The 57,671-nt window shown below is 64.6% G+C and carries 52 protein-coding genes and 1 tRNA gene (1 of these 53 running past the window's edge); 19 read left to right on the forward strand and 34 right to left on the reverse strand.

Translation table 11 applies throughout. The features are described from left to right. The 4 genes from FUT88_RS04730 to FUT88_RS04745 form a co-directional block, all read left to right on the forward strand. Positions 1-258, forward strand: a 258-nt coding sequence (locus tag FUT88_RS04730) for a transporter substrate-binding domain-containing protein (protein ID WP_147214036.1), incomplete at its 5' end; no start/stop codon positions are given. 59 nt (positions 259-317) lie between these two features. After that, on the forward strand, positions 318-1,013 hold the full coding sequence (locus FUT88_RS04735) for an amino acid ABC transporter permease (RefSeq protein WP_147214037.1): 696 nt from the start codon (positions 318-320) through the stop codon (positions 1,011-1,013). A gap of 2 nt (positions 1,014-1,015) precedes the next feature. Then, positions 1,016-1,708, forward strand: coding sequence for an amino acid ABC transporter permease (locus tag FUT88_RS04740; protein WP_147214038.1), 693 nt, complete (start codon positions 1,016-1,018; stop codon positions 1,706-1,708). Continuing rightward, the gene (locus FUT88_RS04745) at positions 1,705-2,454 is read left to right on the forward strand and encodes an amino acid ABC transporter ATP-binding protein (RefSeq protein WP_024975122.1); all 750 of its coding nucleotides are present in this window, start codon (positions 1,705-1,707) and stop codon (positions 2,452-2,454) included. The genes FUT88_RS04740 and FUT88_RS04745 overlap by 4 nt, the downstream gene beginning before the upstream one ends. 77 nt (positions 2,455-2,531) lie before the next feature. Here the strand turns inward: FUT88_RS04745 and FUT88_RS04750 are convergent, their stop codons facing one another. From FUT88_RS04750 to FUT88_RS04835, 19 genes are all read right to left on the reverse strand, one after another. Beyond that, positions 2,532-3,455, reverse strand: coding sequence for a glutamate/aspartate ABC transporter substrate-binding protein (locus FUT88_RS04750; protein WP_147214039.1), 924 nt, complete (start codon positions 3,453-3,455; stop codon positions 2,532-2,534). 123 nt (positions 3,456-3,578) lie between these two features. Further along, a complete protein-coding gene (locus tag FUT88_RS04755; RefSeq protein ID WP_147214040.1) occupies positions 3,579-4,847 on the reverse strand; it encodes a D-amino acid dehydrogenase in 1,269 nt (422 codons plus the stop codon). A 127-nt stretch (positions 4,848-4,974) separates the two neighbouring features. Continuing rightward, entirely contained in the window at positions 4,975-5,301 is a 327-nt protein-coding gene (locus tag FUT88_RS26390; protein ID WP_147214041.1) for a hypothetical protein, read from the reverse strand. A gap of 90 nt (positions 5,302-5,391) precedes the next feature. Further along, the gene (locus FUT88_RS04765) at positions 5,392-5,637 is read right to left on the reverse strand and encodes a hypothetical protein (protein ID WP_147214042.1); all 246 of its coding nucleotides are present in this window, start codon (positions 5,635-5,637) and stop codon (positions 5,392-5,394) included. Positions 5,638-5,720: 83 nt separating this feature from the next. After that, positions 5,721-7,274 (reverse strand): methyl-accepting chemotaxis protein, encoded by a 1,554-nt coding sequence (locus FUT88_RS26080; protein WP_261796997.1) that lies wholly within the window; start codon positions 7,272-7,274, stop codon positions 5,721-5,723. 135 nt (positions 7,275-7,409) lie between these two features. After that, complete coding sequence (locus tag FUT88_RS26565; protein WP_410003867.1) at positions 7,410-8,015, reverse strand: MFS transporter; 606 nt, start codon at positions 8,013-8,015, stop codon at positions 7,410-7,412. After that, on the reverse strand, positions 7,922-8,707 hold the full coding sequence (locus tag FUT88_RS26570; protein WP_261796999.1) for an MFS transporter: 786 nt from the start codon (positions 8,705-8,707) through the stop codon (positions 7,922-7,924). Before FUT88_RS26570 ends, FUT88_RS26565 begins: the two co-directional genes overlap by 94 nt. Then, a complete protein-coding gene (locus tag FUT88_RS04780) occupies positions 8,708-9,376 on the reverse strand; it encodes a hypothetical protein (protein ID WP_147214043.1) in 669 nt (222 codons plus the stop codon). A gap of 403 nt (positions 9,377-9,779) precedes the next feature. Further along, the gene (locus FUT88_RS04785) at positions 9,780-10,229 is read right to left on the reverse strand and encodes a transcriptional regulator (protein WP_147214044.1); all 450 of its coding nucleotides are present in this window, start codon (positions 10,227-10,229) and stop codon (positions 9,780-9,782) included. A gap of 505 nt (positions 10,230-10,734) precedes the next feature. After that, on the reverse strand, positions 10,735-12,108 hold the full coding sequence (locus FUT88_RS04790) for a sigma-54-dependent transcriptional regulator (protein ID WP_147214094.1): 1,374 nt from the start codon (positions 12,106-12,108) through the stop codon (positions 10,735-10,737). Next, positions 12,090-13,589: a sensor histidine kinase gene (locus FUT88_RS04795; protein ID WP_147214045.1), complete on the reverse strand. Its 1,500-nt coding sequence runs from the start codon at positions 13,587-13,589 to the stop codon at positions 12,090-12,092. The genes FUT88_RS04790 and FUT88_RS04795 overlap by 19 nt, the downstream gene beginning before the upstream one ends. A gap of 207 nt (positions 13,590-13,796) precedes the next feature. Next, entirely contained in the window at positions 13,797-14,000 is a 204-nt protein-coding gene (locus FUT88_RS04800) for a hypothetical protein (protein WP_147214046.1), read from the reverse strand. A 675-nt stretch (positions 14,001-14,675) separates the two neighbouring features. Beyond that, entirely contained in the window at positions 14,676-16,046 is a 1,371-nt protein-coding gene (gene pelG, locus FUT88_RS04805; RefSeq protein WP_147214047.1) for an exopolysaccharide Pel transporter PelG, read from the reverse strand. Further along, positions 16,046-17,680, reverse strand: coding sequence for a GT4 family glycosyltransferase PelF (gene pelF, locus FUT88_RS04810; protein ID WP_147214048.1), 1,635 nt, complete (start codon positions 17,678-17,680; stop codon positions 16,046-16,048). The genes pelG and pelF overlap by 1 nt, the downstream gene beginning before the upstream one ends. Further along, on the reverse strand, positions 17,677-18,663 hold the full coding sequence (locus FUT88_RS04815; protein ID WP_147214049.1) for a tetratricopeptide repeat protein: 987 nt from the start codon (positions 18,661-18,663) through the stop codon (positions 17,677-17,679). Before FUT88_RS04815 ends, pelF begins: the two co-directional genes overlap by 4 nt. Positions 18,664-18,688: 25 nt before the next feature. Beyond that, a complete protein-coding gene (locus FUT88_RS04820; RefSeq protein WP_147214050.1) occupies positions 18,689-20,164 on the reverse strand; it encodes a PelD GGDEF domain-containing protein in 1,476 nt (491 codons plus the stop codon). Next, complete coding sequence (locus tag FUT88_RS04825; RefSeq protein WP_147214051.1) at positions 20,164-20,724, reverse strand: penicillin-binding protein activator LpoB; 561 nt, start codon at positions 20,722-20,724, stop codon at positions 20,164-20,166. Before FUT88_RS04825 ends, FUT88_RS04820 begins: the two co-directional genes overlap by 1 nt. Positions 20,725-20,796: 72 nt before the next feature. Next, entirely contained in the window at positions 20,797-24,873 is a 4,077-nt protein-coding gene (locus tag FUT88_RS04830) for a tetratricopeptide repeat protein (protein ID WP_147214052.1), read from the reverse strand. Then, positions 24,860-27,691, reverse strand: coding sequence for a bifunctional glycoside hydrolase 114/ polysaccharide deacetylase family protein (locus FUT88_RS04835; RefSeq protein WP_261797001.1), 2,832 nt, complete (start codon positions 27,689-27,691; stop codon positions 24,860-24,862). The genes FUT88_RS04830 and FUT88_RS04835 overlap by 14 nt, the downstream gene beginning before the upstream one ends. A 484-nt stretch (positions 27,692-28,175) precedes the next feature. Between FUT88_RS04835 and FUT88_RS04840 the strand changes: the two genes are divergently transcribed. Beyond that, positions 28,176-29,492 (forward strand): hemolysin family protein, encoded by a 1,317-nt coding sequence (locus FUT88_RS04840; RefSeq protein ID WP_147214054.1) that lies wholly within the window; start codon positions 28,176-28,178, stop codon positions 29,490-29,492. Here FUT88_RS04840 and FUT88_RS04845 read toward each other — a convergent pair. The 3 genes from FUT88_RS04845 to FUT88_RS04855 all read right to left on the reverse strand — a co-directional run bounded on the left by FUT88_RS04845 (position 29,432) and on the right by FUT88_RS04855 (position 30,753). Further along, a complete protein-coding gene (locus FUT88_RS04845; RefSeq protein ID WP_147214055.1) occupies positions 29,432-29,902 on the reverse strand; it encodes a carboxymuconolactone decarboxylase family protein in 471 nt (156 codons plus the stop codon). The two genes, FUT88_RS04840 and FUT88_RS04845, sit on opposite strands and share 61 nt — an antisense overlap. Continuing rightward, positions 29,805-30,389 carry a MerR family transcriptional regulator gene (locus FUT88_RS04850; protein WP_147214056.1) on the reverse strand — a complete coding sequence of 195 codons (585 nt, stop codon included), beginning with the start codon at positions 30,387-30,389 and terminating at the stop codon, positions 29,805-29,807. Before FUT88_RS04850 ends, FUT88_RS04845 begins: the two co-directional genes overlap by 98 nt. A 139-nt stretch (positions 30,390-30,528) precedes the next feature. After that, on the reverse strand, positions 30,529-30,753 hold the full coding sequence (locus FUT88_RS04855; protein WP_186829241.1) for a signal peptidase: 225 nt from the start codon (positions 30,751-30,753) through the stop codon (positions 30,529-30,531). 407 nt (positions 30,754-31,160) lie between these two features. Between FUT88_RS04855 and FUT88_RS04860 the strand changes: the two genes are divergently transcribed. From FUT88_RS04860 to FUT88_RS04870, 3 genes are all read left to right on the forward strand, one after another. Next, positions 31,161-31,433, forward strand: a complete 273-nt coding sequence (locus FUT88_RS04860) for a hypothetical protein (RefSeq protein ID WP_147214058.1) — start codon at positions 31,161-31,163, stop codon at positions 31,431-31,433. A gap of 233 nt (positions 31,434-31,666) precedes the next feature. Continuing rightward, a complete protein-coding gene (locus tag FUT88_RS04865) occupies positions 31,667-32,410 on the forward strand; it encodes a MipA/OmpV family protein (protein WP_147214095.1) in 744 nt (247 codons plus the stop codon). Between the two features lie 300 nt (positions 32,411-32,710). After that, complete coding sequence (locus FUT88_RS04870; protein ID WP_147214059.1) at positions 32,711-33,178, forward strand: hypothetical protein; 468 nt, start codon at positions 32,711-32,713, stop codon at positions 33,176-33,178. A gap of 129 nt (positions 33,179-33,307) precedes the next feature. On the opposite strand, the gene FUT88_RS04875 is transcribed toward FUT88_RS04870, so the two are convergent. Next, entirely contained in the window at positions 33,308-34,186 is an 879-nt protein-coding gene (locus FUT88_RS04875) for a substrate-binding periplasmic protein (protein ID WP_147214060.1), read from the reverse strand. A gap of 97 nt (positions 34,187-34,283) precedes the next feature. After that, on the reverse strand, positions 34,284-34,769 hold the full coding sequence (gene pedF, locus FUT88_RS04880) for a cytochrome c-550 PedF (protein WP_147214061.1): 486 nt from the start codon (positions 34,767-34,769) through the stop codon (positions 34,284-34,286). A 267-nt stretch (positions 34,770-35,036) separates the two neighbouring features. On the opposite strand from pedF, the gene FUT88_RS04885 reads away from it, so the two are divergent. Next, entirely contained in the window at positions 35,037-37,061 is a 2,025-nt protein-coding gene (locus FUT88_RS04885) for a sigma-54-dependent Fis family transcriptional regulator (RefSeq protein ID WP_147214062.1), read from the forward strand. On the opposite strand, the gene FUT88_RS04890 is transcribed toward FUT88_RS04885, so the two are convergent. Further along, positions 37,047-37,991 (reverse strand): alpha/beta fold hydrolase, encoded by a 945-nt coding sequence (locus tag FUT88_RS04890; protein WP_147214063.1) that lies wholly within the window; start codon positions 37,989-37,991, stop codon positions 37,047-37,049. The genes FUT88_RS04885 and FUT88_RS04890 overlap by 15 nt on opposite strands. A gap of 103 nt (positions 37,992-38,094) precedes the next feature. On the opposite strand from FUT88_RS04890, the gene pqqA reads away from it, so the two are divergent. The 5 genes from pqqA (at position 38,095) to pqqE (ending at position 41,366) form a co-directional block, all read left to right on the forward strand. Beyond that, positions 38,095-38,169, forward strand: coding sequence for a pyrroloquinoline quinone precursor peptide PqqA (pqqA, locus tag FUT88_RS04895; RefSeq protein ID WP_009277446.1), 75 nt, complete (start codon positions 38,095-38,097; stop codon positions 38,167-38,169). Between the two features lie 145 nt (positions 38,170-38,314). Continuing rightward, positions 38,315-39,232, forward strand: a complete 918-nt coding sequence (gene pqqB / locus FUT88_RS04900; RefSeq protein WP_147214064.1) for a pyrroloquinoline quinone biosynthesis protein PqqB — start codon at positions 38,315-38,317, stop codon at positions 39,230-39,232. Further along, entirely contained in the window at positions 39,229-39,939 is a 711-nt protein-coding gene (pqqC, locus tag FUT88_RS04905; RefSeq protein ID WP_147214065.1) for a pyrroloquinoline-quinone synthase PqqC, read from the forward strand. Before pqqB ends, pqqC begins: the two co-directional genes overlap by 4 nt. Beyond that, complete coding sequence (gene pqqD / locus FUT88_RS04910; RefSeq protein WP_092969117.1) at positions 39,920-40,192, forward strand: pyrroloquinoline quinone biosynthesis peptide chaperone PqqD; 273 nt, start codon at positions 39,920-39,922, stop codon at positions 40,190-40,192. Before pqqC ends, pqqD begins: the two co-directional genes overlap by 20 nt. Beyond that, the gene (gene pqqE, locus FUT88_RS04915; protein WP_147214066.1) at positions 40,164-41,366 is read left to right on the forward strand and encodes a pyrroloquinoline quinone biosynthesis protein PqqE; all 1,203 of its coding nucleotides are present in this window, start codon (positions 40,164-40,166) and stop codon (positions 41,364-41,366) included. The genes pqqD and pqqE overlap by 29 nt, the downstream gene beginning before the upstream one ends. Before the next feature lie 70 nt (positions 41,367-41,436). Here pqqE and FUT88_RS04920 read toward each other — a convergent pair whose 3' ends face one another. From FUT88_RS04920 to FUT88_RS04945, 6 genes are all read right to left on the reverse strand, one after another. Continuing rightward, positions 41,437-41,748 (reverse strand): c-type cytochrome, encoded by a 312-nt coding sequence (locus tag FUT88_RS04920; protein ID WP_147214096.1) that lies wholly within the window; start codon positions 41,746-41,748, stop codon positions 41,437-41,439. Positions 41,749-41,843: 95 nt separating this feature from the next. Further along, entirely contained in the window at positions 41,844-43,562 is a 1,719-nt protein-coding gene (locus tag FUT88_RS04925; protein WP_147214067.1) for a PQQ-dependent methanol/ethanol family dehydrogenase, read from the reverse strand. 98 nt (positions 43,563-43,660) lie between these two features. Continuing rightward, positions 43,661-44,386, reverse strand: coding sequence for a cytochrome b/b6 domain-containing protein (locus FUT88_RS04930; RefSeq protein WP_261797003.1), 726 nt, complete (start codon positions 44,384-44,386; stop codon positions 43,661-43,663). 93 nt (positions 44,387-44,479) lie between these two features. After that, entirely contained in the window at positions 44,480-45,445 is a 966-nt protein-coding gene (locus FUT88_RS04935) for a YncE family protein (RefSeq protein ID WP_261797004.1), read from the reverse strand. Positions 45,446-45,465: 20 nt separating this feature from the next. Continuing rightward, positions 45,466-48,087: a TonB-dependent receptor domain-containing protein gene (locus tag FUT88_RS04940; RefSeq protein WP_147214068.1), complete on the reverse strand. Its 2,622-nt coding sequence runs from the start codon at positions 48,085-48,087 to the stop codon at positions 45,466-45,468. Positions 48,088-48,344: 257 nt separating this feature from the next. Next, a complete protein-coding gene (locus FUT88_RS04945) occupies positions 48,345-49,865 on the reverse strand; it encodes an aldehyde dehydrogenase family protein (RefSeq protein WP_045205996.1) in 1,521 nt (506 codons plus the stop codon). 286 nt (positions 49,866-50,151) lie between these two features. On the opposite strand from FUT88_RS04945, the gene FUT88_RS04950 reads away from it, so the two are divergent. From FUT88_RS04950 to FUT88_RS04970, 5 genes are all read left to right on the forward strand, one after another. Continuing rightward, positions 50,152-50,925, forward strand: a complete 774-nt coding sequence (locus tag FUT88_RS04950) for a quinoprotein dehydrogenase-associated SoxYZ-like carrier (protein WP_147214069.1) — start codon at positions 50,152-50,154, stop codon at positions 50,923-50,925. Further along, positions 50,922-51,869, forward strand: coding sequence for a quinoprotein relay system zinc metallohydrolase 1 (locus FUT88_RS04955; protein ID WP_147214070.1), 948 nt, complete (start codon positions 50,922-50,924; stop codon positions 51,867-51,869). Before FUT88_RS04950 ends, FUT88_RS04955 begins: the two co-directional genes overlap by 4 nt. A 40-nt stretch (positions 51,870-51,909) precedes the next feature. After that, positions 51,910-52,839: an MBL fold metallo-hydrolase gene (locus tag FUT88_RS04960; protein WP_147214071.1), complete on the forward strand. Its 930-nt coding sequence runs from the start codon at positions 51,910-51,912 to the stop codon at positions 52,837-52,839. A gap of 261 nt (positions 52,840-53,100) precedes the next feature. Continuing rightward, positions 53,101-54,231, forward strand: a complete 1,131-nt coding sequence (locus tag FUT88_RS04965; protein WP_147214072.1) for a porin — start codon at positions 53,101-53,103, stop codon at positions 54,229-54,231. Between the two features lie 196 nt (positions 54,232-54,427). Then, on the forward strand, positions 54,428-55,378 hold the full coding sequence (locus FUT88_RS04970) for an acyltransferase (RefSeq protein WP_147214073.1): 951 nt from the start codon (positions 54,428-54,430) through the stop codon (positions 55,376-55,378). A 52-nt stretch (positions 55,379-55,430) separates the two neighbouring features. Here FUT88_RS04970 and FUT88_RS04975 read toward each other — a convergent pair. From FUT88_RS04975 to FUT88_RS04985, 3 genes are all read right to left on the reverse strand, one after another. After that, positions 55,431-55,520, reverse strand: a tRNA-Ser gene (locus FUT88_RS04975). A gap of 79 nt (positions 55,521-55,599) precedes the next feature. Beyond that, positions 55,600-56,916 (reverse strand): serine--tRNA ligase, encoded by a 1,317-nt coding sequence (gene serS / locus FUT88_RS04980; RefSeq protein ID WP_147214074.1) that lies wholly within the window; start codon positions 56,914-56,916, stop codon positions 55,600-55,602. A 77-nt stretch (positions 56,917-56,993) separates the two neighbouring features. Beyond that, a protein-coding gene (locus FUT88_RS04985; RefSeq protein WP_147214097.1) for a replication-associated recombination protein A crosses the window boundary here: on the reverse strand, positions 56,994-57,671 show its 3' portion. It continues 630 nt past the right edge of the window; the window shows 678 of its 1,308 coding nt (coding positions 631-1,308); the start codon falls outside the window, past its right edge — the gene reads right to left on this strand; its stop codon occupies positions 56,994-56,996.

The raw sequence follows: 57,671 nt of genomic DNA on the forward strand, positions 1-57,671 counted from the left end.
ACGCTGATCGGCAACATGGCCAAGATGGGCCCGGCGGCCAAGGATTACGCGCTGCTGCCGCAAAACCTGTCGACCGAACACCTGGCACTGGGCATCCGCAAGGGCGAGCCCGCCTTCAAGAAGCAGGTCGACGACGTGCTGCTCGGCATGGAAAAGAGCGGCGAGGCGCAGAAGCTGTTCGACAAGTGGTTCGGCCCGAATACGAAGATGGCCTTCCCGCAGCGCACCTTCAAGATTTCTACCGACAAGATCGATTAATCGCTAAAGGTCGGGCCGCCCGGACCGGTATCTGAACTGCGTCCGGGCGGTGAATCTCCATGCCCCATTTTGATTTGTCGATGCTGCTCTCGGGGCAGTATCACCAGTGGCTCGTCAGCGGTTTCTTCCTGTCGATCAAGCTTTCCGTGCTGGCTTTCGTGCTGGCGCTGCCGCTTGCCATCGTGGTGGCGCTGCTGCGTCTGTCGCCGGCTGCACCATTGCGCGGCATCGGCCAGACCTATGTCGAAGCCATCCGCAACGTGCCGCTGCTCGCCCACATGCTGTTCTGGTATTTCGGTGCGCCGCAGATCCTGCCGGAGTTCATCCGGGACTGGCTCTACAGCATGAACTACGAGGCCGCGAGCGCCGTCATTGCGCTCGTGCTCTACACGGCTGCCTACATGGCGGAAGACATCCGCAGCGGCATCCGCTCGATCCCGAAGGAACAGCTTGAGGCCAGCCGCGCGCTCGGGCTCTCGTTCCTGCAGGCCATGCGGCTGGTGGTGCTGCCGCAATCGCTGCGCGTGACGGTTCCGCCGCTGGTCAGCCAGACGTTGAACCTGTGGAAGAACTCCAGCATTGCCATGGTGATCGGCGTGGCCGAATTGATGTACCAGGCGCAGCAGGTGGAGTCCGCCACGTTCCGCGGCTTTGAGGCGTTTGCGTTTGCCACCGCGGCCTATCTGACCATCTCGATCGCGATCACGGTGTTCTCCGCCTGGTATCAGCATCGCTACCCCGTCCGGACGCTGTAGCCATGCTCGATCTCATTCAAACCTACGGTATCTACTACCTGATCGGTCAGTACCCGAATGGGCCGCTGGGCGGGTTGGCGCTGACGTTCCTGCTGGCATCCGCGGGCCTCGTGCTCGCGCTGCCGGTGGGCATCCTGCTGGGCCTGTGCCGCGTCAGCCCGATTGCCGCGCTGCGCTGGCCGGCCACCGCGCTCGTCTATGTCGTGCGCGGCACGCCGCTGCTGATGGTGATCTTCTGGGCGTATTTCCTGCTCCCGTCCGTTACCGGCCAGCGCACGGACCAGTTCAGCACCATGCTGACCGCGCTGGTGATCTTCGACGGCGCATATCTGGCGGAGATCGTGCGTGCAGGCATCCAGGCGTTGCCGCGCGGGCAGATGGAAAGCGCCCGCTCGCTCGGCCTGTCGTATATGCAGGCGATGCGCCGCGTGATCCTGCCGCAGGCGCTGCGCAACATGCTGCCGTCGCTGGTCAATCAGCTCGTGTCGACCATCAAGGAGACCTCGCTCGGTTACATCATCAGCCTGCCCGAGGTGTCGTTCGTGGCCGGGCAGATCAGCACCGCCGTGATGGTCAAGTCCGCCGAGGTGTACGGCCTGCTCGGCATCAGCTACTTCATCATGTGCTTCAGCCTGACGCGCGTGGCGTTTTATCTGGAGCGCCGCCTTGCAGCTAGCGCCCCGTCCAAACCATGAACATGATCACGATCGAACACGTCGACAAGTGGTACGGCGATTACCATGCGCTGGTCGACATCAACGAAACCGTTGCCAAGGGCGAAGTGGTGGTCGTGTGCGGACCGTCGGGCTCGGGCAAGTCGACGCTCATCCGCACACTGAACCGGCTCGAAGCCATTCAGAAAGGCCGCATCGTCGTGAACGGGCATGAAGTGCATGCGCCGGGCGTGGACGTCAACGTGCTGCGCAGCGGCATCGGCTTCGTGTTCCAGCAGTTCAACCTGTTTCCGCACCTGACCGTCATGCAGAACTGCACGCTGGCGCCGGTGCAGCTCAAGCGCATGGCACCACAGGAAGCGAAGGACTTTGCGATGCGTCTGCTCGAACGCGTGGGCCTGCCCCACAAGGCCGGCGCCTACCCCGGCGAGCTGTCGGGCGGCCAGCAGCAGCGCGTGGCCATCGCGCGCGCCCTGGCCATGAAGCCGCCCGTGATGCTGTTCGACGAGCCGACCTCCGCGCTCGACCCGGAGATGGTGAACGAGGTGCTGCTGGTCATGAAGGACCTCGCCCGCGACGGCATGACCATGGTCTGCGTCACACACGAAATGGGATTCGCGCGCGAGGTGGCCGACCGCGTCCTGTTCATGGACCAGGGTCAGGTGCTGGAACGCGCCACGCCGGAAGATTTCTTCCAACGCCCGCAACATCCACGTGCGCAGCGCTTCCTGGCCGACATCCGTTCGCCGTGGAGCGAACCGGCCTGAACCTTCACGCAGCGGGCGGCCAAATAAAAAACGGGGAACACTGTTCCCCGTTTTCTTTGGATGCACGGCAACGCGGCTTATTGGATCGCCTTGTCGTTCGGACGCGCGTACAACTCCTTCATGCCGGCCGTCATCGGGTAGTTCAGGTTCAGGCCCTTCGGCGGAATCGGCGACAGGAACCACTTCTTGTACAGGTCATTCGCCTTGCCCGACTTCATCAGGTCGGCAATCACGTCGTCGGCCACTTTCTTGAACGCCGGATCGTCCTTGCGCATCATGCAGGCGTAGGTTTCGGTCTGCAGCGGGGTGCCCGTGACCACCCAGTCGGCCTGGTTCTTGGCCTTGGTGCGCTCGCCGTACAACAGCGGCTCATCCATCACGAATGCCACAGCGCGGCCCGATTCCAGCGTCAGGAATGCCTGGCCGTGATCCTTCGCGAGGATCAGGTTCATCTTGTCGGCGTCCTTGGCCTCGCCATTCATCTTCTGCAGGATGCGGTCTTCCGTCGTGCCGGCGGTGGTCACCACGGTCTTGCCCTTCAGGTCGGGGAAGTCCTTGATGCCCGAATCCTTCTTCACCAGCATCAACATGCCGTAGATGAAGATGTTGTTCGAGAACGCGACCTGCTTCTGGCGCTCGAGGTTGTTGGTGGTCGAGCCGCACTCGAAGTCGATCGTGCCGTTCTGCAGCAGCGAGATGCGGTTCTGCGACGTGATGGGCGTGAGCTTGACCTGCAGCTTCTTACCCACCGCCTTTTCCACGCCCGCCACGATCATGTTGGAGATCTCTTGGGAGTAGCCGGTAATCGTGTTCGCGTCGGCCTGGTACGAGAACGGAATCGACGACTCGCGATAGCCCACCGAGATCACGCCCGATTGCTTGATCTTTGCCAGCGTGTCGGTCGACTGCGCCTGCGCACCGGTCGACAGCACGGCCAGCGCGCCGGCTGCGGCCAGCGTCAGGCCCGACAGAATACGTTTGGTCGAATGCAAGGTCTTCATGCTTCCCCTCCTATGGGTGTGTTCGCTCCAGACTGCTTTGGTTACCAATTGGCGCGGGCCAGATACACATCATCGAGCCTGCGCGCTCGGTCTTTGAATCTCGTTCTGAATCTCGTTCTTGTGTCACGCGGCCAGCGCATACGGCACTGGGGAAATCGCGGGCTTGCGGCCGGCAATCAGATCCGCCAACAAGCCTGCACTGCCCAGCGCCAGCGTAAAGCCCAGCGCTCCGTGACCAACGTTCAACCACAACCCTTCCACCGGTGATGCCCCGACCACCGGCACGCCGGTTGGCGTTGCAGGCCGCATGCCCGCCCACGGCGCCGCATCGGCACCTGCGTCGTTGGCCCGCATGGCGCCCGGAAACAGCGCACGGGTTTCGTCATACAGCGTCTGGGCGCGGCGCGTGTCCAGCGCCGCCGACCAGCCCACGAGATCGGCCATGCCCGCCACACGCAACGTCTGCCCGATGCGGGCGTAGACGATCTTCCGCGCGGCATCCGTCACGCTGATGACCGGGGCAACATCGCCCTCCCCCAGCGGCAGGCTGATGCTGTAACCCTTCAGCGGATACAGCCCGGCGTCGATGCGCAATGGGCTGAGCAGCCTGGCGCTCGTCACGCCCGCGGCCATCACCACGGCATCTGCGGCAACCTGCTCGCCACCGGCCAGGTTGAGACCCCGCACACGGCGGCCTTCGGTCCACAGCGCATCCACACCGGTATTGAAGCGCAGCGTCACGTTCGGCATCGCGCGCAGCCGGTTGAACAAGCCGACGCAGAGTTGATGGCAATCGGCCACATCTTCGTCGGGCGTGTAGATCGCGCCGACGATCTGGTCGCGCACGCCGGCAAGCGCGGGCTCGTGGGCGACCGTTTCCTCAGCGGACAACGCATGCTGTTCGCAACCGAGCGTGGCCTGATAGCCGACCTGCGCGCGGGCCGATTCAAACGCCGCAGCATCGCGGTGCACCACGAGCTTGCCGCGACGCGCAAAGCTGAACGCCAGATCCGGCGCCGCTTCCCGCAACGCTTCCATGCGTGCGCGGCTGTAGAACGACAGCGCCAGCAGCTCACGCGTCGTGCGATCGGCACGGTCACGATTGCAGGCCGCGATAAAGCGCAGGCCCCAGCGCAGCAACGCCGGGTCCAGCGACGGCTTCAGCCGCAGCGGCGAATCGCGGCGCAGCAGCCAGCCCGGCACATGTGAAAGCACGCCGGGGCCGGCCAGCGGCGCCACATAGCTGTAGCTCAACTGGCCGCCGTTGGCGTAGCTGGTGCCCTCGCCCGGGCCCGGATGTCGCTCGACCAAGGTGACCTGATGGCCTTCCTGAGCCAGCGCATAGGCCGTGCTGATGCCGATAATGCCGGCGCCGACTACTGCAATTTGCATGAAGAAGCTGCGAGATTGGGAATGTCGGGTGCAGCTTAAGGAGCCTGGCGGTGGTTGGGCAAATGCGGAGTTGTTGGGGGGGATGTTGTGGGGCTATGGATTGGATTCTTGTTTGAATGCCCCACGCTCATTCGTCGGCCTCGCTCCCTATGCGGAACGGACGGGCCAGCAGCATGCTGGCCGTGAAACACGGCGCGTTTTCCTCGCTGCCCAATGCAAGCAAGCGCGCGGCAATGGCCTTGCCTTGCCCCAGCGCCGCAGCCACGGCAGCGTCCGTCGAATCGAAATCGGCCGAAGGGTTGTGAAAACGCTCCAAGCGCGCATACATCATCACCTCGTTCTCTCGAGTGCAGACAAAGCCTGTGTACGAATAGCCGAGCCGTCCTCTAGTGCCCGGCAAGACCAGCACATGTATCGCACAGCCGTAAAAATGCTGGATCCGCCAGCCACGCATCCCATTCCCCTCTTTCTTTCTCGTTGTTGCCGCGATATCGCTGTCCGAACCTCCAGGCCGTACCTCGCCCCGCGTAAGGTGTCGAATAGCCTAGCTGCGGGAGCACGGCAGAAGCAGGCAGCGTCCCGGCCAAGGCCATTCGTAGCCCGTGACTGCCGTGTACCAGGCCCCCAGATAACCGTCCGCATTCATCACGTCGAACATCACGGCGGCAAAGACGGCGACTGCAAATACGCCCATCACGACCTGCACCGAAGAAGTCGATTGGGTGCGACCACCCTCCCGTAACTCCGTTCGGCTTTGCTCGTCGATCTTGCGCGCGTCGCGTGCCACCATGCCGTTGGCTCCATTTCATAAGGCAACCATTCAGGACGGCCCTCAAGCACAGAGCAACACGAGCGCGCCTTGGGCTGTTTGTGCTAAGCAACCTGGAAGTGCTTCACGGATTCCGCAAGCAGATTGCCTTGCTCTTCCAGTGCCTGCGATGCCGCAGCCGCCTCTTCCACCAGTGCTGCGTTGCGCTGCGTCATCTCATCCATTTCGGAAACCGCCGTATGGATCTGGGCAATGCCCTGGCTCTGCTCCGCACTGGCAGACGCAATGTCCTCGATCAACCGCGTCACGTTGGCCACGGCGGTGGTAACGGATCGCATGGTTTGCCCGGCTCGCCCCACGGCAACGTCACCTTCGCGCACATGCTCGAGCGATGACTCGATCAGCCCCTTGATTTCCTTGGCCGCTGCAGACGACCGCTGCGCAAGCGTGCGCACCTCGCTGGCCACGACAGCAAAGCCACGGCCCTGCTCACCGGCACGCGCCGCCTCAACCGCGGCATTCAGCGCGAGGATGTTGGTCTGGAACGCAATCCCTTCGATAAGCGCGGTGATCTCGTTGATCCGCACCGAGCCTGCGCTGATCTTGCCCATGGTCTCGACCATGTTGTCCACCTCATTGCTGCCTTGCTTGGCTACGTCCGAAGCGTTGACAGCCAGCGTGGCCGCTTCCCGCGCATTGGCGGCGTTCTGCTGCACGGTTGTCGTCAACTCTTCCACGCTGGAGGCCACCTCCTCCAGTGCCGAGGCTTGCTCCTCCGTGCGGCTAGACAAATCCACGTTGCCACTGGCGATCTGGCTGGAGCCGGCAGAAACCGACTGCGCCGAATCGCTCACCCGGCCGATAAGCGTTCCCAGCCCGTCGCAGATCTGCTTCATTGACGACAGCACACTTCCACTGTGCGCAACGTTGAAGTCTTCCTGCGCACGGAAATCTCCGCCGGCAATGCTGGTGGCAATTGCCGCCAGCCGCGAAGGCTCCGCGCCCAGGGCACCGAGCACGCTTCGCGCAATGGCTACACCCAGCACGCCGGCGGCCGCAAAGGCAAACAGACCCACCCCCACGGCAATCCACGTCGCGGTGGTTGCATACGCCCGTGCCGCCTCGACCGCGTCGCCCGATCGCCTGGATACAAACGTGTCATACGCTTCAACGGCCTTGTCCAGCCCGGCAAGCAACGGCACGCATTCCCGGTTGATCTTGTCGATCGCGGCGTCGCGATGCCCCGTCTCGGCCAGCTGCGCGATGGCCAGCGCAACAGGTCCATATTTGATCTCAACCGCGCGAATGGCACCGACCAGGATGCGGGTCTGGTCGGTTGCGTCGGGGCCGTTCTTGGCCTCTTCTTCCAGGCGCGTCAGTTGCGCCTGCACACCCGCATGGGCTTTGGAAACAGCGTCCGCTGCGGTGCGCCGGTCAGCATCCGTATCCGCAAGCACCAAATTGCGCGCAGCCACGGCACGTTTCTCGACATCCAACTGCACCGCGGCCACCAGTTTCGACCTGAGGTACAGCCCGCGCTCGAAATTCGCAAACCTCGTACTGAGGGCGTTCAACTGATAGCACGTCATGCCAGCCACGATCGCCACCAGAACGGCGAGCGCCGCGAACGCGGAAAATAGTTGTGTCTTGACCTTCATGCTGCTCCCCATTTCCAAAAATAAGTCTTTCTCTGAAGACGTTAATCAAAACTGCCGTACGGCCCGTACCGTTCAAACTGCGTTGCCTGACTGCGTTGAGTTGTCGTGTCTTTGCGCTCCTGGTTCACTGTTGAATCACGCGCCTGAATGCGCGGCTTGCATGGCCCCATCCCGAGATTCGCTCTCGGGCATGAAGACCGCAAAGACGAGCACTGCCGCGACTGCCACGGTGGAAAGTGCGAGGAACCCTGCGGCAAAGCCGTAGTGGTCCACCACCAGACCGCCGGTGAGATTGCTGAGCGCCGCGCCAAGGCCGACGGCCAGCGAAACAGTGCCTTGCGCAAAGTTGAAGCGCCCGGTGCCCCGCATCACGTCGGAAAGGATGACTGTGATCACGACGCCGAAGATTCCGGCGCTCACACCATCGAGGAGTTGGATTGCAATGACCGCGTAAGGACTGCTCGCGAATGCAAACAGAACCCCGCGGACCGGCAGCACCACCAGCGCGATCAGGAACAGCTTCTTGCGGCCGACCCCGGCCTTGATTGCGCGTCCGACACCGGCAGCAACCAAGACCATCACGAGCTGGGCCGCGATCACGCATGCGCCGAGCCACAGCACACCCTTGTGTGGCGCTTCTGCGGCAATCATCTGCCCTGCCAGCGGCAGCATGGCTGCATTGCCGAAGTGGAACAGCACGACTGTGGCGAGCAATGCCAGCAGATCGCGACGTTTGAACACGTCCCGGATGGGCTGTGGCTGCCCTGCCGCGCTTTCCGAGTGCAGCGTTTCGCCGCCGCGCGCGAGCTCGTAGTCGATGTCGCCGGCCGTATGAGCGCCACCGCAAAGGCGCTCACCACAGAGAAAGCACAGACGATGTAGAAGAGCCAAAGCGTGCCAGCGTAGTGCGTGATCGTCGCAGCCAGTATTGCGCCGCTGAAATTGCCCGCGTGGTTGAAGACCTCGTTGCGGCTCACGCGCGCGGGCAGCCGGCGGTGTCCGACGATCCCGAGAGTCAATGAGGCGAGACAGGGCCCGATGACCGCCGAGACAAGCGCCAGCGCAATCTGCGCGCAAAGGATGACGGACCAGGTGGGCGACCATGCGATCAGCATGCAACCTAGGCCGATCACACCGGCTGAGATGGCGATCATGGCGCGCTTGGCGCGCACGGCGTCCACCAGCATGCCAGCCGGTATCTGAGCGATCGCGCCGGCAAGCCCGCTTGCCCCCACGACAAGACCGATGTCCGCCGAAGACCATTGCTGCGTCCCTTTCAGGAACACCGCAAGAAAGGGCCCCACGCCGTCCCGGACATCAGCCATCAGGAAGCTGAGTGCATCCAGGCCCCGCAGGCTGCGTGCCGAAGGTGTGCGGCTGCCGTGCAACGCTGGTTTGGCTTGGGCTTTGGCCCCGAGGGAACGTATTGCCATCTAGCCGCGCTCTCCTGCAGGCCTTATCCGGACGTCCCCGCTCGCATCGGTGCCTTTCAACGCAATGCCATCACCGCCATCACGGACCAATGCAATCTTGTCCACGTCGAGCGTACTGGCCAACTCGCTCGAGACGAGTTCTCCCCACGCGTGCACGCGGGTGCCAGGCGCGAGATACCTCGCCAGTTCCTCTGCGGCGCGCACTGCCATGCGTAGCGAAGTGCCGCCACCGAGCAGTGCACCGCACGGTTCGCCCTTCGGGCTATAGAGCGGCAGCATCACCGTGCCGATCAAATCAACGGGCACCCTTTGAACGCCCCACTCGTGATCGTGGTTCCGATTGCGCTCGGGCCCCGCATCGACGATGGTCTCGCCGTCTTCGGCTTCAATCGCAAACACAGACATGACGTCGGTCCTGCGTGGCGCGGCGCCTCGTACACGCACGGTGTCGCCGTGCATGACATGCGCCGCGACGCTCGCCGACAGGTGCGGCGGGAAATACACCTGCCAGATGCCGTCCAGAATGAACCCGTCCAGATCGCCGTGTTCGTTCATCAGGAATCGGGTGACAGTGCCTTGTGCTTCTGCCGGGCAAGCTCGGTCGATCGGTTGCATCTGCTGCGCGTCAATCAAGTGGGATGCGAAAAAACAGCCGTGAAGTTGCGCCATGCGGCAGACCAGACAGGAAGCGGCTGGGTGCAGTACGACGCCGTATGGGGTGCGCCTGCCCGTGCAGGACAGGCGCTATGGGAGGGGGCGAGACCGACGGGCACAGCACGGCATACGCGTTGCGAAACGCGCGCCGGGGGACGCGCGGTATGTCGAGCTGAAGGGGTGGACTGGATTCGTTGCATGGTTCACTCCCGTCTCGGGGCAGTGAGTCAATTGCAAGCGCCGTGCCATCCTGGAAACCCAGATAGGACAAGGGCCCGGAGCAACCAGTGACGAGGGATTGTCCGTTTGCTTGACACCAGGGTGTCTGGTTTCTTGACGGCTTATCTGGCCCAGCGGGCCCCGGATCCGGGCAGAGGCCGGGGCCGCGCCGGCATCGCAAGGGGCGGCCGCAGCGCAGTTACGCGCGGGCCAGCGGCCAGAGAACCGAAGGTTCTTCTCCAAGAGCCGTGGCGATCGCCCGGCGAACACGCTTTGCTCCCTTGCCCGAGATGGAAGAGGACAGCAATTGCGGGCTGACGTTTTCCAAACCCAGTTCGAGGACGAGTTGTCGCAACGTAATCGCACCGAAGCGATCGTTGAGAAGCCGTTTTGCGAGCGGTATGTGCTTTGGGAACGCGCGGGGGGCGGGCGTTGGCACCACGGCACGCAGAACGCTTTCTCTTTGTTGGGGAAATAAATGCAAATCAGCTAATTGAGGAAGCGGTTCCTCTGCAATGGCATGCCCGAGGTTGATCAGGGCCTCGCCCATGGACAGCCCCGAACTGGAACACATCATGTCGGGTGTAACCAAGACAGCAAAATAATGCCGACCCTCCAGATACAGCCTTACCTTAAAAATCAACTTCATGTTATTCCGGGCACTGAACCACGTTAAATCGTTCGCCGCTCACTTTTGCGGATCGGGCATTGCGCCGCACTGCCGCCTGCGTTCTGCAGGCGCGCAGAGTCGATCAGCACATCGGCGGTACTTCCATCAGGCGGGATCCGGCGGAACGCCGTAGAGATGCGTCATGCGGCAGGGCAGTCGAAGTGCTCCTGTGCCGCAAGATGTCTTGTGTTGTCTTGTCAGATACGTCTGACGCCCGAAGGCCCGCGCTATGGGCCGGTCGGCGTGGTTGGTACTGGCGCGCCAATCACGGCGTGCGCGTTGCGGGACGAGCTTGGACGAAGGCGCGGTATGCCGCGCCGGAGAAAGAGGCTGTACTTGTTGCATGGTTCACTCCCGTAGCGGGCGGAGAGTGAATTGCAAGTGCCATGCCATCCGGCGCCCTAAAAGGACAGCGCCCTCAGAGCCAATTGGTTGCCCAGGCTGTTCGTTTGCTTGACACCCGGGTGTCTGGTTTCTTGACGGCTTAACTCAACCCGAGGGCGGCCATCTTTGTGTAGAGGGACTGCCGGCTGATGCCAAGACGGCGCGCGGCATCGGCCCGGTTGCCGTTGGCCAGTGCGAGCGCGTGGGTGATGATGGCCCGCTCAACGCGTTCAACAGCCTCGGCAAGCGGCAGTTCAACCAGCTCCGAGGGCACTGTCCGCGCCGCCACCGCAGGCGTCTTGCGCAGAAACAGGAGATCGTCAGCGGTGATGGTGGGGCCCGGCGCCAGCGAGCAGACGCGCTCCATGGCGTTCTTCAGCTCGCGCACGTTGCCGTGCCATGCCTGCTCGACAAGCAGGCGCTGCGCCTCGGCGGAAAGACGCATTTGGCGTCCCGTCGCGCGCACTGCCGAAGCGAGGAAATACTCGGCCAAGGGAACGATATCGGCCACGCGCTCGCGCAGAGGCGGCAGATGGAGCGCGACAACGTTAAGCCGGTAAAGCAGATCCTCGCGGAACTGGCCGGCTGCCACCATCGCGCCCAGATCACGATGCGTCGCCGCCACCACCCGCAAGTCGATCGGCACGGTCCGGTTCGTGCCCAGCGGCGTCACCTGGCGCTCCTGCAGCGTGCGCAGCAGCTTCGCCTGCATTGCGGTGGGCATGTCGCCGATTTCGTCGAGCAGCAACGTACCGCCGTTGGCCGCAACCAGCCTGCCGATACGGTCCGAGGTGGCATTGGTGAATGCCCCCTTGCTATGCCCGAACAGCTCGCTTTCGAGCAGCTCATGTGGGATGGCGGCGCAATTGACGGCAACGAACGGACCGCCCCGCCGATTGGAAGACGCGTGAAGCACGCGCGCCGCCACTTCCTTGCCTGTTCCTGTCTCTCCGGTGATGAGGACGGTCGCATCGGTCATGGCAGCCCGGCCGAGCTGCTTCTGCACTGTCCGCATGGCCGCACTGATACCCAGCAACTGGGGCCGGTCGGTCTCGCTCTCGTCAAGGAATGGCGTGCCGGCATCCGGAGACACCGCGCACGGCTGGTTGGCCGAGAAGATCTGCTCCAGCAGCACCGCGATGTCACGACGCCCCACCGGTTTCGTCAGGTGCTCGAAGGCGCCCAGGCGCATCGCGCCGATGGTGTTGTCGCAACTGGCGTATGCGGTGAGCATGACGACTGGAATGGCCTTCAGCGCCGGATCTTCGCGCAGTTCCTCGAGCACATCGAGGCCATTCAGATCGGGCAGGCGGAAATCGAGAAACACGCATTCGGCGGTCAGCCCGTCGCCAAGCATCTGCAGTGCGGCCTTTCCGGACACGGCCTCCACCACGCGATGCCCGAGATCGGTCAGGGTTTCGGTCAAGCCCTCCCGAAATGCGTCGTCGTCGTCGACTACGAGGATGGTTGCCATGGCACTTCCATTACAAATGAGGTGAGGTCGGAGGTCTCGTCCAGCCATGCCCGCCCCCCATGGGCAGCCGCGACCTCGCTGACCACCGCGAGGCCGAGCCCCGAGCCATCCGGACGGCCGGTTACGAACGGCTCGAAGATGTGCTGGCGCTGCTCGGGCGGCACGCCGGGGCCACTGTCCGATACGGTGATCCTGAGGCTCGGCCGTGCGCCGGTCTCGATGCGGGTAGCGTGGGCCGTCACCGCGCCCCCTTGTCCCGCATGGCGGATGGCATTGATCAGCAGGTTGTCGAGCGCCCGCCGCAATTGTTCCTGATCGAACCGGGGCGGACCGGGCGGTGCGTCGCCATCGGCGCCTCGAACGTCGCACGTTGACACCAGGTTCACGCGCCGCTGCTGGGCAAGCTCCCGGTGCGCACCGACCACGTCGTCCATCCATTGCGCCACATCGGCCTCCTGCACATGAAGGCGAACCGGCTGCGTCAGCGCCAGCAGGCTGGTCAATTGTGTTTCGATCCGGCCAATCTGCTCAAGGATGACGCGCAGCGCCTCCTGCTGACGTGTGCTGTCCCCTGCCAGTGCGTTCTCTGCCTTGAGCCGCATGGCCCCGGTCGGGTTACGTATCTCGTGGGCGACTTGCGCCGCCAGCTTGCCCAGCACGCTGAAGCGCTCAGCCTGCGCCAGCCGCTGCCCCAGTCTGGCCGTCTCTTGCTGCAGCGCTTCTGCACGCGCCACGTAGCCATTGAACGCCTCGACAATGCGATCCAGATCCGGTTCACCGACGAGTGGCAGGCGTGTGCCATCACCGCGGGGCGGCAAGGCCATTTCGAGTTGCCCCAGTCGGCGCTTCCAGCGACGCAGGACAATCCCGAAGGCCACCGCGGTCACGAGGATTCCAGTCAGCACGATGGCAAGGCCCGTCACCAGATCTTTGCCATATTGCCCAAGCGCGGGATGGGCTCGCGTCATCGTCCAGACGAGTACATCTGGGTGGCCCTGTATCGGACAGGCTGCAACAACCACCGCGTCGTGCCCGCTCATCACAGCGTCCGTTGCAGGCTGCTGCCCCTGGCGGCTGGCCTGCAGCGTGCGGAGGATCAGCGGAATTTCAGCCTCCGGGATGTCCCGCTTGATGCCGCTGCCCTGATAGGTCGGGAATGAATAAGCGAGAAAGCCGTTCTGGCTGTGCGCCGCGCGCGGTGACCAGAACCCGCCCTCCACGTCCGGCACCGAGGCAAGAACAACGTCGAGGATGCCGCGCATCAGGTCGGCACTGGCAACCGCATCCGACGGCAGTATCGATTGACGATAACGCGACGCAACGGCTTCACAGGTTGCCGTGGCCTGCAGCTTTGCATTGGCCACGTGCTGGTCTGCCGCAGAGCGAACCATCACCCAGACGACCACAAGAAGCGTGGCACAGATAGTCGCAACGAGCCCCCACAGAATGGCAAGCTGGGCGGAGAACGACGGACGCTTCATCAGAATGGTGACGACGGCACAACAGAATCAACGGAACTATCCAACCAATTCTCGGCCGTGAACAAGCGGGAAGCAATATGAGCGAAGCTGAGCATGGATGCCTTGAGAGATGTGGACCGTAAGGCCAAGCCGCATACGATTTGAACGCCTGCGTGTCTTGGCATTCATTGAAGCCTGCTCAAAGGGAAGTGTCTCTCGGGACGCCTTTCATCCGCCTTGCAGCACGCCGGCATCTCGGCCCGGGACATCGCCTCGGTTCCCATCCCATTGCCACGGCAGATAGAGAACTGGTGCGGAATTATCGACGATTGATGCCGCCAATTTAAAACCGACCGCATCGCGCGAGGTTGCGCAAATGCACAGCGCCCGCCGATAAATCGATTCAATAGAATCCGCCGATTCGGTTTTCATATCAAGGTTCTGTAGCAAAGGAACTGCTTTAAACGCGCCATCGTTTCAAGTAGCCCGGCCCACCCGGCGTGCACGTCTTGATTTGGAACAGGCACGGCCAAGCACCGCGCCATCAGCTGGTACCCTCCCCGCTCGTCTCGGGGTAGCAACCCATCCTTCTTAGTTGTCCTCAACGGCTGAGGAAAAAAGGGGCGTGTGCCGGGCTCAGAGCTCCATCCGCCGAGCAAAAAGCTCCAACCGTCGAGCTCAGAGCCCCATCCGCCGAGCAAAAAGCTCCGACCGTCGAGCTCAGAGCTCCATCCGCCGAGTAAAAAGCTCCAACCGTCGAGCTCAGAGCTCCATTCGCCGAGCAAAAAGCTCCGACCGTCGAGCTCAGAGCTCCATCCGCCGAGCAAAAAGCTCCGACTGCCGAGCTCAGAGCTCCATTCGCAGAGCAAAAAGCTCGGAACGCCGAGCTCGGAGCTCCATCCGCCGAGTAAAAAGCTCCGACCGTCGAGCTCAGAGCTCCATTCGCCAAGCAAAAAGCTCGGGGCGTCGAGCTCGGAGCCCGATGACGGAGCAAAAAGCCTCGCGGGTGGCGCTTGGAGCGCGGTGCGCGAGGCTTGAAGGGTCGTGAACGGGGGTTGAAGTGCTGCGGGAGGGGTTCCGGCCGGCAGCGGAGGCTGTCGGCCAGCCTTACTGCAACATGAATGTCTCGTACTCGAGCCGATCCAGCTTCCGGTCGAGGATCACCAGGCTGGCCATCACCACCAGCAGCAGCGATACGGCAAATCCGTATCCGTACCAGGCCGGGCCGAGCTGCAACGTAATCCACGTCAGCAGGCCGTTGAGCGCCACGAACGCCGCCGTCAGTGCCAGCACCACGCGGCGCCGGTCCAGGTAGAAGAAGATGTTCACCACGCCCAGGAACACCACCTGCAAGCTCGCGGCGATGGTGTCGACATACAGCAGCGGCAGGTACAGCTCGGAAATCTGCAGCACGCGCAGCACCGCCGCGCCCACGGCAAACAGCACCAGGGCGGCCATCGCCTGGATCTTCACGATCTCGTACAGGCCCGCGCGGATGGTCTGGACCATCGTGTTGCGCATGTCCTCGATGTGCTCGAGCGATGCGCCGCCCCGCACGGCGTTGTAGAAGGCGTCGTAGTACTCGACAAAATCCGTCTCGATGCGCACGAGGAACACGGCCATGCCGGGGATGATGCCGAGATAGGCCAGGAACACCGGAATGTCATAGATGACCGATGCATTCAGCGGGCCGATCACCTGCTGCCCCGTGCCCGGCGCATACCAGAACATGAACTTGTCGAGCCAGATGCCGAGGTTGTACAGCAGCCCGATCAGCATGAGCGACGGATACGCGAACCGCCGGTCGAACACCTCGAACGACAGGAAGCGCCGGCCGCTGAAGTTGCGGTAGATGAGCGCGGCCATGCCGATCAGCAGGCACAGCTGCCCCGTGACAAAGCCGAGCAGCAGCCCTTCCAGCCCAAGCCGGTTGAACAGCAGCGCCAGCAGCACGGTCAGCGTGTAGCCGATCAGGAAGATCCACACGATCGACTTGTACTGCTTCATGCCCGACAGGAAGATCACCGCGATCCAGATGTTGGCCATGACCACGAAGCCGGCCAGCATCAGCAGCCGGTAGATGGCGGACTGCTGCGGAAACGCAAACAGGATGACGAGCAGCCCCAGCCCGCCCGCGACCAGCGTCATCACAAGCGACACGGCGTGGTAGTTGGGCAGGATCAGGTCGTCGCGCTTCTCGAACAGGCGGTCGGAGGTGAAGCGCGTGAAGGCAAGCTGCAGCGGCCCGGTCAGGATCAGGCTCACCGCAATCAGGTAGGTGACCGACACCTGGAACTGCGTGATGAGCGAGCCGGGAACCACGAACGGCAGGCTGAGGATACCGATCAGCAGAATGCCGACGATGGAAAGAATCCACGGCCCGGAGCTGATGATGCCGGCGTAGGTGTAGGCACGCAGCAGCCCGACCAGGCTGTCGCGCTTGAGCATCTTGCGCAGCTCAAAACCAATGCCGGCCATCAGCGGGCTCCCTCATGTGGCTTGCTCTGTGGCTTGCTCTGCTGGGCGTGGTGCGGGCAGGCCGCCGCAGCGGCGGAGGCAGCCTTGGCGCCGTGCTCGGTAGTCAGGTCGGGCAAGGTCTGCAGGCGCGTGTACAGCTCGCGGTAACTGCCCACCATCATCTCTTGCGTGTAGTAGCGCTCGACGCGGGCGATGCCGGCGGCCTGCGCCGCATACCAGCGCGTTTCATCGCGCAGCAGCGTCAACACTTCCGCCGCCAGGGCGGCCGGGTCGGCAATGCGCACCACGGCGCCGGCCGCGCCCAGTGCCGCGTCTTCGCCCTCCAGGCCGAACAGCAGTTGCCGGCACGAACCCACATCCGTGGTGACGGACGGCACGCCTGCGGCAAACCCTTCCAGCACCACCAGCGGCAGCGCCTCGCTGATGGAACTCAGCACCAGCACGCCCACCTTCGGCAGGATGTCGTCGATCTTCTGGAAGCCCAGGAACTTGATGCGCTCGCCCAGGCCGAGGCTTTCGGCCAGGCTGTGGCATTCCTGGGCGTATTCCGGGTCTTCGTCTTCCGGGCCGGCAATCCAGCCTTCCGCGTCGGGCATCTCGCGCGTGACGGTCAGCATGGCGCGGATGAACGTCTTCACGTCCTTGATGGGCACCACCCGGCCGATCAGGCACATCACGTGCGGCACGCTGGCCTGCCGCTTCTCGCGCAGCGCGGCTAGGCGCGGCAGGTTGATGCCGTTCGGGATGCTGCGCGTCTTCTCGGCCGGCGCGCCGTCAATGACCTGCCGCTGCCGGTTGCCTTCGTACAGCGCAACGATGTCTTCGGCCGCGTCATAGCAGACCCGGCCCATGGTCTCGAAAAAGCGCACCCACAGGTCGCGGAAGTAGCTGATCTGCGCGATGTCCTTTTCGAAGATGCTGCGGTTGTCCCGAATCCACTGGCTCTGGAACAGGTCGATCTTGCGTTCCTTGGTGTAGATGCCGTGCTCCGACACCAGCAGCGGCCGCCCGCGCTTGTAGCGCAGCAGCGCACCCAGGAAGCCCGCATAGCCGGTCGAGATGGTGTGGAACACCTTCACCGGGATGAGGTTTTCGGCAATGCGCACGAGCTGCCACAGCGGCTTGTGCATGATGCGCACGGTCCAGAAGTAGTCGGTGAACGACGGGTCGGTGCAATAGCGCCGGTAGTAGTCCGTCATCATGTCCCACGCGCGGTGGCTGTGGAGGAACTGCTCTTCGGCCAGCGGGCCGTCGTCGCGCAGGTCGGCAATCGAGGCGCGGATCAGCTCGGCGGTCTCTTCCTTGTTGGCCGGATTGCGCAGCGCGTCGTGCAGCTTGCGCGAGCGCTCGAACGCGGCGGCATCGCCACCACTGGCCTGCACCAGCGGCGGCGGCGGAAAGTCGTACAGGTAGTGGCACTCCAGGTGCACCACGTTGTCGGGAATGGCGTAGACCGGCTTGCCGTAATCCTCACGGCGGCTGCCGATGAAGACGACGGCGAAGCGGATGTCCGGAAACGCCCGGATCATCTGGTTGACCCAGCTCGACACCCCGCCGCTCACGTAGGGAAACGTCCCTTCGAGCAGCAGCGCAACGTCGGCGGACTCGGCGCGAGGAAAGTGGTCGTTGCTCATGATGTCCAGTAGCGCAGCAGCGGGCGCAGCAACGGCAGCGGAGACCGGCTGGAGAACTGCGCCAGCGCCGCGCGTGCACCGGCATAGTCGCGGCGCAGGTAGCAGGCTTCGGCCAGCGGCGGCAGCAGGCGGTCACGCGGGAAGCCGAGGGATTCGGCGCGGCGCAGGTGCGACTCGGCCACATCGGGCTCGCGGCGCGACAGAGCAAGCCGGCCGCGCATGTACCACAGGGCGGCGTTGTCGGGCTGGATATCGAGCGCGGCGCTGGCATAGCGCTCGACCTGCTCGGCGGTGTAGCGGTACACGTCGCCCTGCACGAGGTTCTGGTAGATCAGTTCCCAGTACAGATCGGCCAGGCGCTTGTTGATGTCGTAGCGTGCTTCGGGCGTGGTGGCTTCCTGCAGGCGCGGCAGCTCGGCGAGGATCTTCTGCGTGAGGACCTTTTCGGCGTTGTCGAGCATGCCGTAGGCCAGCAGGCGGATATCGTCCACCGGGTCGGCCAGCAGGTCGCGCAGCACCGGGCTGGCGGTGCGCGTGGGCATCGACTGCATGGCCACCAGCGCGGTCATGCGGCTTTGCACCGGCGCGCGCTCATTGTTGAGCTGCGCACGCAGCCGCGCCCCGCCGCCGTGCGTCACACGCGAAATCAAATGCGCCACGAACACCGGCAGGCCGACATCGGCGATGTCCTTGTCGTCTTCGGGCTTGGGAAACAGCTTGGCGAGCAGCAGGCTGCCGAGCACCAGCAGCCCGCCCGCCACCGGCACGAAAAAGCACAGCGCCGTCAGGTAGCCATACGTCCACACGAACGGCACGCGATAACGGCGCGGCAGCAGGCGCCATGCAGCCAGGCCGATCAGCGCCGCGGCGGTGCCCTGCAGCATCAGGCACGACAGCAGCAGCCCGAGGCTGTTGCCGGCATGCAGTGCCATCGCCACTGCCGCGATCTGGGCTGCGATGCCACCGAGCGTGAGCTTAAACATGGTCACCCCGCATGCCTATGCGCCCCTATGCATCGAGATGGCAGCGCGAGAGGAAGCGCTGCAGCGCTTCGCCCGGATGCTCGCCGGTCACATGCAACGTCTGCACGCTGATGTGCCCGCCCTCGAAATCGACACCGAACTGCGCGCGCAGGCTGTCTTCGATGCGCACCAGATACGCAGACACGGCGCCCGCGCCCGACAGCGGCATCAGCGTGATGAGCGCGCGGCGGCCCTTGCCGCTCGCCTGCCAGACAACGTCCAGCGCACGGCGGCTGCGCACCACGCTCTCGAACAGCGCATCGCTGGCCTCGTCCTGGTCGAAGATGAGCGCCACCACCGACGAATCGATGCCGGTGTCGCGATGCAGGCGCGCCAGCCGCCCAAGGTCGAGCGCGAACTCGTACGGCGCGTCGGGCACGAGATCCAGGATCTCGGAGCTGACGGTGAGGTGGCGCACGCCGTCGGCGTAGTAGCCGAGCAGCACGAGCAGGAACTGCAGGTTCTCGTACGACAGCGAGAGGAACGGCATCTGGTGCACGACCACCAGGCCGATCAGCTCATCCGCGCCCGAGAGCACCGGCGCGCATGCCACGTAGCGCGAGCTGTCTTCCGGGTTGTTCACGTTCCGCAGCTCAGGGGCCTGCGGGTGGCCCAGCGTGTGGGTGTCGATGCAATGGCGGATCAGCGGGTCATCGGCAACGATGTCGAAGGGCGCCCCCACGCGGGCCACCGGTTCGGTATCGATGCGGTTGCCCGTCACGCGCACCATGGCCGCCACTTCCAGTTGGCAGGCCTGTGCCGTCCATTGCAGGAAGGGCTCGGCGCCGGGCAGTTGCGCTACGTCCGGGGCGTTGTCAGCCGAGCCGTGCTCGCGCGCGGCCAGCGCGATATTGCGCAGCTGCGTGAGCGTGTCGCGCAGCGTGGTCGGCTTGGCCAGCAGGTCGTTTTCCAGGCGCTCGTGCGAGAGGCGCAGCAGGAAGTGGTTCTTGGTGAGCGCCGCCAGCCGGTCGTTCAGGTAGCCGTTGACGGTGCGCGCGCGTGACAGCCGCGCGCCCCAGATATCGCCGTACTGCCCGCCAACCAGCACCAGCATCAGGCCGCCCAGGAAGTACATGCGCGGGAAGCTGCCGGCGGCAGCCGTCTGCCCGTAGAACACGGCCCAGGCACCCAGCACCACCAGCGCGGCCAGCGCGCCGAGCAGCGTGCCGTAGCGCAGCGCCAGGATGAGCGGCACCAGCCAGATCCACGGAAAGCCGTAGCCGAGCAGCAGCGGGTTGTCCGGCGAGAACACCCAGACGATGCCGATGGCCACCACCACCGCACCCAGCGTTTCGAGCACAGCGCTCGGGCTGGACACGGCAGGCGCAATCAGCCGCCCATACCAGGTCGACGCGCCAATGCCTTGCGCGTTGCGCCGGCGGTCAGTTCGCCCGGTCTGGCCCCGTGCATCGGCGGTGGCGCGGCCGGCCGATTGGGCGGAACCTGCGGACTCGGTCTTCATCAGCCCCGGCCCAGCGGCGAAAGCAGTTCGCGCAGCAGCTTCTGCGCCACCGCCGACACGGCATCGCGGCTCCAGCCGGTGCGGCTGCCGGCTGCGCTCCAGATCACGTTGCCGGTCTGCACGTCAATCACCTGCAGCGTGATGCCGACGGCGGGCTCGCCGTCCACGCCGACCTTGTAGCGCCATTCATCCACGGCGCCGGTCAGCGCGTAGCGGGCTTTCTCGCCGCGCGCCCAATCCAGCGCACGCGATACGGCCTCGCGCTCGGCAGGCTCGAACAGCGATTCGCTGTTCAGGTTGGCCGGATATTGCTTGAGGTTGGAGAAACCACGCGCCTTCAGGATGCTGGCCGCGATCGTCTCGGCACGCAGGCCGGCCTGCGGCGTTTCGGTGTAGTTGACGATGGGCAGCACGACCCATGCATCCGACGCGCTGGTTGCCGGCGCGCGGCCGCTATCGACCACCGCACAGGCGGACAACGCCAGCGCCGCCCCAACGCCCGCAGCCATTGCCAGCCAGCGCCGGCGGCCGGCTTTCATCGTGTTGATCAAGGGTGTCATCGCGTTCTCCCTGGAGTCTTCCGTTGTGTGCTTCATGTCGTTGCTTCCCCGTTGTCTTGTTCTTGCTTGTCGTCAGTAGAGCCAGCGGTAGCGCAGGCCGATCTCCGTCATCGGCGAGGTACCGGCGCGCGTGATGGAGGCATGGCTGAACACCAGCGCCAGATGGTCGTTGCCGAACACGCTGCCCGCCACCCCGAGCTGGAGTTGCGTGCCCCACCCTTCGCGGTTGTCGTGCAGCAGCCCGACATCCATGAACGGCCGCCACGCACGCGTATAGCGATCAAGATAGTCCGTGCCAAAGCCGAACAGCAGGCCGAACTGCGTGAACGACTGCGGCATGAAGGCGGTGGCATCGGGCGGCGTATCCCCGGTGGCGGCCGCAGGCAGGAGCCGCCCGAGCAACGCGCTCGGCGCGCCCGAGGCGCTGTAGTTCGCACGCGTGCCGACCACGCGGATCGTGTAATCGGGGTATTCCACGCGGAAGCGGTAACCGGCTTCGGCGTCGAACACCATGCCGCTGCCCAGGAACGAGCGGTCCTGTCCGTAGAAGCGGTTGCCCTCGATGCGCGCGCGGATGTATTCGCGCTGCGTCAGGCGCCAGTTGCCCCCGATCGACACCAGATCCTTCATGCCGCCCACGCGCAGCTGCGTGGTTTCGTCGGCGGGCTGGTTGCGGCCGACCGACAGCTCGGTGCCGAACGGACCGGTCTGCCCCAGCAGGCCATCCAGCCGGAACGCGTAGAACGACGCCAGCCCCTGGCGCCAGCCCACCGTGCCCTTCCACTGGCTGTCTTGCGTCTGGTACTGCGAGATCCAATCGACGCGGCGGTCCTGCGCGGGCACGCCAGTCAGTTGCGTTTCGTCGGTCGAGCGCTGGTTCCGCTGCGTGGCGCGCACCAGCATGCTGTAGTGATCGGTCAGGCGGATGCCGGCAGCCGCGCTGCTTTCAAAGTACGTGAGCGGCGCCTGCTTGAACCACGTTTCGCGCGGCTCCAGCGCCTGCGCGTTCGTCAGCAGGGTTTCCTGCAGGCGCTGGTGGATCTGCTCGTCGTCGGGTGCGGTCGTGAGACCTTCGAACGACAGGCGCTGCGCCTCGCCCAGGCGGTCCGTGAGCGTGTTCGCATCGATGCGGTTGTAGAGCGGGATGCGATCGGGCGTGTCGTCCAGCAGGCGGTTGAGCGTTTGCAGATCGCGCTCGGCCAGGGCGATGGAGATCTCGGCATAAGCCGGACGCGTCATGCGGCGCGTGTATTGCTGCAGCAGCCACGCACGCGCCAGATCGTTCGCCTCCTGCGACAGCGCCCAGCCGAGCGCGGCCTCCTTGGCGACGGCAGAGACGAGCTGGTCGCTCACGCGGGCGTTCTTGCGCTTGTCTGCCGGGTCTTGGGGCGGCTCCGGCGGCAGCGCATCGATGTCGCCAAGCTCGGATTTCTGCACGGTCGCGCTGCCGCCTTCGCGGGCCTGCCGCGTCGCGCGGCGGTCATCGCGCAGCAGCTCGATCAGCAAGCGCTGTGCAAGATCGCCCGAGCCGAACGTCTGCGCCAGCGCAACGCGGCGGGCACGCAGTTCGGTGCGGGCGCCGTCTTCAAGCGGTACGGCATCGTTGCCCGCCCCGTTGCTGCCTACGACGACACGCGTGCCGACGCGGCGGCTGGCGGGGGCCTTGTCCTTGGTGTTTGCAGCGTCCGCGCCGGCACCCTCACCACCCTCGGCACGCCACAGCAACCACCACGCTTCGCGGCGCAGGCGCCAGGCAGCATCGGCTTGCCCGGCCATTTCACGCGCATCGGCAAAGGCCAACAGCCAGAGCGGATCATTGCGCATCGAATTGCCCTGGCGGCCAAGGAAGCGCAGCGCGAGGTTGGCGTCGAACAACTGCAGCCCGGCGGCGGCATACGCGCCCCAGTAGGCGGAATCATTTTCGGCTTCGCTACGCCACAGGGCGAGCGCACGCTTGAGTTCATCGTTCTGGCCGGAATCGAGCAGACCCCACAGGAAGGCGGCTTTCACGTCGCTGCCGGCATCGGGCAACGAGACGGCGCGGCGCAGATCGCGCATGGCGAGATCCCACTGGCCGTTCTGGCGGTAGTACTCGGCGCGGGCTCCGAGCACGCCGGGGGATTGCTCGGCGGCGCGGCGTTGTTCCGGCGTGAGCGAGGCCAGCAGCCCGTCGATGCGGCGGAAGGCACGGGCGCGCGTGTAGTAGTAGATGGCCTGCTGCAACGAGGCCATCGTGCCGCTCTTGTGGAAGGCCAGTTCAGCCAGGCGGCCGGCATCGATGGGGCTGGCGTCGTAGAAATCGATCATGGCCGACAGGTCGTCGGGCTGCGCATTGCCGCCAATCAGCAGTTGCCGATACGCCTCGCGCGACAGGTCGTCGCGCTGGTTCAGGCGTGCGAGCTGCGCGAACGTGCGCCAGTAGAGATCGTCCGTCGGCGAGGCCACCTTGCTGGCGGCTTCCATGGCGGACAGCGCCTGCTCGAACTGCGCGCGCACGTAGAGCATGTTGGCGAGCTTGAGCGCATAGCGCGCGTTCGGGCCGAACTCCTTCTGCAGGCGCACGTAGGTGTCGTAGGCCTGGTCGTCCTTGCCGGCGCGCTCGGCCAGCATGGCGTAGCGCTCCAGGATCGCCTGCCGATGGGGGCCGCGCGCAATGCCGTTCAGATAGGCCAGCCCTTCCAACGGCTCGCCCAGGCGCTCATATGCGGCAATGACCTGATCAAGGAGCTTCATGTCGCCGGGCTGGCGGCTGGCCTTGTAGCGCAAGCCGGCCAGATAGGCGTGGTCTTCGTTCAGGGCAGGCGCCAGGCGCAGCACGTTCTGCCAGGCCGCGTCGTCACCGGTTGACTGCGCGTAGGCCAACCAATATTTCAGTGCGGACATCGGCTGGCGGTTCCACTCCGATACCTGCGCGGCGCGCTCGGTCCAGATCTTCAGGTCCGGGCGCTGGCGCACGGCGGCTTCGGCCACGCGCATGGCGTCGTTCAGGTTGCCGCTGCTCATGAAGACGCGGTACGCGAGGTCGTAATCGTCGGCATTGAACGGCGCAATGCCGCGCGCGATGGCCTCGCCTCCAGTGGGCCGTGCGGTGGGAGCGGCAGGGACGGTGCCATCGCTTACCTTGTCCGCCACGCGGCGGATGCGTGCAACGTGGCGCTGGCGGCGGGCCAGCCCTTCCGGCCCATCCATGAACACTGCATCCGTGGGGGATGGCAACGGCTCCGGCCGGCCCGCGAAGGTCCAGTCATGCCGCGCGGCACCCGCCGCCAGCGCAATGCCGGCCTCCGTCTGCCGCCACGACAGATGCAGCAGCCGGCGCGCGTACTGATCGGCCAGATCCGGCCGGTTGCACGCCAGGGCCAGTCGCGTAAGGAAGCGCAGCGTTTCGGTGTCGTCGAGAAGCGGGCCCGCGCGGCGTTGCGCTTCGGTCATGGCGTCGTCGAGCAGGTTGCCGCCCTGCAGCGCCTTGAGCCCGGCGATGAAGTAGTGGCGCTGCTCGTCGAGCGATTTGGCGCTGGCCTGTGCGGCAAAGTTGGCGGCGGCCGCGGCGCGGTATTCGCCCACGCCAAGGGCAATCTCGGCGGTGCGCGCCTGCCATTGCGCGGCGCGCGCCACGTCCTGCTTGGCCAGGCGCTGGTAGAACTGCACGGCAATCGCGCCCTGATCCAGCGCACGCGCCTTGCCGGCCAGGATTTCCAGCTCGGCGGCGGTCCAGCGGTAGTCCAGCGCCTGCTTGAGCAGGCCGCGCAAGTCATTCAGGATCGACGCGCGCTGCGGGTCTTTTGGCTGCAGCGCATAGGCGCGCTGCTCGCGAATCGCAATCTCCAGCAGCAGCGCTTCACGCTCGAGCGTCTTGTCGTGCAGCGCGCGCATGCGGTTGAGCATGGCTTCGGCTTCGTTCAGACGCCCGGTGCGCACGTACTGCGCGGCCAGGACGCTCAGGAATTCGCCGTCATTCGGGCGCACGCGCAGCCAGGCTTCGAGATACGCCACCGAGAGGGCATCGACCTTGCCGCCTTCCAGCAGGCGCGCTTCCAGCCGCTCACGCGGAAACATCAGGGCGAGCGCCAGCCCGATCAGCGCGCCAAGCGTGCCGATCAGCCAGGGCGGAAGCAGCCGTTCGCGCGGGGTCAGGTCAGCAGACCACATCGATGCGTTGGTAGGTCACGGATTGGGCGGCAGTGCCGTTCAAATCCACGCGCACCGTATCGCCTTGTGCACGGGTGGTGTGGGCCGGCGCGCCGTTGACCTTCACGCGGCACGCGCCAACGTTGGCCAATCGGACAAACGGCTTGTAATAGCCGCCGGCTTCGAACGACAGGCCGTTGCCGCTGCGCGAGAAATCACGCACAAAGGCTGCGGCTTCGGCAATGTACGCAGACTTGGCCGGCTCGCCGGCGGGCGCCATGGCAAAGCGTGCCGCGCCGTCGTCCAGGTGGATGTAGATACCGCCCGCTGCCTTGTCGTAGCCGACCACGCCCTGGGCATCGGCTAGGCGCGGCGTGCCGGGCGCCATCCACCGCAGTTCGCGCAAGTCGCCGTTGCCGCGCACGACCCAGTTGTCATCATCGCGGGCGATGGCCATGTCGCGGAAGTCCATGACCTTCGAGACGTATTCCGTGGTGTAGATGGGAAACACCGGTTGCGAGAGCGCGTAGTCGTAGTCCTTTTTCAGGGCCTTGAGCGACGCAAGCTTGGTGCCCGAATACATGTGGTAGTAGATGTTGATCGGCTTGAAGCGGTACGGCGCGTCGGTCATTTGCATCGTTTCAATCAGGCGTTCAAAGCCGTAGTAGGGCCCCGTCCAGTCATTGGTATAGACGTTTTCGTTCTGATTGGGCGCAAACACCTGGTAAGCACCGGGGCCCTTGTCGATGCCGATGGGGGCAATGTCCGTCCACGACGGCGAGCTGCGCGTGATGATGGTGTCGCCGCCGTTGATGTTGACCACACCGGCCTGCCACGCCATGCGCACGGCCACGTCGGGCGGCCGGCAGTCGCCCGACCACTGCAGGACCTTCACGCGCTTGCCCGGCGGCGCCAGGCGCTCGTCGATGTAGCGGATGGAGCCGGCGATCTCGCGGTCGAGGCTGAACTTGTAGCCGGGAATGGTCAGCGTGAAGGCGGTATCGCCGCCGCCCGCGTCCTTGCCGGGGCCCGCCGTCGGGCTTTGGACCGTGCGGCTCCAGTCGAATGGGTGCGAATACGTATGGGAGCCCAGCTCGACATACGGCAATGCAAACATCTTGCGGGCAACGCCTTCCAGCCGCTGCGAAATCTTCGGGTACAGGCCCGTCGGGCCCACCTCGCCTTCAATGACGGAAAGCGTGGTCGGAATGCGGTACTTGTCCCACACCTCCTGCAGCAACACCTCGCCCGAATATTCGGGGCCCGGGAATTCCGCACGGGAGGCAAAGCCGTCGCCGTCCACGTGCACGAGCATCAGGCGGCGGCCGTTCTCGCTGGTCAGGTCGGGGATGGGCATGTCGGGCAGCGCCAGCGCGCGGCGCAGAAACTCGATGGGCTGCACCACCCAGCGCGCCTGGTCGATGGTCTCCATCGAGAACACCGCGAACGGATACATCACGTAGCCGCCCCAATCCGTAATGGCCGCGGCGTCAAACTCCTGGTTGCCAGACTTCAAGCGCAACAGCGATTGCGCCGAGGCGCCGGCCCGGACGGGCACCGTCTCGTTCGCCAGCGGCCGGGGCGGCATCTCGAAGCCCATGATCCTGTCTTGCGACACCACCGACACCGGCCCGCCGTTGCGGGCACCGGCATTGGCCATGCCGCGCACGTATTGCAGGTGCAGCATGTCGGCAAGGCTGCCGTCCACCGGCAGGCCGAACCGGTTCATGAAGGCAATGCGCACGCCGTCGCGCATGCGGGCGCGCACCCATGCATTGAGCGCCGCGACCTGCTTGACCGGACTCGTATTCACCCACACCACCACCCCGGCATAGCGGTCGGGCGGCACGTCGGCGGGCAGCGGTTGATTGATGTCGGCGTATTCGACGTCGTAGCCCAGAAAATTGAGCGGCATGGCGACAAAGCGCACGCCCTCGCTGGTCTCGACGGTGGTGCGCGGGGCGCGTTCCTGCAGGATCAGCACCTTGCGCGGCAGCACCTCGATCCGCCCGACCCCGATGGTCGTCAACGCTGGATCGGTCACATACGGGATCAGCCCCTGCGCCTTGATGCGCTTGGCGGTATCGCGCGCGCAGGCACGGTCAGCCGGCGGGCAATAGTCGATCGAGATGACCGGGAGGTGGTATTCGTCGCGGATCTTGCGCGCCTGGCCCATCAGCCAGTCGCGGTCGGCGTCGTTCACCGTCTTGTATTGCTTGGCGCCCTGGTCCCAGCCGCGATACAGCGATTCAAACGCCACCGCATACGCCTGGTCGTGCACCTGCGGCAGTATCTCGAAGCCGCGGTTGAACATCAGCTTGGCATCCGGGTAGCGCGCCTTGATCGCGCGGATCACGCGCACCATGCCGGCCTCCTGTGCCGCGCGCGAGGCGTCGTCCTTGGCGACGAGGTGGTACGAGTCGAGCGTATCGAGGAAAAAGCCGCGGTAGCCCTTGTCCCACAGCGGCTTGATGGCGTGTTCGACATAGAACGCCGGCCAGTCCGGTTGGGCCTGGTCGACCACGCGGGAGGCCCACGCAGCGTTGTCGCCGAGCAACCACGCCTTGGGCAAGGCCTTGAACCAGCTCCGCTCGGGCGTGACCTCGCCCAGGCTCACGTAGGCGAACCACTGCGTGCTGGGCGTCTTGAACTGCGATGGGTCGAAGCCGTGGCCGGGCTCGACGACGACGGCATCAAAGGCGCGCAACTGGGCCACGGGCGGTTTGTCGCCGTAGTACCACGCGATGTTCGGCGCGCTGGCCGAGACGGTAGATGCAACCCCAGACGCACCGGACCCGGTGGTGGCAGGCGTTTGCTGCGCAAACGTCGTACAAGGCATCGATACGGCAGCTGCGGCAAAAAGCCCAGCCAACCGTGCGATCGTCCCCGCCGTATTCCCCCGTTTCCCCCCGGTGCGCCGCTGTAAACGGCTGAGAACCCACATGAACTGGCACTCCGCTATGCAACTATGTGCATCAATTAGGCCGATCTGCGCCGGCACTGAAGATCGGCGCCTCTCATCACGCCGTCCGGAACCGCTTTTTTTTCTTCCCGGTCGCCGCCCGCAAACGCAGGCCCCGCAAGGCATCCCGAGACAATGTGTCCGAAGGTGAAGTATCGCCGATGCCATGGGTACACAGCAAACCACATTTTTGATGACCGCCCACCCCTCTCGGACATAAACAATTGTTTGAGATCAGCCGCGCACGCCGTGGTTTGACAAAGCGATCAGGGCTGCACCATGATCAGCCGAAGCCACATTCCACGCGACCGTGCAGTTGTCGCTGCGCAACGACGCGACTTGCCCGGACGGCCCCGCCACCATGTCCGCCCTCCTCCTTGCCTTGCTGATCCTGATCAGCGCCTTTTTTTCCGCTTCTGAAATCGCCCTCACGGCATCGCGGCGCACGCGCCTGCAAACCCTGGCCGACGACGGCGACACCCGCGCCCTGCGCGTGCTGCAGCTCAAGGACATGCCCGGCAACTTCTTCACGGTGGTGCAGATCGGGGTGAATGCCGTGGCCATCCTGGCCGGTGTCATCGGCGACAGCCAGATCTCGGGGCCGCTGGCCGCGGCGCTGAGCGACTGGCTGCCCGCTGCACGCGCCGAACGGATCGCCAGCATCGCCGGCTTCATCATCGTGACGGGGCTGTTCATTCTCTTTGCCGACCTGCTGCCCAAGCGCCTGGCCGTGCTTTATCCCGAGCGCTGCGCGATGTCAATCATCGGCCCGATGCAGTCGTGCCTGCGCGTGCTGCGGCCCGTGGTGTGGCTGTTCAACGGCGCCGCCGACATGTTCCTCAAGCTGTTTGGCGTGCCGACGCACCGCGTCGACCAGATCACCACCGAAGACATCGCCGCCATGGTGGGCGCGGGTGCCGAGGCCGGCGTGCTGCGCAAGCACGAGCTGGCGGTGATCGAAAACGTCTTCGAACTGGAATCGCGCACCATCACCTCGGTGATGACCGTGCGCGACGAGGTGATCTACTTCACGGTGGACGAGCCGCTGGAGTCGATCAAGATGAAGATCATTGCGCAGCCGCACGCGGAATACCTCGTCTGCCGCGAAGACATCGACTCGGTGCTCGGCTTCATCGCGTCCAAGGACATCCTGCAGCAGATCCTGTCGGAGGAATCCTCCGCCGTGATCCGCAACATCAGCAAGCACTACGACAAGAACCTGCTGGTACTGCCGGACACGCTGAACCTGTCACAGGCACTCACGCGCTTTCGCGAAATGCACGAGCGCTTTGGCGCGGTCGTCAACGAATATGGGCTGGTGGTGGGCGTGGTGACGCTCGACGACATTGTCGGCGCGGTGATGGGCGACATCCTGTACCTGGGCGAAGACGAGCAGATCGTGCGCCGCGATGACGGCTCGTGCCTGATCGACGGCGTCACGCCGCTGGGCGACGTCAAGCGCGCCTTCGACCTCGACGACCTGCCCGGCGAACACCACGTCGAAACGCTTGCCGGGCTGGTCATCTACGCGCTCAAGCGCATTCCCAAGAAGAGCGAAAGCGTCGACATCGGGCCGCTGCATATTGAAGTGCTCGACATCGACAACCACCGCATCGATCAGTTGCTGGTGTCGCGGCGCATCGACCCGCCGGCAGCGACCGTGCCTTCGGCGTCGTGAGCGGCAAACACTTCCTTGGCGGCAAACATGCCGTTGAGGGCCGCCGGAAAGCCCGCGTATAGCGCCATCTGCAGGATCGTCTCGGTGATCTCCTTGCGCGTGAGCCCCACGTTGAGCCCCGCCGCAATGTGCACCTTCAACTGCGGTGCCGCGTTGCCCAGCGCCGTGAGCGCGGCAATGGTGGCGATCTCGCGCTCGCGCAGGGTCAGGCCCGGGCGGCAGTAGACGTCCCCAAACCCGAATTCGACGATGTAGCGGCCGAGGTCCGGCGCGATGTCGGCCATGGCCTCGACCACGCGTTCGCCGGCCACATCATCGACTTCCTTGAGCTTTTGCCAGCCCCGAGCGTAGCGGTCGTCCTGCAGGTTGGCGTGGTTTGCGGCTTGTGCGGTGTGGGTGGTCTGGGTCATGTGCGTCCTCGTTCGGTTGGCGTTTCGGCTTGTGCTTCGATTTGAGAGATGAGGAAGCAGAGCCCTTCGCGCCTTCCGTAGCCTCCGTGCCTTCCGTGGCTTTCGCGGCTTCAATCCGCGCCCGGATGCCGTCGTAGACAACGAGTTTGACGCGCAGCACGGCCAGCGTTTCGGCCCGCGCGCGCAGCTCCGCTTCCAGCGCCGCCGCATGCAACTCCAGCAGGCGTTGGCGCGCCGACACACTCTCCAGACTGTCGCCCTGGCGCCGCAGCGCGGCGTACGCCTGCATCTGCGCGATCGGCATGCCGGTATCACGCAGGCGCAGCAGGAACTCGAGCCACGTCATGTCTTCGGCACGGAAGACACGATGGCCGTTATCCCGCCGCTGCACGCTGTCGAGCAGGCCGATGCGCTCGTAATAGCGCAGCGTATGCGTCGACAGGCCGGTGGCTTCTGCAACTTGGGCGATGGTCAGGAATGTGGTCATGAACGGAGCTTAGAAGTTAGAGCGCACTCTAAGTCAAGCGACTTTACGCGAATTCTTCGGGGTCGCCCAAAACAAAGCGCCGGCCCCTTTTCGGAGGCCGGCGCCCGGGTGTGCAGAAAAATCGGCGGGCTACCGCAGATCAGCCGCCTACGCCGTACGCGCTCTTGTCCTGCTGCTTCGGACGGTGGTCGCGTTTCTTTTTCTTCTTGTGATGCTGTGCCTTCTTCTCGCCTGCGGCCGGAGCCGAGGCTTCAGGTGCCGGCGCAGCGGCGGCGGGCGCAGCGGGTGCCGTCGGGGCGGAAGCCTGCGCAAATGCGCCGGCGCTGAAGACTGTAGCCACGAGGGCAGCCAGGAGCTTGTTCATCGTGTTGTCCTTATAGAAGAGACTGGTTTGTGGCGCGTTCCGGTATCGGGTGGAGCGTGACCCAAAGCGCTCCCGCACCTGCTGTGCAATGCGCGGCCCGACATCGAAACGAGCCGCGCATCATCACGCAGTGTGGTGTAGGCCCTACCGGTTGTCCACCCGAAGCCTGACAGTACGCCCATGCGCACGGCACGGACTTGATGTGTTTCAACCCAATCGCAACAGACTTTTCAGTCGCCGAGAAACGCGCCTTGTTACGCGCGCTTACACCGTGGGCAGAACGCTTACAAACGGCAGTCATCGCGCCCGCAATGTCGGGCGTTTTTGGAGGCATGGATCGCAAATGGGACGAGATCCATGTATCTGGAGTCCCAATATCCCGCTTGAACCTGATTAAGGAGTCTCACATGAAAGTCGCTCAATCCCTGGCCGCTCTGATCGTTGCTGGTGCCTTCGCAGCCCCCGTGTTCGCAGCTGGCACCGCCTCCGCACCGGCCGCCGCACCTGCACCGGCAGCGACCGCTGCAGCGACGACCACCGATGCCGCTTCGGCACCGAAGGCTGAAGCCAAGCACGAGAAGAAGCACGCTCACAAGAAGGCCCACAAGGCTGCAGCCAAGTCGGAAGCCAAGACCGACGCAGCTTCGGCACCGAAGGCCGATGCGCCCGCCAAGCAATAAGGCTGTCGCGTCATGAAGAACGCCGGGACCTTCCCGGCGTTTTTTTTGCCTGTTTCCCAGCGCATCCACGCAGATACCCCTGGAGCTTCCCCTCCTCGATCGGGATCCCGCGCTCCGACGGTTCCCACTAGAATGGCGTGCCCGCCGTTTCCGTCGCACACATTCCTTCGAATTCCCGTCCTCTCATGCCGCTGTCTTCGCGCGCCCTGCCCCGCTTTGCGTTCTTCCTTCTGATGACCATCGGCGCATTGAGCAGCGCCGCCAACGCTGAAGGCCGCACTGAAGCCAGCGACTGGAGCATCGCTGCCGGCCCGGCGATCTACATGTCGCCCAAGTATCCGGGCGCGAAATCGAGCTTCGTGTTTCCGTGGATCGATCAGGAAATCGAATACAAGCACCGGTTCTTTTCGAAAGGGATGGACTTTGCCGGCGTGTACCTCGCGAACGACGACACGTGGCAGGTGGGCGGCAACTTCCAGTTCGACCCGACATGGCGCCATGCGCATGACGACGCGCGCCTGAATGGCCTCGGCAACGTCAACGCCACGGTGCGGGCAAAGGCGTTTGCGCAGTACACGGTGTCGTTCCTCACGCTGTCCACCGATGCGGAGCAGGACATCCTTGGTAACCGCCAGGGGTTGATCGCCAATGCCGATGTCTACGCAAGCGCGCCGGTCGGCCGCTGGCTGTTCAGCCTCGGCACCGGCGTGTCATGGACGAACGGCCAGTACATGCGTACCTTCTTTGGCGTGGACGATGGGCAGAGCGCGCGCTCGGGCCTGCCGGTATTTGCCACGCATGCAGGGCTGCGCGACATCCACTTCAACGCCATCGTCACATGCAAGCTCGATGACCGGTGGACGGCCAATGGTTCGCTTACCGTGGCGCGACTGCGTGGCGATGCGGCTGACAGCCCGATCACGCAGCGCCGCCAGCAGACCACGGCGATGGCCTCGCTCACGTACCGGTTCCGCTGACATTTCCGCCAGCATCGGGCGCCGCGATGTGCGCAATCGCTTGCGCATGGAGGTGACGGTTGCCTCGCAAACCTGTGCACACGAGGCAATCCGCTTATGAGACCAGAAGTTGCCCGGCGCGCCTCTCACCCAAACGGACCATGCTTCCTTTTCACAACAGGCATGCGCGTGGACTAGCGCAATCGCCCTGCTTTTTTTGCTAGTCTGTTTCGCAAGCGGCGATCACTTCCGATCAATGCGCGGGCAGTGAACGGTGTCTTCCCATCGGCGGCGGACACCGCAAGACAGGAGGGCTTGACCATGTTGCGGTGGATTGCAAACTGGGCCTTGAGCCACGCACCCTCTCCCGAGAAGCAGGCCGAACGCGCGCTAAGCGAATTGCGCATGGAGCTGTACCAGGCAGAGCAGCGCGTGATGGATGCACAAATGCACGCGGACTATTACCGCGCCCGTATCACGTTCCTGGAAGACGTCGTCAAGAAAGGCATCGAGCGCGTCTCCGACCAGCGCAAGGGCAAGCAGGAAAGCGCCCACGCATTGCGCGCCGGTCTCAAGTTCACGGCCGAGCTGTGGCGCGAATCGCAATCGCGCGACTCGCACATGCTCAAGCGGCGCACGGCGATGTCGTTCATCGAACCGCACGACGCGCAGGCCGACGACTCGCACGCGCCGAAGATCCACCACTTCTCGAAGCTCCCCGTGGATTCGGCGTTCGACGACAACGTGAGTGCGCTGCCCTCCAAGCACGCCGCGGCGGAGAAGGCGTAACACGTGAGCTGGCCGGCGCGGCCAGTCCACAGTGCCAGTGCCAGTGCCAGTGCCAGTGCCAGTGCCAGTGCCAGTGCCAGTGCATCAAGTACGTTGACACGTCGGCTCTCCGTGTACAGACGGTGGCGCCTACGGTGCCACCATCGACACGCCGTACTGCGCAAAGATGCGCTGCAGCTCGCCGCTGGCGCGCAGTGCATTGAGCGCGCTCTCGAGCGCCTGCGCCAGTTCACGCTGATCTGCCTTGACGGCCATGCCGACCGCCCAGCCGCGGGCTGGCAGCAGCGGCGACTGCAGTTCGGTCGCGACAAAGCGGGTGGCCGATTGATTCTGCGTCTTCAGCGCGCTTTCGTATTGGGCCCGCGTGACCATTGCCGCCGCAATCTGGCCGGAGAACAGCGCACGCAGCGCTTCGTGGGCTTCCGGATAGATCTTCATCTTGTCGCGCAGGGCGCCGCCGGCGCTGGAGAGCAGCGCGCTTGCGCCGCCTGATCCCTGCTCCGCGCCGGTCGCCTGGCCGGCGAGGTCTTCGAAACTGCTGACCTTGCCGACGCGCTCGCTGTCGTACACCAGCACGTAGCCTTCGCGGAGGTACGGCGCGAAGATCAGCACCTGGCCGTTCTGGCGAATGAAATTCGGGTCGACCGGCACATGCAGCATCACATCGGCGGGACCATACCCGAGGTAATGCCCTTTCCAGACCATGTTGCGCAGGTCACCCGACATGCCGTCGTCATCCGCATCGAATGGCAGCAATGAGGTCGACAACCCCATCTGCTTGCCGAGCGCATTGGCAAGCGCCACGTCGATGCCGCTGAATTGCCCCCCGACGTTGTCGGAGAACGGCGGCAGGCCTTTGTACAGCGCGACTTTCAGGGCACCGCTCTGGCGGATCTTCGCCATGTCGGCATGTGCCGGCACGGCGCTGATCATGGCTGCCGCGGCAAGCAGGAGGCCGGCAAGGCGGCGAAAAGCCCCGACCGCGGCCAACCGAAAACGGGCGTTCATGAGACGTCTCCTGGCGGAAAAAAATGTGCGAGCCGATGCACACGAAGGCGGGGACAGCATCGGCTCGCCAAGCTGCCAACGGGGGCAGGCCGACCTACTACTCTTGGACGCGGCGCGATTCCAGATACGTCTTGATTGACCAGACCGCTTCCTGGCTCAGCACGCCTTCAAACGGCGGCATGTAGACGCGGCCGTCGCGGGTGCGGCCGTGGCGGACCGTGGCCGTGAAGTACTGCGACACCTCGCCGTAGCAGGCCTCCTTCTTCTTGGGATTGGCCAGCGACATGCAGTCGGTGTCGAGCTTGCGCAGGTCAGGGGCGATGCCTCCGGAGATGGCCTCCAGCCCATGGCAGCGCGCACAGTTCTGGTTGAACGCGGAGGAGCCGATCCGCAGTGCTTCATCGTGTGCGGGGCCCGTCCGGTATGGATTGTCCTGACGCCAATCGGCGCCCAGTTGCGGTAAGGTGTGCGTGTCTACGGCTTGCGGTGTGACATCGCCGTGAGCGGATGCGGCTGCGGGCAATCCCCCGGCCAGAAGTGCGCAGGCAGACAGCAGCGCGAGCAAGTTGCGAGGCGTTTTCAAGAGTGTCTCCTAGTTGTCGTTGAAACGATTTTTGGAGGCATTTCTGCAAGAGCCATACCAAGGCGCGAACCTGCCGCCAATCCCGGTCTGCATCGGCCAGACGCTCTGGAGATCCGATGGGTGGGTTGGCACAGGTGCTCAGGAATGCAACACCCTGGCAAGGGTCTTGCTTCATGGCGCAACACTTCCGGTTCGTCCGCTGGTTAAATGAGGCGATCCGGGCGACCCGCACACAGATTGCGGGCGAGGTTTAAGGAGACATACACCATGACCCCTCACGCGGCAGCCGACCTGCGCGCTTCCGAGAACGCCCCGGCCACGCTCGGTGACACCCCGAACGATCAGCCCGAGCTGATCGCGCAGTCCCACGAGCGATCCAAGTCCTATGGCTTGCGGCCGTACGAGTCGCCCGACTTCTGCCCGGTGCTGCACAGCGAGCTGAAGACGGAGATCGAGCGCAGCCAGTCGCTGTTCACGCACGCGCTGCCGGTGATGGAGACGCTCTACAGCCAGATCGTCAACACGCAGAGCATGGTGATCCTGACCGACACGTCGGGCCTGATCCTGCATTCGATGGGGGACGACGATTTCCTCGCTCAGGCCAGCAAGGTGGCGCTGCAGCCCGGCGCGCTGTGGTCGGAAGCGAGCCGGGGCACCAACGCCATCGGCACGGCGCTGGCCGAGAGCAAACCCACGCTGGTCCACGGCTCGGAACATTACCTGCAAGCCAACCAGTTCCTCACCTGTTCGTGTGCGCCGATCTTCGATCCGTACGGCGCCACCGTGGGCGCGCTGGATGTGACGGGCGATCATCGCGGCTTCCACAAGCACACCATGGCGCTGGTGCGCATGTCGGCGCAGATGATCGAGAACCAGTTGTTTGCCAACACGTTCCAGGACGTGGTGTGCATCCACTTCCACTCGCGACCGGAATTCATCGGCACGCTGGTCGAGGGCATTGCGGCCTTCACGCCGGCGGGGCGCTTCCTGTCGGCCAACCGCAGCGGCGAATTCCAGCTTGGGCTGTCGATCCGCGCGCTGCATGCGCATACCTTTTCGTCGCTGTTCGGCCTGTCGATGTCGCAGTTGATCGACCGGGAACGCAGTGCGGCGGCAGGCATCGTGCAGTTGCAGCTGCCCAGCGGCGTGAAGGTGTTTGCGCGCGTGGAGTGGAAGCAACCGGCCAACCGCATGGTTGGCGGCGCGATCGGGGCCGATCTGTCGACCGAGCGCGATACGGCACCGCGCCGGGCCTACATCGAGCCGTCTCGGCAGCCGGCCAGCCTAGAGGCGCTGGACACCGGCGACGCACAGATCCAGACCGTGATCGGCAAGCTGCGCAAGGTCATCGGCAAGGACATTCCCGTCATGATTCTCGGCGAAACCGGCACCGGCAAGGAACTGCTCGCGCGCGCCATCCACGCCGACAGCCCGCGCCATGCCGGCCCCTTCATCGCCGTGAATTGCGCGTCGATTCCGGAAGCGCTGATTGAATCCGAACTGTTCGGCTACGAAGAAGGCGCCTTTACGGGCGCGCGCAAGAAAGGCGGCATCGGCAAGATGGTGCTGGCCAACGGCGGCACGCTCTTCCTCGACGAGATCGGCGACATGCCGCTGCACCTGCAAGCCCGCCTGCTGCGCGCGCTGCAAGAGCGTGCGGTCTCGCCGCTGGGCAGCAACAAGCTGATCCAGGTGGATGTGACCGTGGTGTGCGCGACCCACCGCAACATGCGCGAGATGGTGGCCAGCGGGCAGTTCCGCGAAGACCTGTATTACCGCCTGAACGGGCTGGTCGTGCGCCTGCCGGCATTGCGCGAGCGCACCGACCTGGACGTGGTGGCCAACAAGCTGCTGAAACTCGAGCAGGCCGACGCGCCGCCCATCAGCGAGCCCGTCATGCAGATGTTCCGCAGCTACCACTGGCCGGGCAACATCCGCCAGCTCGGCAATCTGCTGCGCACGGCCCGGCTCATGGCCGAAGGCGCTCCGGAAATCACCGAAGACCATCTGCCCGACGACTTTCTTGAAGACTGGCAGGCCCGCCATGGCGACCAGTCGGCTACGGACACTGCGGCAGCGGCAGCATCGGCAGCGGCTGCAACGCCTGTCGCTCAAAGCGGGGGCGGCACGCAGCCCAAGCGGCTTGCCGATGTGGAAAGCATGACGATCATGGCGGCCGTGAAGGCGCACAACGGCAACATCTCTGCCGCTGCGAAGGCGCTCGGCATTTCGCGCAACACGATCTACCGCAGGATCGACGAAGCCGGCGGCTTGCCTTCAGATACCGACTGACCACGCCGACGCGCTGATGGCGGCGCGCAGCGCTCGCGCCATCTCTCCCACCGCCAGGTGCCTGCCTGGCACCCACACCAACCGCGCTTGCGGTATCGCTGCAGACAACCGCAGCGCGTTTTCGGGCCGGCAAACGTTGTCGCCCTGACCGTGCAGCAGCGTTACGGGCAATCCCCTCGCGCCGATGCGCGCCGCCGCTCTCAGCAACGCAGATTTCCCGAGCCCCGCCCGCCGATACAGGTAGTGCGCCTGCAATTGATACTTGCGCGCCAGCGCCAGTTGCTCTGGCCAGGTTTGGCGACGTGCCTGCGGCCGCAGCGCCAACAACCGGTGCTCCGCACGCTGCCACGCACGGGCGATGTTCAATTTCTGAACAGTTGTACCAGGCTGCAACATGTCTGTTGCAACGAGAAGGCGACCACGGGCCGCGGGAAAACCCTCACCCCGTCTACCGATGCCTCGCAAGAGATCACGACCGGCACCGCGCGCGTTGAACAGCGCCTGCACATCGTCGAAACCGGTCAGGAAGGTGCCGCGCAGCACCAGCGCCGATACCGCATCGGGAAAACGATCGGCATAGGCCAATGCCAGCGCTGCGCCCCATGACCCGCCGACCACGCCCCAGCGCGCAATGCCGAGCGCCGTGCGCAACTGCTCCAGATCGGCCAGCAGCGCGCTCACCGTATTGCGCCGTAGCGTGCCGGCCGGTCGCGAACGCCCCGCGCCGCGCTGGTCCGGCAGCACAGCGCGATGCCGCAGCGGATCGAACCACGCGGCCATGGACGGCGCGCAGCCGCTGCCCGGCCCGCCATGCAACACCAGCCACGGTTCGCCGCTGTCGGGCCCGCATTGGCGCACATGCAGACAGTGGCCATCCGGCGTGCGCAGGTTGAAGCAGGCGGAGGTGGTCGGCCAGTCGGAAGTGGGCATGGATGTTGCCTTGATGACGATGCGGCTGCGCCCGGCAAACGCCTGCACAACCGCTGAACAACGCAGTGCACTCACTAACTATGCCAACCCTCAAGGAGGAGACATGAACTGGACGACGCCCGCCTATACCGAACTGCGACTCGGGTTCGAAATCACCATGTACATCGCCAACCGCTGATGCTGCGCGGCTGAGCACGCAAGGCTCCACGAGCCCGCCGGTTCTTCACGGCGGGCTTCTTTTTTTTCGGCGCGCACGCGCATGCCTTAGCGCCATGCCCTGGCCGACTTCTTGCTCAATCCGCCCGACACGTTGGATTTGCATCATGACCATACTCAGGGTTCTCGGCTCGGCCGCCGGCGGCGGCTTCCCGCAGTGGAACTGCAACTGCCGCAACTGCGACGGTGTGCGGCGCGGCACCGTGCGCGCCACCCCGCGCACGCAGTCTTCCATCGCACTCGGCGACGGCCAGCACAACTGGATCGTGGTGAACGCCTCGCCGGACATCCTCGCGCAACTGCGCAGTTCACCGGCGCTGCAACCGGCGCGCGCGCCGCGTGATACGGGCATCGTCGGCGTCGTACTGATGGATGCGCAGATCGACCACGTGACCGGCCTCCTGATGCTGCGCGAGCATCGGCAAGCGCTGCCGGTCTATGCCAGCGCAGCCGTCATCAGCGATCTGTCGACCGCCTTCCCGCTCACGCGCATGCTGTCGCACTACTGCGGGCTCGACACGCGCGCGCTGGCCCTGGACGGCACGGCGTTCTCGGTGCCGCCACTCGACGACGTGGCGTTGACGGCAATCCCGCTGGAGAGCAAGGCGCCGCCCTACTCGCCCAGCCGCAACGCGCGCCGCCTGGGCGACAACATCGGCTTGCGCATCGTCGACCGCAAGAGCGGCCGGCGTGCGTTCTACGCACCGGGTCTCGCGCGCGTCGAGCCGCATGTGTTCGACGAACTGGGCGCGGCCGACGTGGTGCTGGTGGACGGCACCTGCTGGCAAGACGACGAGATGCTCGCCCTGGGTTTTTCCACCAAGACGGCCGCCGACATGGGCCACCTCGCACAATCCGGCCCCGGCGGCATGATCGAAGTGCTCGACCAGCTGCCGGCAACGCGCAAGGTGCTCATCCACATCAACAACACCAACCCGATCCTCGATGAAGATTCGCCGCAGCGCCGGGAGCTGGAGGCGCACGGCATCGAGGTGGCTTACGACGGCATGGAAATCTCGCTATGACACATCCTGTTGCCTGGACCGCCGAAGACTTCGAAGCGCGGCTGCGCGCGAAGCAGGCGGGCTATCACATCCATCATCCGTTCAACCTGCGCATGCGCGCCGGTGAATGCACGCCAGAGGAAATCCGCACCTGGGTGGCCAACCGTTTCTACTACCAGGTCAACATCCCGCTCAAGGATGCAGCCATCCTGTCCAACTGCCCTGACCGCGCAACACGCCGCGAGTGGATCGTCCGGATCCATGACCACGACGGCGACGACGTGCAGCCGGGCGGCATCGAGAGCTGGGTGCGGCTGGGCGAAGCCGTTGGCCTCACGCGCGACGCACTGTGGTCGCACCGGCATCTGCTGCCGGGCGTGCGCTTTGCGGTGGATGCCTACGTGAACTTCGCGCGCCGTGCGCCGTGGCAGGAAGCGGTGTGCTCCTCCCTCACGGAGATGTTCGCGCCGGACATCCACAAGGAACGGCTCGCGGGCTGGCCCGAGCACTATCCATGGGTGCAGCCGGAAGGGCTGGCGTACTTCCGCTCGCGCATTCCGCTGGCCTCGCGCGACGTGGAACACGGCCTGCGCGTGACACTCGACTACTTCCGCACGCCCGAGCAGCAACAGCGTGCACTGGACATCCTGCAGTTCAAGCTCGACATCCTCTGGTCGATGCTCGATGCCATTCAACAGGCCCACGCATATGAGCCCTCCCTTGCCTGATCCGGCCCACCCCATGCTGCACCGGACCTTCCGGCTGCAGTGGGAAGACATGCAGCAGAGCTGGGTGCTGCTGTACCCCGAAGGCATGGTCACCCTCAACGACAGCGCCGCCGCGATCCTGCAGCGCTGCGACGGCGCCCATACCCTCGACATGCTGATCGACGACCTGCAATCCGCCTTTGGCGTGCAGGGCATCGCTCCGGAGGTCCACGCCTTTGTCAAACATGCATTCGAACGCGGCTGGCTCGTTTGAAGCCGAATCGCTGCTGGCGCCGGCAACGACGCCGGTGCCCGGTCCGCCGCTCTGGCTGCTGGCCGAGCTGACCTATCGCTGCCCGCTGCATTGCGCCTTCTGCTCCAACCCGGTCGACTACACGCGGCACGATCAGGAACTCACCACCGAGCAGTGGTGCGATGTGTTCACCCAGGCCCGAGCGCTGGGCGCCGTGCAGCTCGGGCTGTCGGGCGGCGAACCGCTGTTGCGCAAGGATCTCGAAACGCTGGTCGCGCATGCGCATGGGCTCGGGTTCTACGTGAACCTCGTGACGTCAGGGGTGGGCCTGACCGATGCGCGGCTCGGGGCGTTACGGGCTGCGGGGCTCGACCATATCCAGCTGTCGTTCCAGGACTCCACGCGCGAGCTGAACGACTTTCTCTCCAGCACGCGCACCTTTGACCTGAAGCGCCGCGTGGCCGATCTGATCAAGGCCCATGGATATCCGATGGTGATGAACTGCGTGATGCACCGGCACAACCTGCCGCACGTGGGGGCCATCATCGACATGGCACTGGAGATCGGCGCCGAGTACCTCGAACTTGCGAACACGCAGTACTACGGCTGGGCATGGGAGAACCGCCTGGCGCTGATGCCCACCCTGGAGCAGCTGCGCGAGGCCGAGGCTGTGGTGAACGACTACCGGACGCGCATCGGCGGCCGATGCCAGTTGCTCTACGTCGTGCCCGACTACTTTGAGCAGCGCCCGAAGAAGTGCATGAACGGCTGGGGTACGACGTTTCTCGGCATTGCGCCGGATGGCGTTGCGCTGCCCTGCCACTCCGCGCGCATGCTGCCCGGGCTGGAGCTGCCCAACGTGCTCAGCCAGCCGCTGCGCGACATCTGGCGAAGCAGCGACGCCTTCCAGCGCTTTCGCGGCACGCACTGGATGCCCGAGCCGTGCCAGTCATGCGAGTCGCGCGAGGAAGACGCGGGCGGCTGCCGCTGTCAGGCTTATCTGCTGACCGGCGACGCGGCGCGCACGGATCCGGTGTGTGGAAAATCGGCAGATCACGGCGCGCTGCAGAAGGTGGTCCTGCAAGGCCGGATGGCTGCGATGAACGGGTTCGGGCAGATGCGCGACACGCGCACCGGAGAGGTTCCCATCGTCTTCCGGACCGATGCCAATTCGCGCCAGCTCACGCAGCCATAGCGCGCAATCCTGCAAATGAGAGAGGGCCGGTCATTGCCGGCCCTTTCTCATTTGCGAACACCGTAGAAACTCACGAGCCTGAACTCAGTACCCAGGCCACCAGTTGCTTCGCCTCATCTTCCTTGAGGTTCGGATGCGCGGGCATGGGGATGCGGCCCCACACGCCCTTGCCGCCGTCGCGCACTTTCTGGGCAAGCCGCGCGGGCGCTTCTGCGTCTCCCTTGTACTTTGCGGCTACATCAATAAAGGCCGGCCCAACGATCTTGGTCTGCATGCTGTGGCACGAGAAGCATCCGTTCTTCTCGGCGATGGATTGCATATCGGGGGCGGCATAGACGGCCGTCGACGCAAGCGCCAACAGCGAAAACATTCCCTTGTACATCATGACTTTCTGGACTCCATAACGCTGTGGGCCGGCGCAGAACCGGCCATGCGGGCTGTGCGCGGTTGGGAGCGCACAGCCCGGCACAGACAGACTTAGTTTTTATGCAGCTTGAACACCCAAACCGAACCGCCCTGCTCCAGGAAGTTCACGCGCTTGGCCACTTCACCGCCCCACAGAGGCACGGCTCCGCCCCAGCCGGACACCACGGCGACGAACTGCTCGCCGTTGTCTTCCCACGTGACGGGCGGCGCGACGATGCCGCTGCCGGTCTGGAATTGCCACAGTTCCTTGCCGGTCTTGGCATCGGCCGCCTTCAGATAGCCTTCGGGCGTGCCCCAGAACACCAGACCGCCGGCAGTCGTCATCACACCACCCCACAGCGGCGCGTTGTTCTTGATCTGCCATTCGATCTTGCCGGTCTTCGGGTTGATGGCGCGCAGTGCGCCGATGTAGTCCTCATTGAGCGGCTTGATGGTGAAGCCGGCACCCAGGTAAGCGGCGCCCTTCTTGTAGCTGACGGGTTCGTTCCAGATGTCCATGCCCCACTCGTTGGCGGGCACGTAGAACAGGCCGGTCTGCGGGCTGTACGCCATCGGCATCTGGTTCTTGCCGCCCAGGAAGCCCGGCTCGGCAAATACCGCCTTGCCCTTCTTCTCTTCACCCGTCGCTTCGGCCGGATCCCCCGGACGGTGGTCAGGTGCGTAGTTCGGACGGCCGGTCTTGAGGTCGATGCTGGTGGCCCAGTTGACCTTCACGAACGGGAACGCATTGAGCAGCTTGCCGGTCTTGGCGTCGTTCACGTAGAAGAAGCCATTGCGGTCGGCCTTGCCGCCGACGCGCTTGCCGTCCATGTCGAACGTCACGAACTCGTTCACGCCGTCGAAGTCCCAGCCGTCGTTTGGCGTGTTCTGGTAGTGCCAGACGATCTTGCCGGTGTCCGGGTTGATGGCCAGCGTGGAAGACGAATACAGGTTGTCGCCCTTGCGCAGATGGCTGTTCCACGGGCCCGGGTTGCCGGTACCGAAGTACACCAGGTTGGTCTGCGGGTCATAGGTGCCGCCCAGCCACGTCGATGCGCCACCGGTCTTCCACGTCTCGCCGGGCCAGCTGGCGTTGAGCGTGCCCGTCATGCCGTTCTCGGTCTTGTTGCCGTCCTTGTCGTACTTGTAGCCCATGTGGCCTTCGACGGTCGGACGCGACCAGATCAACTGGCCGGTCTTGGCATCGCGCGCCTCCACGCGGCCCACCACGCCAAACTCGCCGCCCGACACGCCCGTCAGCACCATGCCTTTCACGATCAGCGGTGCAGCGGTCGTGGAGTAGCCCGCGGCGTAGTCCTCGATCTTGTCTTTCCAGACGATCTTGCCGGTGTCCTGGTTGAGCGCGATCAGCTGCGCATCCAGCGTGGAGAAGATGACCAGGTTGTCGTACAGCGCGGCGCCGCGGTTGACGACGTCGCAGCAGGGCATGATGCCTTCCGGCAGACGCTGCTCGTACTTCCACAGCTTCTTGCCGGTCTTCAGGTCGATTGCGTAGATGCGCGAATACGACGCCGTGACGAACATCTTGCCGTTGTAGATCAGCGGCTGGGCCTCCTGCCCGCGCTGCTTCTCACCGCCAAACGAAAACGACCATGCCGGTACCAGCTGGCTGACATTCTTCGTGTTGATTTTGGTGAGCGACGAGAAGCGCTGCCCTTGCGTACCCATGCCCCAGGTCAGCACGTCGTTCGACGATTTCGCGTCGTTCTCGATCATGGCATCGGTAACGGGGGGCGTTGCCGCGTGCACGGCAACACTTGCTGCCGCCATGGCAGCGCAAGTGCAATCACTCGTAGTGTCCTCATTCTTGTCTCCTCTACCTCTCTTTATGGTCCAGGTCCGGCAGTGTGATGTCACACCGGTCGGACTCAGGGCAAATCCCGTGCCATCGAAAAACGCCGTAAAACCGGGGTTTCAGGCGACTTGCAGTGCGGTGTTGCGTGCCATACCGCAACACATCGTTTGTTCTGTTGCGAAATGGAGCAACGCCATGAACGCGGCCCGCGCAAAGTCCACGGCTTACAGCGCGCGCGTGCGCCGGGCGGCAACATGCGCTGCACACACCGCTGCGCATCGAACCACTGGTGCTTGATCACCCCGGCAACGTGCAGCACCACCAGGCAGAGCAGCAGGTCCGCCGTCGTGCTGTGCACCGTGTAGAACATGTGTTGCAGCGCGCTGTCGACCCAGCCCCAACGCGGTAGCGGCACGCCCCAGAAGCGCGTTCCGTATTGATTGAACGAAGACCCGAGATAGCCCGACACCGGCATGACGACCATGCACATGTAGAGCAAACGGTGCGTGATGCGCGCAAGCTCCGTCTCCCAGCAGTGCAGCCCCGGAATGGACGGTGGCGCAGCACGGCGGACGCGCACAACCACGCGCCACGCGATCACCAGCGCGGCCGTCAGGCCGAGCGATTTGTGCAGATTCACCAAGGCGGACTTCCCGGGCGCGCCCTTGGCCAGACCTGTCATGTAGAAGCCCAGCGCGAACAGGCTGCAAAGCAGCAACGCACTCACCCAATGCAAGGCGATCGGCAGGCCCGCGTAGGTGGGGACGACCGCATGGGCGGCTCGATCAGCGCGGCGCATCGAGGCTGCCCACCGATGTCGGATACGTCACCACGCCCCAGGGCAGCTTGTAGCCCGGCAGTGCATCGACAACCTCGCGCTTCTGCGGGTCGATCACCTGCACACTGTTCGAGCGGCCGCACGCCAGTAGCAGCTTCTGATCCCCCGGAGTGAAGCTGAAATGCCAGCAGCGCTTGCCGACCGGAATGGCAGCCACCGGCGCAAAGGTGCGGGCATCGAACACCTGCAGCTGATCTGCGCGGCTGGCGGCCACCCAGAGATATCGACCCTCCCGGTCGAACGCGACACCGTATGGCCCCTGGCCCGTCGGCACGGTCTTGATCGGGTTGAAACCTGCATCCAGCAATACAGGTTGTTCGAGTTTTCCAGCGTCACCACATAGGTCTTTCCGTCCGGCGCGATCTTGATGCCGCGCGGCCGATTGCCGAACGGTGCGACATCCACGCGACGGATCTGCTTGAGCGTCGACAGCTCATAAACGCCGACCGTGTTGTCTCCCTCGTTGGCCACCAGCAGCAACGTGCCGGCCGGGGAAAACTCGATGGCTTCGGTCTCGCGTGCGGCCTTGATGCGACCGACGACTGCCCACTGGCTGAGATCGATGATCGCGACTTCAGCGGGGGCTTCGTCCTTCTCATCGTCCCCTTCTTTCTTGCCTGGATTGTTCTTGCCTGGCGGCCCGCCTTCCGAGGATGGCTCGTACGTGACGAACGCCCGGCGGCCATCGGGCGAGATGCGCATGAACTCGACATTCCTGCCGACCGCGATGCGCTTGACCTCCTTGCGCGTGGCCGTATCGACCACCGACACATCGGCGCTGCCCTGGTTGGCCGTCAGCAGCCAGCGGCCGTCGGGCGTGACAGCGAGGCCGCGCGGGTCCTTGCCCACGGCAATCTCGTCGAGCCGTTTAAGCGTGTGTGCGTTCAGCACCGTGACGCCACCGCCCTGATTGGTGACATAGGCGACGGGGTCCGGCACCACGGCAACCGCCTGGAGCGTCGATACCCAGCCCACGCAGAGCAGCGTGGCGATCCGGAGGTAAAAGGTCAGTGCGTTCATGATGGTCTCTTCTGAGGGGCTCAATCCGCGCCGGCACCCGCGGTTTTGCCTCCAAACGAATACGTCAGGCCAATCCAGATCGCACGCGGCGGCGCGGGCGTCATGAATTGCTGCGTCGCGAGCGTGTAGATGCTCCGCATGCCCGACAGGCCGTACGTGGAATAGCGCTTGTTGAACAGGTTGCTGATGTACGCCGAAATCTCGATATGTTTCGTCGGCTTGTAATGCAGGTTCAGATTGACGAGGCCATAGCCAGGCACCTCGCCGTTCGGGTCGGCATTGCTTTCGTTGCCGTGCGCGATCTGCTTGCTGACGAGGATCACGTTCCCGCCCATCGACAGGTTCGGGCTGAAGGCGTACGACGCGCCGAGCTTGAGCGTCTTTGCGGGGATGCCGGGGATCTTGTTGCCGCTGACGACGTTCTGGCCGCTCGCCGTGGTGAATGCCGACTTGTAGATCGCATCGACATAGCCAAAGTTGGCCGACAGCGACCACCTGTCGATCTTCGTGCTTGCGCCCAGCTCAAAGCCGCGCCGCTCCGTCTTGCCGACGTTGGCGAAGTAGCCGTACGTGTTTGACGTGGCGATGAACTGGATGTCATTGCTGAGCCGCGAGTCGTAGACAGACGCGCTCCAGTAGGTGGATTTGCCCAGCTTTCCGCGGCCGCCGAACTCGATGGTTTTGGCCACCACGGCCTTCAGGTCCGGATCGCCGTTGAACCCGGTTGGCAGCGAGCATGGGCTGTTCGGATCGGCGCAAGACAATTCGATCGATGTCGGTGCTCGCATCGATTCGCTGTAACTGCCGAAGATGCCCTGCCCCGCGCCCAGGTCGTAGTTGAAGCCCAATGCCGGATTGAACCGGTGGTAGCGGTGCGAGCCGGCCAGGCTGTTGGTTTCCGGCCCGGCCACCGCTCCTGCCGGGATACCGTTCGGAGCCGACGCTGCGCCCGCACCCGAATTCGAGTACCGATAGGCGTTGACGTAGCCGGGGTTGTAGTACGACACGCCCGAGACTTCGTCCGTCCAGGAATAGCCGCCGTCTTCGTTCAGGTACCGGTTGTTGGCGCCGCCCTGGTTGAGCGTGGTGTAGTTGAAGCTGCCCGATGCGGTCACGCTCAGCTTTTCCGTCACGCTCAACGTATCGGTGAAGTACAGGCTGAAGTTGTTGACGTTCGACGACAGGTTGACCGCACCGATGACGTTGCTGCCAGTGAACAATGCCGGGTTCGATGCCGACGGCGCCAATCCATTGGCGGTGAATCCGTACGCCTGATTGGGCGTCACCACGGCCTGGTAGTTGATCAACCGTGCGAGGTAGGTGGTCTGGTCGTACGTGATGCGTGAATGGTCGAACGCACCACCGACGGTGAACGTATTGTTGCGTCCCGCCAGTTGGCTGAAATTCGACCACTGCAGGGACGTACCCACCGTGTCCTCATGCGTGGCGGAATCAACGACGCTCGTATTGATGGCGTTGCTCCAGCGGCCGTAGCCGAGCGCCAGCGCATTCGCGCCGGTCACGGCATTCACCGCTGTGCCGTTGGGCGCCTTGCTCGCGCATTTGTACGTGGTGACGCCGCCAGCGGTGGCCGTTGCCAGCGATCCGTCGTCGTTGAAGCAGCCATCGTCGAGTTGCGCATTGCTGTTGACGTTGTGAAGGCTCGCCTTGCGGTAGTAGACGCTGCCGGCCAGTTGGTTGGTGTCGTTCAACCAATGGCTGCCCTTCAGGTTCAGCAGCGCCATCCGGTTTGAGATGGTGTCGGGCCACGTATAGGCGGCGCTGCGGTTGGCCATCATGTCCATCGGCAACGACTGCGTACCGCTCAGCGAGGTATCTGCGAGTGCAGCCGACAGCTCCAGCTGGGTAGCACCATCGTTGCCGTGCCACCGCGCCTTTCCATAAAGCTGCTTGACGTTCGAACCCGAATGGTCACGAAAGCCGTCCTGGCGGTCGATGTTGCCGGCGACGAAGTAATCGGTGCTGTGGGCTTTGTCGACGATACCGGTCTCAAAGCTCAGCGCACGGCGGCCAAACGAACCGCCCAGCACCTCGATCGACGTGCCGGCGTTGTCCTTTCCGTTCTTCGTGTTGACGACAAGCGCACCGCCCAGGGTATTGAGGCCGAACATCGGGTTGGAGCCCGGCAGGATGTTGACGCTGGACATCGCGTTCATGGGAATCAGATCCCAATTCACGATGGAGCCGAAGGGCTCGTTCATCCGCACGCCGTCAAAGTAGACCGACACGCCAATGGGCACGCCCAGCAGCGAAGACACCTGAAACCCACGGTAGTTGATGTCGTTCTGGTACGGGTTGCCCGCTCCGTTGCTGATGCTGACCTGGCCGAGGTTGTCGTTGAGCAAGTCAGCCAGGTTCGAGCTGCGCCGCTCGCGGGCATCGGTTGCGCTCACGCGCTGGGCATTGGCAGGGAACTGGGACAGCGGCACGCCAATGCTGTCGATCGGGGTCGAGCCGACGACCTGGGCGGTGGGCAACGCCACCGCGACGATCTGGTCTTCCGCAAACGCCGGCGCGCAAAGCCCCACGGCAGCAAGCGCAGCCACCCCGCCAGCAAGGCGCGGCGCGGCATTGCGCGTACGGCACGCGCGCTTCCCCGAACGGCTGGTATTCGAATGCACGAAGTGCCTCCCTGGTGTTTCACGCTCGCCGTGCCCGGGTGCGTCAATGGCGCGTCTCCAGGAACAGGCGTGGCGATGGCGATTCCCGGCAGGGAATCAGCGGCAATGGGGTAGACACCTGCGCGCGTCGCGGCAGTGCATGTGTGGGCGCATGGCCATGTCTCCTCTTCTTTTTTCGCCTGCGGGGTCTTTGCCTCGCAGATCAGCGGCTGGCGCACGGGTGTCGATGACCGTGCGCCAGCCGTCCTGCTACACCATCAGAAGAAGCCCAGCGGCTTGGTGTCGTAGCTCACCAGCAGGTTCTTCGTCTGTTGGTAGTGGTCGAGCATCATCTTGTGGGTCTCGCGGCCCACGCCCGACTTCTTGTAGCCACCGAACGCTGCATGCGCCGGATACAGGTGATAGCAGTTCGTCCACACGCGCCCTGCCTTGATGGCACGGCCCACGCGATAGGCGCGGTTGATGTCGCGCGTCCACAGACCGGCGCCCAGGCCGAAATCGGTGTCGTTGGCGATCTGCAGAGCCTGCGCTTCGTCCTTGAAGGTCGTCACGGCAATCACCGGGCCGAAGATTTCTTCCTGGAACACGCGCATGCTGTTGTCGCCCTTGAGCAGCGTCGGCTTGATGTAGTAGCCCTTCGACAGATTGCCGGGCAGCACTTCCACATCGCCGCCGACCAGGCATTCGGCGCCTTCTTCCTGCGCGATCTCCAAGTAGCTGCGGATCTTGTAGAACTGCTGCTCCGAAGCCTGCGCGCCGACCATGGTTTCGGTGTCGAGCGGGTCACCGCGCTTGATGGCGGCCACCTTGGTCATCACCGCATCCATGAAGCGGCTGTAGATGGACTCCTGCACCAGCGCGCGCGACGGGCACGTGCAGACCTCGCCCTGGTTGAAGAAGCCCAGCACCAGGCCTTCGGCGGCCTTTTCGATGAAGCTCGGCTCGGCCTGCATGATGTCTTCGAAGTAGATGTTGGGCGACTTGCCGCCCAGCTCCACCGTCGACGGAATAATGTTTTCGGCCGCGCACTTCATGATGTGCGAGCCGACCGGCGTCGAGCCCGTAAAGGCGATCTTGGCGATGCGCTTGCTGGTGGCGAGTGCCTCGCCGGCTTCCTTGCCGTAGCCATGCACGACGTTGAGCACGCCCGCCGGCAGCAGGTCGCCAATCAGTTCCATCAGCACGCAGATGCCCAGCGGCGTCTGCTCGGCCGGCTTGAGCACCACGCAGTTGCCCGCAGCCAGTGCCGGCGCCAGCTTCCAGGCGGCCATCAGCAGCGGGAAGTTCCACGGAATGATCTGGCCGACCACGCCCAGCGGTTCGTGGATGTGATACGCCACGGTGTGCTCGTTGATCTCGGCAGCGGAGCCTTCCTGCGCGCGGATGCAGCCCGCGAAGTAGCGGAAGTGGTCCACGGCCAGCGGGATGTCGGCGTTCAGCGTTTCACGCACGGGCTTGCCGTTGTCCCACGTTTCAGTCACGGCCAGCAGTTCGAGGTTCTGCTCGATGCGGTCGGCGATCTTCAGCAGGATCAGCGAGCGGTCCTGCACCGAGGTGCGGCCCCAGGCGTCAGCGGCAGCATGCGCGGCGTCAAGCGCGCGGTCGATGTCTTCAGCGGTCGAGCGCGGGAATTCACCGATCACCTCGCCCGTCACCGGGGTTGTGTTGGTGAAGTACTGGCCCTTGACGGGCGACACGAACTCGCCACCGATGAAATTGCCATAGCGCGGCTTGAACGAAACGATGGCGCCGGGAGTGCCGGGATGAGCGTAACGCATGGGTTGTCTCCTGATGTTTGAGTGATGACCGCAGCGTCGTTGTCTGCGCTGTGTCCGGTCGTCATCTGCAAAACCCGGGCCATCCCCTGCGGCGGATGCTGCATGCCCTTCGAATCAACTGTTCACGCCATTCCGCTTGTGAGACTGCTCCAGAATGGAACACTGGGTGTTGCAAAGCTCAACGCCCCATCGCCTGAACAGCCGATGGAGCCGCATGTGCCCACACGACGCGCATGGCACGACTTTCGCAACGCGGGGCTCTCATCCAAACCTTGCTAGACACACGATGAGAACGGCTCCCCTCCATGCCGCTGCCGCGCTGGCCGTTGCGTGCCTGTCCTGGCAGGCCTGCGCCGACACAGACATCGACCCCGCCGGCTCGCCGCTGTGGCCGACGATTCGTCAGGAGATGTTTGGCACGGCGCGGACGACGTTCGACAACCGCATCCGCATCACGGGGCCGGCATTTGCGGAAGACGCGATGCAGGTGCCGATTGCGTTCGACGCGTCGGCGCTGGGCAAGGTGGAGCGCATTGTCGTCGCGGTCGACCGCAACCCGATCCGCAAGGTGCTGGAATTCGCGCCCACGCACGTACGCCCGGCGCTGTCGTTCCGGTTCAAGCTGCAGGAGGCTTCTCCGGTGCGCGTGGCCGCACGCACGCCGGACGGTGTCTGGCATGTCGGCACCTTTCAGGTGGACGCCACCGGCGGTGGCTGCACGCTGCCCGGCGCCACGCGCCAGAACGCCACATGGAGCACCACGCTGAACCAGGTCGAGTCGCGTGTGTTTCCTGGCTTCAACGGCGCCGGCAGCCGCATCCGCGTGCGCGTGATGCACCCAATGGACACCGGCCTCGTGGCGGGCATTCCGTCCTTCCATATCGAGCAGCTCAGCCTGCTCGATGCCAGGCGTCAGCCCATGCTCGAACTCGCGCTGTACGAGCCGGTGGCCGAGAACCCGATCTTCTCGTTCGATCTGGACGGTCCTGTTGAGCGCGGCATCAGCGTGGCTGGCGTCGACAACAACGGCAACCGCATCCGCGCGCAGGTGACACGATGAGCCGACGCCTCCCACGGTTGACCCTCCTGCTGTGTCTTGCGATGTTGACCGCCATCGCGCGCGCGCAGGATCCCGATTACCACCTCGTACCGCACGCGGTTGCGCCCGACGTCTGGGTGCTCGAAGGCGCCAACGCGGATTTCTCTGCGCGCAACGGCTGCAACATCATCAACACCGGCTTCATTGATACCGGCGAGGGCGTGCTCGTCATCAACACAGGGCCTTCGATGCTGTACGGCGAGCAGCAGCGCCAGGCCATCCGCACGGTCACATCGGCGCCGGTGCGCTGGGTGTTCAACCTGAACCTGCACCCCGACTATTTCTTCGGCAACCAGGCCTATGCGGATGTCGGCGCCCAGGCGCTGCCCGGCACCATCGCCGGTGCGCAGCGCGAAGGCGCGGCCTATGCCGACAATCTCTACCGCATCTGCGGCGCGTGGATGCAGAACACGGCATCGACACCGCCCGGCACGCCATTGACGCCCGGCACACGCACCATGGGGCGCCATCGCATCGACCTGATCCGTCTCGACGGACATACCGATGACGACCTCGTGGTGGTGGACCGGACCAGCGGTGTGGTCTTTGCCGGCGGCATTGCCTTTCGAGACCGGATTCCCACCACGCCGCACGCCAACATTGCGCATTGGCTGGCGAGTCTCGATCGGTTGCAGAAGATCGTTGCCGACAGCGGCGCGCGCGTGTTGATTCCCAGCCACGGGCCGGCGCTGGGCAAGGCAGATGCCATCGCGCAGACACGTCAGTACCTGCAGTGGCTCGATGCACGCATGCGCCGCGCAGCGGCGGAAGGACGCGACCTGGCGGAGGTGATTGCGATGCCGGTAGACGCGCCCTACGCGCAGTGGGGTGGCATGCCCGCGGAGTACGCGCGCAACGTGACCCGCTTCTACCCACGTTACGAGAACGCCGCGCTGGCGCCCTGACATGGCGCCAGACCCCGCACGGCGACGCTGGATGCGCATCATGCTTGCGACCCTGATCAATCCGGCCCAGATGGTGTCGCCGTCTCCCGCGCGCGTCACGCTGTTGCGGCTGCAGGACGGCCTCTACGCTGCGCGCGCCGCCAACGCAGAAGCCGCGCGCGCAAATGCCGGAGAAGTCGTGCCCACGCTGGTGCACACGACAGGCAATGGTGTGCTCGTGGTCGACCCTGGCCCGCATGCGCGATGGGGACACCATCTGATCGCGGCCATCCGGCACATCACGGCGGAGCCCATTCGCTGGGTCATCAACACGCACGCACACCCCGAGCACGTGCTGGCCAACGCGGCCTTCGCACAACTGCAGCCGCGTCCTGCCTTCCTGGCGTCCGCCGCCACTGCCGACCTGATGCGCCAGCGTTGCGAAACGTGTCTGGCACGCCTGACCGCCATGCTGGGCGCGCGCGTCATGCATGAAACGCAGATCGTCTATCCGGAACCCGCACTGCGCGATGGCGATTGGCTGCACACCGGCAAGACAGCGTGGCAAGTCCGCATCTGCACGGCTGCGCACAGCGCATCCGACACGGTGCTGTACGCGCCGCGGCGCGGGGTACTGTGCACGGGTGGTCTGGCATATCGGCAGCGCATTCCGGACCTGCAGGAGGGTTCGCTGGTCGGGTGGCGGCATGCGCTGCATGCGCTCGAGCAACTGCCCGCCCACATCGTCGTGGGCACTGCCATCGGCACGCCTGCACAGATGTTGCGGCCGACGCTGGCCTATCTCGACATGCTGGACAGCACGATCTCGCGCGCCATTGAAGCCGGCGGCGACGCAGCCCGCGCGCTCGACTACGTCCCGGGCGACGCTTATCGCGACTGGCGCAACTTCCGCCCGCGCCATGCGCTGAACGTCGGACGCGCATGGCGCGAGCTTGAAGATCGCTGGATGCAAAGCGCCCCAAGCGCCTGATCGCGGATGCTCCATTGCTGAACAGACGGCGGACATGTGTTGCATCGACTGTCCCGCCACGCTACATCCCACGCACGGCCCCGGGTATCCGCAAACGTTAATCAACGGGCTGCAACTCCGTGCAATGCGCTGCAAACGTCGTGGTATGCATATTGCAAAGTCCCGCCGGCGTTGAGCGCGCCCCCGCGTGTTTGGCGCCAACACCGCATGCGTCCGAGCCAATTCAGTGGACGCATCAGACAACGACAATACGGAGACAACATGCAGAACTCACGCCTTCGACCCTGCGTCCTGACCGCCATTGCAGCCGCCCTCGGCTGTGCAGCGAGTGGCGCCATCGCACAATCGTCGGTCACGATTTACGGCACCGTCGATGCCGGACTCCAGTATCAAAACCGCAGTGCAGCCGGCGGCAGCATCACGGAAATGCATTCCGGCGGCATCAGCCCAAGCATCTGGGGCCTCAAGGGGTCTGAAGACCTGGGCAGCGGCATGAAGGCCAACTTCAACCTTGAAGGCCATTTCAGCAGCGACACCGGCACGCTGACCACGGGCCCGGGATTCAGCTCGGAACTGTTCCGCCGGCAAGCGAACGTCGGCCTGAGCGGCAACTGGGGCGCCATCACGCTGGGGCGTCAGTACAGCCCGGCCCTCATCGGCACGATCGGCACGGAAGCGCGCGGCTTCAAGGAGCAGTTCTCGAACCTGTACGGCTGGGCCTACAACCAGCTCCCAGCCCCGGGCAACGCGATGGGCGCCGGTACCAACCCCGGCAACGACGTGGGCGTGTTCATCGGCAATGCGCTGCAGTACTCCAACAACTTCGGTCCGGTGTGGCTGGGCGTTGCCTATTCATTTGGCGAGACCGCCGGCAGCTTCAAGCGCGGCAATGAGCTGTCGCTGGGTGCCACGTACACGGGCCCGCTCACAGTCGGTCTCGGCTATCAATCGACCGCAGACAGCGGCACGGGCGAGACCCTCAGCCGCCTGTGGAGCGCAGGCGTGGCCGTGCCGTTCAATGCCTTCACGGGCCGTGTTAACTACATCGGCGTCACCAACAACGCGCCGACCGGACAGCGTGTATCAGACGTCAAATCGATCGGCGTCGGGCTCGACTACAAGTGGAGCCCCGCCAATACCGCCACGCTGGCCGGCTACTACAGCAAGTACGAAAGCAGCGCCCACGACAGCTCGACCAAGTCGGTCGTGCTGAGTAACGACTACGCGTTCTCGAAGCGCACCACGCTGTATGCTCAGCTGGTGTACGTCAGTGCAGGCGCGGTAGGCACGGCCGATCCGCTGGAAGGTATCAAGACCTCCATCGTTGCGGGCGGCACGGCGTCAGGCGCGAAGACCGTGTTGGCGGGTGTGGGGCTGAAGCATTCGTTCTGAGATTCGTTCTGAGCCGCACCACAGCAGGAAGAAAAACCCTTGGCCAACACCAAGGGTTTTTTTGGGCCTGGCGATACGAAGCATGAATCCTGACGCAGCGCATGGTCTGGACAGGCGATCCGCGCTACGCTGAAATATTCGCAACGTCACGATTCCTGCCTGCCGAACCCACGCGGCGGCGCTCATTGGAGGTGCCTTGATTCGCGTCCTGCCTGCCTTTGTCCTGGGCACGCTCAGCTCAATCCTGCTGGCCCTGAACACCCTGTTCTGGAGCGTGCCATTGTTCGCGCTGTCGGCGTTCAAGCTGCTGGTGCCGGCAACCGCGGTGCGCCGCCGGATCGATCCCATGCTCAACTGGGTCGCTACGTGCTGGATCGGCTGTAACAACGCCTGGATCGGCGTGCTGCAGCGCGAGCCCTGGAGCGTGGAAGGCGCCGAGAACCTCCGCTACGCGGGCTGGTACCTGGTCAATTGCAACCATCGGTCTTGGGTGGACATTTTCGTGTTGCAGCGGGTGTTGAACCGGCGTATCCCGCTGCTGAAATTCTTCCTCAAGCAACAGTTGATCTACGTGCCGGTGATCGGTCTGGCCTGGTGGGCGCTGGACTTTCCGTTCATGCGGCGGCACTCCAAGGCGGCGCTGCGCAAGCACCCCGAGTTGCGCAATCAAGACCGCGAAACCACGCGTCGCGCCTGCGCCAAGTTCGCGCACGCGCCGACCAGCGTCATGAACTTTGCCGAAGGCACGCGGTACACGCCGGCAAAGCACCGGACGCAGTCCTCCCCCTATCGCCATCTGCTCAAGCCGAAGGCCGGCGCGCTGGCCCTGACGCTCAACGCCATGGGAGAGCGGTTCCAGTCGCTGCTCGATATCAGCATTGCCTACCCGGACGGCACGCCGAGCTTCTGGCAACTGGCCTGCGGCCAAGCCGGCCGTGTCATGGTGCATATTCGCGAACTGCCGATTCCGTCGGATTTCTGCACGCACGACTACAGCACCGACGCCGCCTTCCGCAGCGATTTCCACCGCTGGCTTGCCCAACTGTGGGAGGAGAAAGATCAGCAGATTGAGAACATGCTGGCGCGGGCCGGCCAGCGGCGCAGCGTGACCACCGGTGCCGACGTTTTTTCGCCAGACCAAATCTAGACGCCAAACAAAAAGCCCCTTGGTCGTAAAACCAAGGGGCTTTTGCTACTGCTGGCGGAGAGGGTGGGATTCGAACCCACGGTACCGTCGCCGGTACGCCTGATTTCGAGTCAGGTACATTCGACCACTCTGCCACCTCTCCGGTAACTGGGTCGCTGAATCGCGAAACCGCGAGTATAACAAAAATTTTCCGACCTGATCAAGAGGGTCGGCACAACTGATCAAACTGCCGGTTTCAGCACTTCCTGGCCGCCCAGATACGGGCGCAGCACCGTCGGCACCGTGACCGAGCCATCCGCGTTCTGGTAGTTCTCCAGCACGGCCACCAGCGTACGGCCCACGGCGAGGCCCGAACCGTTGAGCGTGTGCACCAATTCCGGCTTGCCCTGCGCGTTGCGGAAACGCGCTTGCATGCGGCGCGCCTGGAAGTCGCCCATGTTCGAGCACGAGCTGATTTCGCGGTACGTGTTCTGCGCCGGGATCCACACCTCGATGTCGTACGTCTTGGTGCTGCCGAAACCCATGTCGCCGGTGCACAGCACGATGGTGCGGAACGGCAGTTCCAGCTTGCGCAGGATGTTCTCCGCGGCGTTCGTCATGGCTTCCAGCGCATCGAACGACGTGTCGGGCTGCACGATCTGCACCATCTCGACCTTGTCAAACTGATGCTGGCGGATCATGCCGCGCGTGTCCTTGCCGTACGAGCCGGCTTCGGAACGGAAGCACGGCGAATGCGCCGCGAACATCATCGGCAGCGCATCGGCGGCCACGATCTCATCGCGCACGAGGTTCGTGAGCGGCACTTCGGCAGTCGGGATCAGGTAGAAGTTCTCGACGCGCTCGCCGTCTTCGCCTTCGGCGCTGTGCCCCATCTTGCGCGGCACGCGGAACAGGTCTTCCTCGAACTTCGGCAACTGGCCCGTGCCACGCATCGACGCAGCGTTGACGATGTACGGCACGTACGCTTCGGTGTAGCCGTGCTCAAGCGTGTGCGTGTCGAGCATGAACTGCGCGAGTGCGCGATGCAGACGCGCCACCTGCCCTTTCAGGACGGTGAATCGCGCGCCCGACAGCTTGGCGCCCGCATCGAAATCCAGCCCCAGCGCGGCGCCCAGGTCCACGTGATCCTTGACGGGGAAGTCGAACGCACGCGGCGTGCCTTCGCGGCGCACTTCCACGTTCTGCGTCTCGTCGCGGCCGGCCGGCACGCTTTCGTGCGGCAGGTTCGGGATCGACAGCATCAGGTCCTGCAACTTCGCCTGCACCACGTCGAGTTGCGCGGCAGACGCCTTCAGCTCGTCGCCGATGCCCGACACCTCGGCCATCACACCTGATGCGTCCTCGCCCTTGCCCTTGAGCATGCCGATCTGCTTGGACAGGCTGTTGCGGCGGGCCTGCAGCTCTTCGGTGCGGGTCTGGATGGCCTTGCGTTCCGCTTCGAGCGCGGCAAAGCCGGCCACGTCGAGCACGTAGCCGCGATCTTTGAGGCGCGCGGCGACGGCGTCGATGTCTTTGCGCAGCAGTTGGATATCAAGCATGGTGGGAAAAGGAAACCGAAGATTGCGAGCGGTCTGAACGACCGAAAACGCCGATTTTATCGTACCGGCCGTGGGGCTTATTTGTTACGGGAGGATTTGTCCTGCTCGGCGTGCCACTGCGCATCCAGCTCGCGCAGGTGCCGCAGCTTCTCGCCAATCTTGCCTTCCAGGCCGCGCGGCGTCGGCACGTACCAATTCTGCGGGGGCAGATCGTCGGGGAAGTAGGTTTCGCCGGCGGCGTAGGCCTCCGGCTCGTCATGCGCGTAGCGGTAGGCATGGCCGTAGCCGAGTTCCTTCATCAGCTTGGTGGGCGCATTGCGCAGGTGCACGGGCACGTTGCGCGACTTGTCCTGGCTGACGAAGGCGCGCGCCGCGTTGTAGGCGTTATAGCCGGCGTTCGACTTGGGCGCGATGGCCAGGTAGATCACCGCCTGGGCCAGCGCCAGCTCCCCTTCCGGCGAGCCCAGGCGTTCGTACGTTTCCGCGGCGTCGAGCGTGATGCGGCCGGCGCGCGGGTCGGCCAAGCCGATGTCTTCCCACGCCATGCGCACGATGCGGCGCGCGAGATAGCGCGGGTCTGCGCCGCCATCGAGCATGCGGCAGAACCAGTACAGCGCGCCGTCCGGATCGGAGCCGCGCACGGACTTGTGCAGTGCGCTGATCTGGTCGTAAAAGGCGTCGCCGCCCTTGTCGAAGCGACGCAGATTCTCGGACAGCGCAGAGGCCAGCAGCGCCTCGTCGATCACCGGAACGGT

It is taken from the genome of Ralstonia sp. TCR112 (assembly GCF_007997035.1).
Lineage (GTDB): Bacteria > Pseudomonadota > Gammaproteobacteria > Burkholderiales > Burkholderiaceae > Ralstonia > Ralstonia edaphi.

Bases quoted from the DNA above. Each gene is read 5' to 3' on its own strand.
- FUT88_RS04870 (WP_147214059.1), top strand. From the start codon at position 32,711: ATGTTGCGGTGGATTGCAAACTGGGCCTTGAGCCACGCACCCTCTCCC.
- FUT88_RS04735 (WP_147214037.1), top strand. From the start codon at position 318: ATGCCCCATTTTGATTTGTCGATGCTGCTCTCGGGGCAGTATCACCAG.
- FUT88_RS04935 (WP_261797004.1), bottom strand. From the start codon at position 45,445: ATGAACGCACTGACCTTTTACCTCCGGATCGCCACGCTGCTCTGCGTG.
- pqqC (WP_147214065.1), top strand. From the start codon at position 39,229: ATGACACATCCTGTTGCCTGGACCGCCGAAGACTTCGAAGCGCGGCTG.
- FUT88_RS04865 (WP_147214095.1), top strand. From the start codon at position 31,667: ATGACCATCGGCGCATTGAGCAGCGCCGCCAACGCTGAAGGCCGCACT.
- FUT88_RS04920 (WP_147214096.1), bottom strand. From the start codon at position 41,748: ATGTACAAGGGAATGTTTTCGCTGTTGGCGCTTGCGTCGACGGCCGTC.
- pqqE (WP_147214066.1), top strand. From the start codon at position 40,164: ATGCATTCGAACGCGGCTGGCTCGTTTGAAGCCGAATCGCTGCTGGCG.
- FUT88_RS04885 (WP_147214062.1), top strand. From the start codon at position 35,037: ATGACCCCTCACGCGGCAGCCGACCTGCGCGCTTCCGAGAACGCCCCG.
- FUT88_RS04740 (WP_147214038.1), top strand. From the start codon at position 1,016: ATGCTCGATCTCATTCAAACCTACGGTATCTACTACCTGATCGGTCAG.
- FUT88_RS04845 (WP_147214055.1), bottom strand. From the start codon at position 29,902: ATGACCCAGACCACCCACACCGCACAAGCCGCAAACCACGCCAACCTG.
- pelG (WP_147214047.1), bottom strand. From the start codon at position 16,046: ATGGCCGGCATTGGTTTTGAGCTGCGCAAGATGCTCAAGCGCGACAGC.
- FUT88_RS04855 (WP_186829241.1), bottom strand. From the start codon at position 30,753: ATGAACAAGCTCCTGGCTGCCCTCGTGGCTACAGTCTTCAGCGCCGGC.
- FUT88_RS04790 (WP_147214094.1), bottom strand. From the start codon at position 12,108: ATGGCAACCATCCTCGTAGTCGACGACGACGACGCATTTCGGGAGGGC.
- pqqD (WP_092969117.1), top strand. From the start codon at position 39,920: ATGAGCCCTCCCTTGCCTGATCCGGCCCACCCCATGCTGCACCGGACC.
- FUT88_RS04925 (WP_147214067.1), bottom strand. From the start codon at position 43,562: ATGGCGGCAGCAAGTGTTGCCGTGCACGCGGCAACGCCCCCCGTTACC.
- FUT88_RS04750 (WP_147214039.1), bottom strand. From the start codon at position 3,455: ATGAAGACCTTGCATTCGACCAAACGTATTCTGTCGGGCCTGACGCTG.
- FUT88_RS04960 (WP_147214071.1), top strand. From the start codon at position 51,910: ATGCTTGCGACCCTGATCAATCCGGCCCAGATGGTGTCGCCGTCTCCC.
- FUT88_RS04930 (WP_261797003.1), bottom strand. From the start codon at position 44,386: ATGCGCCGCGCTGATCGAGCCGCCCATGCGGTCGTCCCCACCTACGCG.
- FUT88_RS04765 (WP_147214042.1), bottom strand. From the start codon at position 5,637: ATGGTGGCACGCGACGCGCGCAAGATCGACGAGCAAAGCCGAACGGAG.
- FUT88_RS04835 (WP_261797001.1), bottom strand. From the start codon at position 27,691: ATGCCTTGTACGACGTTTGCGCAGCAAACGCCTGCCACCACCGGGTCC.
- FUT88_RS04890 (WP_147214063.1), bottom strand. From the start codon at position 37,991: ATGCCCACTTCCGACTGGCCGACCACCTCCGCCTGCTTCAACCTGCGC.
- FUT88_RS04850 (WP_147214056.1), bottom strand. From the start codon at position 30,389: ATGACCACATTCCTGACCATCGCCCAAGTTGCAGAAGCCACCGGCCTG.
- pelF (WP_147214048.1), bottom strand. From the start codon at position 17,680: ATGAGCAACGACCACTTTCCTCGCGCCGAGTCCGCCGACGTTGCGCTG.
- FUT88_RS26080 (WP_261796997.1), bottom strand. From the start codon at position 7,274: ATGAAGGTCAAGACACAACTATTTTCCGCGTTCGCGGCGCTCGCCGTT.
- FUT88_RS04955 (WP_147214070.1), top strand. From the start codon at position 50,922: ATGAGCCGACGCCTCCCACGGTTGACCCTCCTGCTGTGTCTTGCGATG.
- FUT88_RS04755 (WP_147214040.1), bottom strand. From the start codon at position 4,847: ATGCAAATTGCAGTAGTCGGCGCCGGCATTATCGGCATCAGCACGGCC.
- FUT88_RS04830 (WP_147214052.1), bottom strand. From the start codon at position 24,873: ATGTGGTCTGCTGACCTGACCCCGCGCGAACGGCTGCTTCCGCCCTGG.
- FUT88_RS26570 (WP_261796999.1), bottom strand. From the start codon at position 8,707: ATGGCAATACGTTCCCTCGGGGCCAAAGCCCAAGCCAAACCAGCGTTG.
- FUT88_RS04780 (WP_147214043.1), bottom strand. From the start codon at position 9,376: ATGGCGCAACTTCACGGCTGTTTTTTCGCATCCCACTTGATTGACGCG.
- FUT88_RS04860 (WP_147214058.1), top strand. From the start codon at position 31,161: ATGAAAGTCGCTCAATCCCTGGCCGCTCTGATCGTTGCTGGTGCCTTC.
- FUT88_RS04840 (WP_147214054.1), top strand. From the start codon at position 28,176: ATGTCCGCCCTCCTCCTTGCCTTGCTGATCCTGATCAGCGCCTTTTTT.
- FUT88_RS04875 (WP_147214060.1), bottom strand. From the start codon at position 34,186: ATGAACGCCCGTTTTCGGTTGGCCGCGGTCGGGGCTTTTCGCCGCCTT.
- FUT88_RS04745 (WP_024975122.1), top strand. From the start codon at position 1,705: ATGAACATGATCACGATCGAACACGTCGACAAGTGGTACGGCGATTAC.
- FUT88_RS04820 (WP_147214050.1), bottom strand. From the start codon at position 20,164: ATGAAGACCGAGTCCGCAGGTTCCGCCCAATCGGCCGGCCGCGCCACC.
- FUT88_RS04815 (WP_147214049.1), bottom strand. From the start codon at position 18,663: ATGTTTAAGCTCACGCTCGGTGGCATCGCAGCCCAGATCGCGGCAGTG.
- serS (WP_147214074.1), bottom strand. From the start codon at position 56,916: ATGCTTGATATCCAACTGCTGCGCAAAGACATCGACGCCGTCGCCGCG.
- FUT88_RS26390 (WP_147214041.1), bottom strand. From the start codon at position 5,301: ATGCGTGGCTGGCGGATCCAGCATTTTTACGGCTGTGCGATACATGTG.
- FUT88_RS04950 (WP_147214069.1), top strand. From the start codon at position 50,152: ATGAGAACGGCTCCCCTCCATGCCGCTGCCGCGCTGGCCGTTGCGTGC.
- FUT88_RS04945 (WP_045205996.1), bottom strand. From the start codon at position 49,865: ATGCGTTACGCTCATCCCGGCACTCCCGGCGCCATCGTTTCGTTCAAG.
- FUT88_RS04800 (WP_147214046.1), bottom strand. From the start codon at position 14,000: ATGAAAACCGAATCGGCGGATTCTATTGAATCGATTTATCGGCGGGCG.
- FUT88_RS04825 (WP_147214051.1), bottom strand. From the start codon at position 20,724: ATGACACCCTTGATCAACACGATGAAAGCCGGCCGCCGGCGCTGGCTG.
- pqqB (WP_147214064.1), top strand. From the start codon at position 38,315: ATGACCATACTCAGGGTTCTCGGCTCGGCCGCCGGCGGCGGCTTCCCG.
- FUT88_RS04795 (WP_147214045.1), bottom strand. From the start codon at position 13,589: ATGAAGCGTCCGTCGTTCTCCGCCCAGCTTGCCATTCTGTGGGGGCTC.
- FUT88_RS04785 (WP_147214044.1), bottom strand. From the start codon at position 10,229: ATGAAGTTGATTTTTAAGGTAAGGCTGTATCTGGAGGGTCGGCATTAT.
- FUT88_RS04965 (WP_147214072.1), top strand. From the start codon at position 53,101: ATGCAGAACTCACGCCTTCGACCCTGCGTCCTGACCGCCATTGCAGCC.